Source organism: Alloalcanivorax mobilis, from assembly GCF_002864685.1.
In the GTDB taxonomy this organism is placed as follows: domain Bacteria; phylum Pseudomonadota; class Gammaproteobacteria; order Pseudomonadales; family Alcanivoracaceae; genus Alloalcanivorax; species Alloalcanivorax mobilis.
Genome location: NZ_NMQZ01000007.1, coordinates 1 through 57,671, shown reverse-complemented (window position 1 = coordinate 57,671; position 57,671 = coordinate 1). Strand labels below are relative to the sequence as shown.

42 protein-coding genes (1 of these 42 running past the window's edge) are annotated in these 57,671 nt (G+C 64.9%); 18 read left to right on the top strand and 24 right to left on the bottom strand.

Annotation, left to right across the window (positions count from 1 at the left end; genetic code table 11):
• From CGS25_RS05965 to CGS25_RS05950, 4 genes are all read right to left on the bottom strand, one after another.
• Positions 1-305 carry the beginning of an SdiA-regulated domain-containing protein gene (locus CGS25_RS05965; RefSeq protein ID WP_101674912.1) on the bottom strand. The gene continues 673 nt to the left of window position 1, outside the view, so only the first 305 of its 978 coding nucleotides appear in the window; the start codon lies at positions 303-305; the stop codon falls past the left edge of the window.
• Between the two features lie 175 nt (positions 306-480).
• Positions 481-1,458 carry an AraC family transcriptional regulator gene (locus tag CGS25_RS05960; protein WP_269800681.1) on the bottom strand — a complete coding sequence of 326 codons (978 nt, stop codon included), beginning with the start codon at positions 1,456-1,458 and terminating at the stop codon, positions 481-483.
• Between the two features lie 178 nt (positions 1,459-1,636).
• The gene (locus CGS25_RS05955) at positions 1,637-2,755 is read right to left on the bottom strand and encodes a fatty acid desaturase family protein (RefSeq protein WP_101674911.1); all 1,119 of its coding nucleotides are present in this window, start codon (positions 2,753-2,755) and stop codon (positions 1,637-1,639) included.
• Between the two features lie 30 nt (positions 2,756-2,785).
• Positions 2,786-3,868, bottom strand: a complete 1,083-nt coding sequence (locus CGS25_RS05950) for a flavin reductase family protein (protein WP_101674910.1) — start codon at positions 3,866-3,868, stop codon at positions 2,786-2,788.
• Positions 3,869-4,113: 245 nt separating this feature from the next.
• Here CGS25_RS05950 and CGS25_RS05945 point away from each other — a divergent pair, with 245 nt between their 5' ends.
• The 11 genes from CGS25_RS05945 (at position 4,114) to dbpA (ending at position 19,182) form a co-directional block, all read left to right on the top strand.
• Positions 4,114-4,704: a TetR family transcriptional regulator gene (locus tag CGS25_RS05945; RefSeq protein ID WP_232802282.1), complete on the top strand. Its 591-nt coding sequence runs from the start codon at positions 4,114-4,116 to the stop codon at positions 4,702-4,704.
• A 148-nt stretch (positions 4,705-4,852) separates the two neighbouring features.
• The gene (locus tag CGS25_RS05940) at positions 4,853-5,731 is read left to right on the top strand and encodes a MaoC family dehydratase (RefSeq protein WP_089031511.1); all 879 of its coding nucleotides are present in this window, start codon (positions 4,853-4,855) and stop codon (positions 5,729-5,731) included.
• A 127-nt stretch (positions 5,732-5,858) separates the two neighbouring features.
• Complete coding sequence (mnmH, locus tag CGS25_RS05935) at positions 5,859-6,953, top strand: tRNA 2-selenouridine(34) synthase MnmH (protein ID WP_089031510.1); 1,095 nt, start codon at positions 5,859-5,861, stop codon at positions 6,951-6,953.
• A 97-nt stretch (positions 6,954-7,050) separates the two neighbouring features.
• Positions 7,051-7,920: a putative selenate ABC transporter substrate-binding protein gene (locus tag CGS25_RS05930; protein ID WP_089031509.1), complete on the top strand. Its 870-nt coding sequence runs from the start codon at positions 7,051-7,053 to the stop codon at positions 7,918-7,920.
• A complete protein-coding gene (locus CGS25_RS05925; protein ID WP_232802280.1) occupies positions 7,917-8,579 on the top strand; it encodes an ATP-binding cassette domain-containing protein in 663 nt (220 codons plus the stop codon). The genes CGS25_RS05930 and CGS25_RS05925 overlap by 4 nt, the downstream gene beginning before the upstream one ends.
• A complete protein-coding gene (locus CGS25_RS05920; protein ID WP_089031508.1) occupies positions 8,576-10,072 on the top strand; it encodes a PhnE/PtxC family ABC transporter permease in 1,497 nt (498 codons plus the stop codon). The genes CGS25_RS05925 and CGS25_RS05920 overlap by 4 nt, the downstream gene beginning before the upstream one ends.
• 93 nt (positions 10,073-10,165) lie before the next feature.
• The gene (gene selD, locus CGS25_RS05915; RefSeq protein WP_101674908.1) at positions 10,166-12,370 is read left to right on the top strand and encodes a selenide, water dikinase SelD; all 2,205 of its coding nucleotides are present in this window, start codon (positions 10,166-10,168) and stop codon (positions 12,368-12,370) included.
• A gap of 37 nt (positions 12,371-12,407) precedes the next feature.
• Entirely contained in the window at positions 12,408-12,797 is a 390-nt protein-coding gene (locus tag CGS25_RS05910; protein ID WP_089031506.1) for a PA2779 family protein, read from the top strand.
• A complete protein-coding gene (locus tag CGS25_RS05905; RefSeq protein ID WP_232802278.1) occupies positions 12,797-13,756 on the top strand; it encodes a PA2778 family cysteine peptidase in 960 nt (319 codons plus the stop codon). Before CGS25_RS05910 ends, CGS25_RS05905 begins: the two co-directional genes overlap by 1 nt.
• 96 nt (positions 13,757-13,852) lie before the next feature.
• Positions 13,853-17,254: a mechanosensitive channel MscK gene (mscK, locus tag CGS25_RS05900; RefSeq protein WP_232802276.1), complete on the top strand. Its 3,402-nt coding sequence runs from the start codon at positions 13,853-13,855 to the stop codon at positions 17,252-17,254.
• Between the two features lie 551 nt (positions 17,255-17,805).
• The gene (gene dbpA, locus CGS25_RS05895) at positions 17,806-19,182 is read left to right on the top strand and encodes an ATP-dependent RNA helicase DbpA (RefSeq protein WP_101674905.1); all 1,377 of its coding nucleotides are present in this window, start codon (positions 17,806-17,808) and stop codon (positions 19,180-19,182) included.
• Positions 19,183-19,234: 52 nt separating this feature from the next.
• On the opposite strand, the gene CGS25_RS05890 is transcribed toward dbpA, so the two are convergent.
• Genes CGS25_RS05890 through CGS25_RS05880 form a run of 3 tightly spaced genes read right to left on the bottom strand, consistent with a single transcriptional unit; the run spans position 19,235 to position 22,228 of the window.
• Entirely contained in the window at positions 19,235-19,885 is a 651-nt protein-coding gene (locus tag CGS25_RS05890; protein WP_101674904.1) for a hypothetical protein, read from the bottom strand.
• A complete protein-coding gene (locus tag CGS25_RS05885) occupies positions 19,882-21,198 on the bottom strand; it encodes a hypothetical protein (protein WP_157933786.1) in 1,317 nt (438 codons plus the stop codon). Before CGS25_RS05885 ends, CGS25_RS05890 begins: the two co-directional genes overlap by 4 nt.
• A 7-nt stretch (positions 21,199-21,205) precedes the next feature.
• The gene (locus CGS25_RS05880; RefSeq protein ID WP_089031500.1) at positions 21,206-22,228 is read right to left on the bottom strand and encodes a phospholipase C/P1 nuclease family protein; all 1,023 of its coding nucleotides are present in this window, start codon (positions 22,226-22,228) and stop codon (positions 21,206-21,208) included.
• A gap of 234 nt (positions 22,229-22,462) precedes the next feature.
• Here CGS25_RS05880 and CGS25_RS05875 point away from each other — a divergent pair, with 234 nt between their 5' ends.
• Together CGS25_RS05875 and CGS25_RS05870 are read left to right on the top strand one after the other, a co-directional pair.
• Positions 22,463-24,364: an ATP-binding cassette domain-containing protein gene (locus CGS25_RS05875; RefSeq protein WP_089031499.1), complete on the top strand. Its 1,902-nt coding sequence runs from the start codon at positions 22,463-22,465 to the stop codon at positions 24,362-24,364.
• A gap of 56 nt (positions 24,365-24,420) precedes the next feature.
• Complete coding sequence (locus tag CGS25_RS05870) at positions 24,421-25,752, top strand: succinylglutamate desuccinylase/aspartoacylase family protein (protein ID WP_232802275.1); 1,332 nt, start codon at positions 24,421-24,423, stop codon at positions 25,750-25,752.
• Positions 25,753-25,768: 16 nt separating this feature from the next.
• On the opposite strand, the gene CGS25_RS05865 is transcribed toward CGS25_RS05870, so the two are convergent.
• Both CGS25_RS05865 and CGS25_RS05860 read right to left on the bottom strand, forming a co-directional pair.
• Complete coding sequence (locus CGS25_RS05865) at positions 25,769-26,440, bottom strand: TetR/AcrR family transcriptional regulator (RefSeq protein WP_232802274.1); 672 nt, start codon at positions 26,438-26,440, stop codon at positions 25,769-25,771.
• A 247-nt stretch (positions 26,441-26,687) separates the two neighbouring features.
• Positions 26,688-28,616: an extracellular catalytic domain type 1 short-chain-length polyhydroxyalkanoate depolymerase gene (locus CGS25_RS05860; protein WP_101674902.1), complete on the bottom strand. Its 1,929-nt coding sequence runs from the start codon at positions 28,614-28,616 to the stop codon at positions 26,688-26,690.
• Positions 28,617-28,911: 295 nt separating this feature from the next.
• Between CGS25_RS05860 and CGS25_RS05855 the strand changes: the two genes are divergently transcribed.
• A complete protein-coding gene (locus tag CGS25_RS05855; protein ID WP_089031497.1) occupies positions 28,912-30,537 on the top strand; it encodes a BCCT family transporter in 1,626 nt (541 codons plus the stop codon).
• A gap of 12 nt (positions 30,538-30,549) precedes the next feature.
• On the opposite strand, the gene CGS25_RS05850 is transcribed toward CGS25_RS05855, so the two are convergent.
• The 6 genes from CGS25_RS05850 to CGS25_RS05825 form a co-directional block, all read right to left on the bottom strand.
• Complete coding sequence (locus CGS25_RS05850; RefSeq protein ID WP_101674901.1) at positions 30,550-31,197, bottom strand: SDR family oxidoreductase; 648 nt, start codon at positions 31,195-31,197, stop codon at positions 30,550-30,552.
• 86 nt (positions 31,198-31,283) lie between these two features.
• Positions 31,284-31,826 (bottom strand): lipocalin family protein, encoded by a 543-nt coding sequence (locus CGS25_RS05845; protein WP_101674900.1) that lies wholly within the window; start codon positions 31,824-31,826, stop codon positions 31,284-31,286.
• Positions 31,827-31,908: 82 nt separating this feature from the next.
• Positions 31,909-34,212: a penicillin-binding protein 1C gene (gene pbpC / locus CGS25_RS05840; RefSeq protein WP_232802273.1), complete on the bottom strand. Its 2,304-nt coding sequence runs from the start codon at positions 34,210-34,212 to the stop codon at positions 31,909-31,911.
• 13 nt (positions 34,213-34,225) lie between these two features.
• On the bottom strand, positions 34,226-39,796 hold the full coding sequence (locus CGS25_RS05835) for an alpha-2-macroglobulin family protein (protein ID WP_101674899.1): 5,571 nt from the start codon (positions 39,794-39,796) through the stop codon (positions 34,226-34,228).
• A 789-nt stretch (positions 39,797-40,585) separates the two neighbouring features.
• On the bottom strand, positions 40,586-41,146 hold the full coding sequence (locus CGS25_RS05830; protein ID WP_101674898.1) for an HNH endonuclease: 561 nt from the start codon (positions 41,144-41,146) through the stop codon (positions 40,586-40,588).
• A 301-nt stretch (positions 41,147-41,447) separates the two neighbouring features.
• Positions 41,448-41,630: a hypothetical protein gene (locus tag CGS25_RS05825; protein WP_101674897.1), complete on the bottom strand. Its 183-nt coding sequence runs from the start codon at positions 41,628-41,630 to the stop codon at positions 41,448-41,450.
• A 64-nt stretch (positions 41,631-41,694) separates the two neighbouring features.
• Between CGS25_RS05825 and CGS25_RS05820 the strand changes: the two genes are divergently transcribed.
• Positions 41,695-43,293 (top strand): GMC family oxidoreductase, encoded by a 1,599-nt coding sequence (locus CGS25_RS05820; protein WP_089031491.1) that lies wholly within the window; start codon positions 41,695-41,697, stop codon positions 43,291-43,293.
• A gap of 113 nt (positions 43,294-43,406) precedes the next feature.
• Positions 43,407-45,032 (top strand): hypothetical protein, encoded by a 1,626-nt coding sequence (locus tag CGS25_RS05815; protein ID WP_089031490.1) that lies wholly within the window; start codon positions 43,407-43,409, stop codon positions 45,030-45,032.
• 49 nt (positions 45,033-45,081) lie between these two features.
• Here CGS25_RS05815 and CGS25_RS05810 read toward each other — a convergent pair whose 3' ends face one another.
• From CGS25_RS05810 to CGS25_RS05800, 3 genes are all read right to left on the bottom strand, one after another.
• Positions 45,082-46,416, bottom strand: coding sequence for a DegQ family serine endoprotease (locus CGS25_RS05810; RefSeq protein WP_101674896.1), 1,335 nt, complete (start codon positions 46,414-46,416; stop codon positions 45,082-45,084).
• Positions 46,417-46,539: 123 nt separating this feature from the next.
• The gene (locus CGS25_RS05805) at positions 46,540-47,205 is read right to left on the bottom strand and encodes a 50S ribosomal protein L11 methyltransferase (protein ID WP_101674895.1); all 666 of its coding nucleotides are present in this window, start codon (positions 47,203-47,205) and stop codon (positions 46,540-46,542) included.
• Positions 47,198-48,007, bottom strand: coding sequence for a TrmH family RNA methyltransferase (locus tag CGS25_RS05800; protein WP_101674894.1), 810 nt, complete (start codon positions 48,005-48,007; stop codon positions 47,198-47,200). The genes CGS25_RS05805 and CGS25_RS05800 overlap by 8 nt, the downstream gene beginning before the upstream one ends.
• 141 nt (positions 48,008-48,148) lie before the next feature.
• Here CGS25_RS05800 and CGS25_RS05795 point away from each other — a divergent pair, with 141 nt between their 5' ends.
• Positions 48,149-49,360, top strand: a complete 1,212-nt coding sequence (locus CGS25_RS05795) for a CaiB/BaiF CoA transferase family protein (protein WP_101674893.1) — start codon at positions 48,149-48,151, stop codon at positions 49,358-49,360.
• A 242-nt stretch (positions 49,361-49,602) separates the two neighbouring features.
• On the opposite strand, the gene CGS25_RS05790 is transcribed toward CGS25_RS05795, so the two are convergent.
• The 4 genes from CGS25_RS05790 to CGS25_RS05775 form a co-directional block, all read right to left on the bottom strand.
• On the bottom strand, positions 49,603-50,406 hold the full coding sequence (locus CGS25_RS05790) for a metallophosphoesterase family protein (RefSeq protein ID WP_089031485.1): 804 nt from the start codon (positions 50,404-50,406) through the stop codon (positions 49,603-49,605).
• Between the two features lies 1 nt (position 50,407).
• The gene (locus CGS25_RS05785) at positions 50,408-51,841 is read right to left on the bottom strand and encodes an SLC5/6 family protein (RefSeq protein ID WP_198588705.1); all 1,434 of its coding nucleotides are present in this window, start codon (positions 51,839-51,841) and stop codon (positions 50,408-50,410) included.
• A 130-nt stretch (positions 51,842-51,971) separates the two neighbouring features.
• Positions 51,972-52,412 carry a group III truncated hemoglobin gene (locus CGS25_RS05780; protein ID WP_232802272.1) on the bottom strand — a complete coding sequence of 147 codons (441 nt, stop codon included), beginning with the start codon at positions 52,410-52,412 and terminating at the stop codon, positions 51,972-51,974.
• Complete coding sequence (locus tag CGS25_RS05775) at positions 52,409-52,726, bottom strand: DUF962 domain-containing protein (RefSeq protein WP_089031483.1); 318 nt, start codon at positions 52,724-52,726, stop codon at positions 52,409-52,411. Before CGS25_RS05775 ends, CGS25_RS05780 begins: the two co-directional genes overlap by 4 nt.
• Positions 52,727-52,915: 189 nt before the next feature.
• Here CGS25_RS05775 and CGS25_RS05770 point away from each other — a divergent pair, with 189 nt between their 5' ends.
• Positions 52,916-54,139, top strand: a complete 1,224-nt coding sequence (locus tag CGS25_RS05770) for a serine hydrolase domain-containing protein (RefSeq protein WP_101674891.1) — start codon at positions 52,916-52,918, stop codon at positions 54,137-54,139.
• A 77-nt stretch (positions 54,140-54,216) separates the two neighbouring features.
• On the opposite strand, the gene CGS25_RS05765 is transcribed toward CGS25_RS05770, so the two are convergent.
• Both CGS25_RS05765 and CGS25_RS05760 read right to left on the bottom strand, forming a co-directional pair.
• Complete coding sequence (locus tag CGS25_RS05765) at positions 54,217-55,797, bottom strand: BCCT family transporter (protein ID WP_101674890.1); 1,581 nt, start codon at positions 55,795-55,797, stop codon at positions 54,217-54,219.
• Between the two features lie 259 nt (positions 55,798-56,056).
• Positions 56,057-57,187 (bottom strand): hypothetical protein, encoded by a 1,131-nt coding sequence (locus tag CGS25_RS05760; RefSeq protein WP_101674889.1) that lies wholly within the window; start codon positions 57,185-57,187, stop codon positions 56,057-56,059.
• Positions 57,188-57,671: the final 484 nt, after the last annotated feature.

Here is a 57,671-nt window from a genome sequence, read left to right as displayed (position 1 = left end):
GGGCCGTTAGTCACGCCCAGTAGCCGATCGTGTTCGGGATCGTAGAGGATCGAGGAGAGGTTCTGGCGCACGCCTTCTATCGGCCTGGCTTCAATCACCGCCTGGTAATCGGGCAGCCACAGGCTGCGACCGCGCCAATCGTTCTCACTCCAGTGGCTTTTAACGGAGTAATAAAGGCGCGCGTCCCAATGATAACGCTGGATCACCAGCAACAGACCGATCAATACCGCGATCAGCACAACAAACCAACCGATGCGACGGCGGCTGTGCGCCCCGCTGACCTTATCCGCCTGAGCACGCCCCACTGCTTCGACCCCGATTCAATAATGGGCGCCGCACGCCCCGATGCACGCCAAAGTGCCGTGCACAATGGTAGAAGGCCGTGCGTTTAACAGCAGGCCGGCCACCAACGGGCAGTGTAACGGAGCAACATTAATCGGAAATGAAAACGGCCAGAGCGTTCGCCCGGCCGGAGCTGAGTCAGTGCGCTTCGCGAGCCGCCGCCGCGTCTTCTTCCGCTTTCATCTTGCGATACTCGATGGGCGTCATGCCCACCCAGCGCTTGAACGCGCGATAAAAAGTGGACGGCTCGGAAAAACCGGTGAGATAAACGATCTCGTCGATGGATTCATCGGTACCGGCCAGCAACCGTTTCGCCAGCTTGCAGCGGTAATCGGCGACCAGTTGGTTGAAGTTGGTGCCGGCGTCGGCGAGCCGGGTGCGCAATTGCCGCGCCTTGATGCCCAGCCGCTCGGCGACTTCCTCCAGATTGGCGTGCCCGGATTCCAGCAACTCGGCGATCAGCCGGTTCACCTGCGCCACCAGATCCTGTTTCTCCAGGCGTGCCACCTGCTCACTGGCCAACTGCTCGTGCAAACGCAGCAGTTCCGGTTCGTGGTGAGCGGAAGACAGCGCCATCAGCCGCGCGTCGAAATAGACCCCGACCGACGGCATCTCGAATTTCACCGGGCAGCCGAACACGCGCTCGTATTCATCCCGGTCGGCGTGGCGCTCGTGGCCGAAATGAATCTCCAGGGGTTCGAAGGCACCGTCGGTGACGAAGGCGAAAAACTTGATCAGCCCCATCATCACGCATTCGTTGAGGTGGGCCAGGCGGCGCCCCCAAAATGGCTGGCGCAGAAAGATACGCTCGCCTTCGTCGAACAGTTCGGCACGGGCGGCGTCGGAGAGCAGGCGCTGATAGTTGAGCGCACGGCGCAGGCCTTCGCCGAAGTTGGGGCTGGAGAGAAACAGATACTCCAGCACTTGCCCTTTATAGGTGGGCATGTGTTTACCCAGATGCAAACCCACATGCGGATCGCCGGAGACTTTCTCCAGCGCCTGCCAGAACCATTCCTGGCCATCGTGGGGTGTGCGCAAGTCCGGGATCTCAAGGATCGAGCGGTCCAGGCCGATTTCGGCCAGCACGGCGTCCGCGTTTATACCGGCATTTTTCATGGCCCTGTACGCCATGCGCAGGAGCACACCGGAATCGGTCAGTTCTGCCATCCTTTTGCGACGTCCCCGAGTGGTGGTACATACCAAGCAAGCAGGTTAGCACAGCCCCGGGAGAGCCGGAACCGCTTCGCAAAACGACTTGCGTGGCCGTTGCCGGCCACGCGGGCAAGGCGACCTCTCAGGCACTGGCCAGGTCCGCTTTGCGGCCAGGCAGCGCGAGCCGGTGAATGCGCTTAAGCACGGTGCCAAACTGTCGGCCCAGGCGACCGCTGTTGTAGTTCAGGCCATAGCGTTCGGCGATTTCGCGCACCTTCGGCGCCACCTCTTTATAGCGGTTGGAGGGCATATCCGGGAACAGATGGTGCTCGATCTGATGACTCAGGTTGCCACTGAGAATGTGGAAGATCGGCCCGCCTTCCAGGTTCGAAGAGCCCAGTAATTGACGCAAATACCACTGACCACGGCTTTCATTCTCAATCTCCTGCTCGGTGAACATCTGCGCGTCCTCGGTGAAGTGGCCGCAAAAGATGATCAGATAGGACCACAGGTTACGGATCAGATTGGCGCTCAGATTGCCGGCCAGCACCCAGGGCGCGAAGGGCCCGGCCAGCAGCGGGAAGAGCAGATAATCCTTGGCCACCTGCTTACGCACCTTTTTCATGATCAGACGGCGCTGGCGGCGATACTCACTCCAGCTCTTTTCGCCCTTGAGTACCTTTTCCACTTCCAGGTCATGGAGCGCCACGCCCCATTGGAACAGGCCCGCCAGCACCCAGTTATAGACCGGCTGAAACAGATAGATCGGGTTCCAGCGCTGCTCGTCGGACATGCGCATGATGCCGTAGCCGACGTCGCGATCCTTGCCGACCACGTTGGTATAGGTGTGATGCATATAATTGTGCGAGTGCTTCCACTGCTCCGCCGGGCAGGTGTTGTCCCAATCGTAGGTGGAAGAATCCAGGGCCGGATCACCCAGCCAATCCCACTGCGCATGCATGACGTTATGGCCGATCTCCATGTTCTCGAGAATCTTGGAGAGCGACAGCAGTGCGGTCCCGGCCAGCCAGGCCGGCGGCAGGACGCCCAGGAACAGAAGCCCCCGGCCAGCCACTTCGAAGCCTTTCTGGGCGCGCACCACACGGCGGATGTAACGCGCGTCCCTGGCGCCCCGATCGGCCATCACCTGGTCGCGCAGAGCCTGAATTTCGGCACCGAACGCCTCCACCTGGGAACGGGTAAGACGGGTGCCTTTACGTTCAAAAATCACCGGATCGATCATTTCAGCGTTCGCATTCATGGTCTTTCTCCTCGGAGCCTGTCAGGGCTCCTACAAGTCCATTTCCACGTCGCCCTCGGCGGCGTGAATGCAGATTCGAATTGCTTCGTTGTTCAGCTCACGGCTCTCGCCGCTGTTCAGATCACGCACCCGGCCGCGCTTAACCTGGCATTTACAGGTGTGGCAGATGCCCATGCGGCAGCCGTGTTGCGGTTTCAGCCCGGCTTGTTCCGCGGCCTCCAGCAGCGACACCGAGCCGTCGGTGCGCATCTCGCCGCCACTGCGGGCAAACACCACCCGGCCGCCGTGGCCGGCGCTCACCGGCGCCGCCTGGAAGCGCTCATGCAGCAGCGGCGCCCGGCCGTGCCGCTGGTGCCAGCCGATCACGGTGTCGAGAAAGCCCGCCGGGCCACAGGTGAGCAGCGTGCGCTCTTCGGCATCCACCTGTTGTTCGGTGAGCCAGTGTTCATCCAGCCGCCCTTGCAGATCCCCTGCCCGCGGCGGTTCACCACTGAGCACAACACGCAGATCAAGGCGCGGATCGGCGCTCAGGTCGCGCAGTGACGAGGCCAGCATCAGGTCCTGATAGCGGCGTTCGAAGTGGAACCAAACCAGATTCAGCTCTTGATTGGACGCCAGCAGTTCCTTTGCGATACTGTGAACGGGTGTAAGCCCTGAGCCCGCGCTGACCAGCAACAACCGCTCGGGAGCGGGGCCGGGCAACACGAAGTCGCCGCTCGCCTCGCCCAGCACCAGCAGATCACCGGCGCGGGCGTGCCGCACCAGGTGGTCACTGACGCCGCCCTGGCCATTGGCCTTGATCGATACGCACGGGTAGGGGTCCGAAGGGGCCGAGGAGAGAGAAAAACAGCGCTGCCGACGCACGCCATTGATCTCCACGCCCAGCAAAACATGCTGCCCGGCGCGATGGCCGCGCCACAGCCGGTTGGGCTGCAATTGCAAAGTGACGGCGCGATCAGTTTCACGGACCACCTGGCGCACCCGCGCGCGGGTCTCCCGGGCGGAGTGCAACGGATTGAACAGGGCCAGGTAGTCTTCCGGGGTAAACGGCGTCGCCAGGGCATTGCCCAGGCGCCGGGCCCAGCGTTTTTCGGTGGACGGGATTGAGATCATGCCCGACTCCTCTTGTTTACAGTTGTGCACTTTGTAACGCCACAAGCAGCGCTAGTCAACACCTGTTCACAAATACTTTTTTACACAACAAAATCAATAAGTTGTGTACAACCAAAAAGGAAAGATGATTAACATGGCGAGGCGGGAAAGAATAAAAATGATGGTTCGGGAGTAAACAAACGTTGAGCAGAGAGACGACAACCCGGGGGCGGCGCCCGAAGCGCGGCAGAACCCGTCAGGCCCTGATGGACGCGGCGTTGGATCTGGTCGCCAAAAAAGCGCCGTTCTCTTCATTGAGCCTTCGCGAGGTGACCAAACGGGCCGGCGTGGTACCCACTGCCTTTTATCGCCATTTTCCAGACATGAGCGCGCTCGGGCTGACACTGCTGGACGAATCGTTCCGCACCCTGCGCCAGATGATGCGCGAAGTGCGCCAGCAAGAGCTGCCCAGCGAGCGCATGATCCGTGGCTCCATGGATACCTTCTTCACTTATGTGCGCAATAACCGCAACCACTTCCTGTTCGTCTCCAAGGAACTCTATGGCGGCTCGGCGACCATGCGCCAGGCGATCCGCCGGGAGATCCGCCTGTTCGTCAGCGAGCTGGCCATGGACATGTCGCGGTTCCCGTTCCTGGTCGACGTCAGCGCCGAGGACCTTCAAATGATGGCGTCGCCGGTGGTCAATGGCGTGGTGGCGCTGACCCAGGAAATGCTGGAACTGGACGAAGACGACGAGACCGGCCAGCAGGAAATGTTGTTGATCGCGGAAAAACAGGTGCGCCTGATCTATTTCGGCGTCGCTCTGTGGCGCTCCCATCCCGACACCAACACCTGAGCGCTGCGGCGATACGGCCAATTCCCCACTTCCAGCGCGCCCTATACTGTCCCCTTTAACAGCCCGCTGACGCCGCGCCCAGGGCGCGGCGGTGGGCCCGTGCGTGGCGCGGGCCCTGGCACCCCAACCGCGCGACGAGGACGCCGTTATGAGTGAAGTGAATTTCCGCGAACTGCGCCACGCGCCGGCGATGCCGGTGAACTTCGCCAAGGCCCTGCTGCGCGCCCGCGTGCGGCCGGGCCGTGACCCCAAGCTGCCGGACATCGGGCTGCGCCTCAATGATGTGGGGCTGGACGCCAAACACCTGGCCGCCTACCGGAAAGTGTGCGGCTTCAGCGCCGACGGCCGGCTGCCACTGACCTACCCGCACATGCACGCCTTCCCGCTGCACATGGCACTGATGACCGCCGACGGCTTCCCGTTCCCGGCCATGGGCCTGGTGCATGTGCGCAATATCATCACCCAGTACCGCCCCATCGCCGAACGCGAACAGCTCAATATCAAATGCTATCTGGGCAACCTGACGCAGGTGGCGAAAGGCTATGAGTTTTCCGTGTTCACCGTGGTCAGCACCGCCGGCGAGCGTGTCTGGGAAAGCGAATCGGTGAACTTCTTTCGTGGCGGCGGCAGTGGCGAAAAGAAAAAACAATCCCGCGAAAACCCGGCGCCGGCCACCGACACGGTGGAATGGAAAGTTCCCGGCGACACCGGCCGCCGCTACGGCGCGGTCTCCGGAGATCGCAACCCGATTCACCTTTACCCGCTGAGCGCCCGATTGTTCGGCTTCAAGCGACAGATTGCCCACGGCATGTGGTCCAAGGCGCGCTGCCTGGCGCAACTGCAACATAAACTGCCGGAGCAGGCGTTCAGCGTGGACGTGCAATTCAAGCTGCCGATGTACATCCCCGCCACGGTTCGCTTTGAGGAAAAGAGCGTCGACGGCGGCATCGATTTCCGCCTGCTCGCCAGCGATGGCATCAAACCACACCTGAGTGGCGAACTGCGCGCCAAGGAACCACCCAAGTAGAGCTCTTCCGCAAAGCTGCGGGAGCGGCTCGGCCCGGCACCCGCGCGCCCTGGCGGCGGCGTGCCACCCGTGCCGGAAAGCCAGAGTACGCGACGGGTTGTTCAGCAGCCTGCTAGAATCCCCAGCCATGAACCGAGCCGACACCCGCGATTACCAAGCCCTGTTTCTCAATGGCACGCCGCTGCTGGATGTGCGCGCGCCGGTGGAATTCGGCAAGGGCGCGTTTCCCGGCGCCGTCAATCTGCCCTTGATCGACGACGACGAGCGCCATCGCATCGGCATTCGCTATAAACAAGCCGGCCAGCAGGCGGCCATCGATCTGGGCAACGAGCTGGTGCGCGGCGAGCGGCGCGAGGCGCGGCTGCGGGCCTGGCGGGCCTGGTGGCAAGCGCACCCGCGGGGCTATTTGTACTGCTTTCGCGGTGGCCTGCGCAGCCGCACCACCCAGGCCTGGTTGCGCGAGGCCGGCGTTGACGCGCCGCTGGTGGAAGGCGGCTACAAGGCGCTGCGCCGTTTTCTGCTGGACAGCATGGAACGCCACCTGCGTGCCCTGCCGATCACCGTGCTCAGCGGCCGCACCGGCTGCGGCAAGACCCGCGTCATCGAACGGCTGAACAACGCCGTGGACCTGGAAGGTCTGGCCCACCATCGCGGCTCATCGTTCGGCCGGCGGCCCGCCGGCCAGCCCACCCAGATCGATTTTGAAAACGCCCTCGCCATTGATTTGCTGCACCAGGCTCAACGCCCCGCCGGTGCCGTGATCATGGAGGACGAAAGCAAACTGATCGGCCGCTGCTATCTTCCACAGACCCTGCAAGACCGGCTCAAACAAGCACCCAGGGTGACCATCGAAGAGCCTCTGGAGGCGCGCGTGCAAGTGACCCTGGAAGACTACGTGATCGGCCCGGCGGCGGAATACGCCGAGTACTTTGGTGAGCAGCAGGCCCACGCGCGCCTCGGTCAGGCCCTGCTCGACGCCCTTGAGCGCATCAGCAAACGCCTTGGCGGCGCCCGCCATCAGGCCTTGCGGGCGACCCTGCAGGCAGCGCTGAAACAACAGCAGCGCAGCGGCGCCACCGAACAGCATCGTGACTGGATTCGCGAGCTGCTCCATGGCTACTACGACCCGATGTACGATTACATGCTGGAAAAACACCGCGACGGCGACACCCTGTTCACCGGACGCCGCGCCGAAGTGCTCGAATTTTTGCTTCACCGGTAGCCACGGCTGCCAGCCCCCGCCGCGATAGCCGGGCAGCGGCGGGCTGGGTTCTGTTCCTATCCAGCCCGGTATGACTCCCTATTGAACGGAGACGACAATGCGAGTGCGCGCCCTGCTGGTCGCCCTGACGGCCCTGCTATTGACAGCCTGTGGCCCGGATAAACCGGCCGAGACCTTTACCTTCACCGCCATCCCCGATCAGGACGAAAGCCACCTGGTTGAGCGTTTCGGCCGTATCGCCGAGTATCTGCAAGACAAGCTCGGTGTGCCGGTCAAGTATGTGCCAGTGAAATCCTATCCGGCGGCGGTCACCGCGTTTCGCAATGGCGAAGTGCAAATGGCCTGGTTCGGTGGCTTGTCCGGGGTGCAGGCACGGCGCCTGGTGCCGGGCTCCCAGGCCATCGCCCAGGGCCAGGAAGACGCCGCGTTCAAATCCTATTTCATCGCCAATACCGGTACCGGGCTGCAACGCGGCGACACCCTGCCGGATGCCTTTATCGACCAGCCCTCATTCACCTTCGGCGACAAAGGCAGCACCTCGGGGCGGTTGATGCCGGAGTACTATTTTCGCGAACGGTTTGGCGACGCGCCGCAAAAGCTGATCGGCAAAGTCGGTTTCAGCGGTGATCACAACCGCACCCTGGCGCTGGTGCAAAGCGGCGCCTACGCCACCGGCGTGCTCAACTACAAAGTCTGGGACCGCGCCATGCAGGCCGGCGAGATCGACACCGACAAGGTCACCATCGTCTGGGAAACCCCCAGCTACCCGGATTATCACTGGACCGTGCGCGGCGATCTTGATGAGCGCTTCGGCGAGGGCTTTACCGCCAAGGTCACCGACACCCTGCTGGGCATCGACGATCCGCAATTGCTGGCGGTGTTCCCCCGCGAAAAATTCATCCCAGCCAGCAATCAGGACTATCGGCCGATCGAGCAAACCGCGGAAGACATCGGATTACTGGATTGAATCCGGCGCCGCTGTTTCATTTCCATCAGGCACGTCTCGGCTACGGCCCCTCGGCACTGTTCGAAAACCTCACCCTGAGCATTGCCGAGGGCGAGCAGGTCGCGTTGCTGGGCCCCTCGGGCAGCGGTAAGTCCACCCTGCTGGCGGCCCTGCGCGAACAACGGCAGGATCAATGCGCCTGGTGCCCCCAACAGGGCGCCCTGGTGCCGATGCTGAGCGTGTTTCACAACATCCACATGGGCGCGCTGCACCGTTACGGCACCTGGCACAATCTGCGCACCCTGATACGGCCGGCCGCCGCCGACCGGGCACGGGTCGCGGAACTGACCGGCCTGCTGGGCATTGGCGAGAAGCTGTTCACCAGCGTCGACCGGCTCTCCGGCGGCCAGGCTCAGCGCACCGCTCTGGGGCGGGCGTTGTACAGCGAGCGCCCGGTGCTGCTGGCCGATGAGCCGGTCTCCAATCTGGACGAACACCAGGGCCTCGACCTGGTGCGGCTGGCGTTGCAACGCCACCGCGGCGCGGTGGTGGCAATGCACGACCGGGCCCTGGCGCTGGCCTGCTTCCAGCGCATTATTGGCCTGCGCGATGGCGCCGTGGTGCTGGATGCCGCCGCCGACCAACTGAGCCTTGCCGAGCTCGACGAGCTGTACCGGTGAGCGACACACCGGCACTGGACACCACCGCCAGCCGCTGGCGCCGTGCCAGCGCTGGCCTCGCCCTGGCCGGCCTGGCCGCCTTCCTGTGCGCCGATCTGGAGCTGGCGCGCCCGTCCCCCGGCGCGGAGCTGGCGAAAATGCTGGGCGGCTTCCTGGCGCCGGATTTTTTCCACACCGACGGGCTGTGGCAGGCCCTGGCCAACACCCTGGCGTTCGCCTTTCAGGGCGTTGCTCTGGGCGCCGTGGCCGGCTTTCTGCTGGCCATGTTGTGGCGCCACCGCACGGTTCGCGCCGGCGCGGCGGCGGTGCGCGCCATCCATGAACTGTTCTGGGGCTTGCTGCTGCTGCAGCTCAACGGTCTCTCCACGCTGACCGGCGTGCTGGCGATCGCGATTCCCTACGCCGGCATCTTCGCCAAGGTGTTCGGCGAATTCCTGGAAGAGGCGGACCCGGCACCAGAGCGCAGCCTGCCCGCCGCCGCCGGCGCCACCAGCCGCTTTTTTTATGCCCGGCTGCCGCTGATCTGGCACGGCTGCAAAACCTACACCGCCTATCGTCTGGAGTGCGCCCTGCGGGCCTCGGCGATTCTCGGCTTTATCGGCTTACCCACCGTCGGCTTCCATTTGGAGACCGCGTTCCGCGAAGGTCTCTACGACCAGGGCGCCGCGTTGCTGTATCTGCTGTTCATCCTGATCCTGACGCTGCGGCTGTGGTTGCGGCCCTGGCTGGTGCCGGCGTATCTGGTGGCGGCGCTGGCCTGGGCGCCGCCGCTGCTGGAGGGCCGCTGGGCGACCCTGGTGCGTTTTGTCACCGTCGATCTGGTGCCCGCGCCGCTGCGCCAGGGGCAGGGTCTGGCCGGGTTGGGGCCGTGGCTCAGCGGCCTGTGGATTGAACAGATCGGCCCCGGGCTTTGGCAAACCCTGGTGCTGGGCATGGCCGCGCTGTTGCTCACCGCGATACTCGCTCTGCTGATGTTTCCCCTGCTGTCGCCGTTGTTTGGTAACCGCCTCAGCCGCGGGCTGGGTCATGTTCTGTTGGTGGTGCTGCGCACCACCCCGGAATTTCTGCTCGCCTTCGTGCTGTTGATCATGCTGGGCCCGTCGATGCTGCCCGGCATCCTTGCTCTGGCGCTGCACACCGGCGCCATCATCGCCCACCTCACCGGCCGCTTCAGCGAGGGCCTGACGCTGCGCGCCGACGCCGCGCGGGGCCTCAATCGCTACGCCTATGAAGTGCTGCCACGCCTGTATCCGAATTTTCTCGCCTTCCTGCTCTACCGTTGGGAGATCATCATGCGCGAGACCGCGGTGCTCGGTATCCTGGGCATCCACACGCTCGGCTTTTACATTGATTCCAGCGTGTCCGAGTTTCGTTTTGATCGCACCCTGGTGCTGATCCTGGCCACCGTGGCCCTCAACCTGGCGGTGGACGCCCTGTCGCGCTGGCTGCGCGGGCGCCTGCGGCTGAGCAACGGCTCCCTGGCGGCACCATGATCCGGCCGCGTACAACATACAATGCAGAGAAACGCTGATGACATTGACACCGATGACAAGGCATTGCGTGTTCACCGGCCAGCGCCCGTGCCCATGACATCGGGCGGCGCCGAACACGATTTGCTGCTGGCCGGCGGCGGCCACAGCCATGCGTTGCTGCTGCGCCGGCTGGCGATGAAGCCGATACCGGGCCTGCGCGTGACGCTGGTGTCGCCGGAGAGCCTGAGTGCCTATTCCGGCATGCTGCCGGGGCTGATTGCCGGCCATTACAGCCTGACGCAGACGCACATCGATCTGCCCCGCCTTTGCCAGGCCAGCGGCGCGCGCTTCGTGCGCGCCAGGGTCACCGGCGTGGACCCCCGACGGCGCTTCGTGCACCTGCACGACGGCGGCACCCTGGACTACGACTGGCTGAGCCTGGACGTGGGCGCCACCCCGGATCTGGAGCGCGTTCCCGGCGCCGCCACCGAGGCGGTGGCGGTCAAGCCAGTCAGTGCCTTCCATCAGCGCTGGCACGCCCTGCTGGAGAAGCTCAGCCGCCAGCCGGGCGAGCCCGCCCTGGCGGTGGTCGGCGGCGGCGCCGGCGGCACTGAAATGGCGTTGGCGGTGCGTCAGGCACTGCGGCGGCGCGGCCTGAACGCGCGCATTGATCTGATCACCGCTGGCGAGCTGTTGCCCGGTTACCCGCCGGCGGTGCGCCGGCGCATCGGCCGGCGCCTGGAAGACGCGGCGATCCAGTTGCATCCACACAGCCCGGTACGGCGGGTCGAAGCGCACACCCTGAAACTGCCGGATCGTGGCCTGACTTTCGACTTCCTGCTCTGGTGCACCGGCGCGCGGGCGCCGGCCTGGCTGGCGGACAGCGGGTTGAGCTGTGATGAACAGGGCTTTGTGCGGGTCAACGAGACCCTGCAAAGCATCGATGACCTGCGCGTGTTCGCCAGCGGTGACTGCGCCGCCTTCCCCACGCCGTTACCCAAAGCGGGGGTGTACGCGGTGCGTCAGGCCGACACCTTGGCCGCCAACCTGCGCGCCGTGGTCGGCGGGCAGCCACTGCGGCGCTTTAAACCGCAACGCCGCTATCTTTCGCTGCTGAGCGGCGGCAACCGGGACGCGGTGGGCAGCCGCGGGCCCGGGCCCACCGTGTCCGGCACCTGGGTATGGCGCTGGAAAGACCGCATTGATCGCGCCTTTATGGCGAAGTTCGACCAGCGGCTGCCGGCCATGCCGATGGCCAACGACAACCTCACAACACAACCCATGCACTGCGCCGGCTGCGGCGCCAAGGTCGGAGCCACCGCCCTGCAGGAGGCGCTCGCCGAGTTGCGCCCGGTGGCGCGCGACAACAGCGATGCCGGTCTCGGCGAGGCCGACGACGCCGCCGTGATCCGCTGGCCCGGCGAGCGCCGGCTGGTGCAGAGCCTGGATTATTTCCCGGCCTTTATCGATGACCCTTACCTGTTCGGCCGAATCGCGGCGCTGCACAGCCTGAGCGACCTGTACGCAATGAACGCCGACCCGCATTCGGCATTGGCCAACGTGTGTCTGGCGCACAACCACCCGCGCCTGCAGGGCCGTGATTTGAAGCGATTGATGGCCGGTGCGGTGCGGGAGCTGAATCAGGCCAATTGCTCGCTGGTCGGCGGCCACACCATCGAAGGCCCGCAACTGGCCGCCGGCTTTACGGTTAATGGCAGCGCGCTGCCGGAGCAGTTGTGGCACAAGAGCGGCGCCCGGCCCGGCGACCGGCTGATCGTCACCAAGGCACTGGGCACCGGCGTGCAGCTGGCAGCCGCCATGCAGGGGCTGACCCGCGGGCCCTGGCTGGACGCCGCCCTCGAGAACATGCTGGCCAGCAACGGCAACGCCCGCGACGCCCTGCGCCGGTTCCACCCGGGCGCCTGCACCGACATTACCGGCTTTGGCCTGCTCGGCCATTTGCTGGAAATTTGCGAACAAAGCGGCTGTGACGCCCGCCTCGATCTGGACACGCTGCCCTTGCTGCCCGGCACCCTTGAGCTGATCGAACGGGGCGTGGGCAGCACCCTTAAGCCGGCCAACGATCAGGTGCTGGCACGCTGCCAGCGGCCGCGCGTCGCCGACCACGACCCACGGCTGGCGGCGGCCACCGACCCGCAAACCAGCGGCGGGCTGCTTTTTTGTCTGGCCGAGGAGCACCTCAGCGAGGCACTGGCCGCGCTGCGCCAGGCCGGGGTACCGGCCTGCGTGGCGGGCGCCATCACTGTAAAAAATCACAAAGCTTTCAGTACGCTCACGCTGGTGCCAACAGCACCGTGATAGCCTTCGATGACCGAACAATGCGGAGCGACCAACGATGAAAAAGCAAATCACCAGTCTCTTTACCGTTCTGGTCATGCTGATCAGTCAGGGCTTGCTGATGCCGGCGGCACAGGCGGCCATGGTGACCACCGATGGCATGGTGGCGCACGAACAGCGCGCCGCGCTCGAACAAAAAGTCATGCGCCTGATGGACCGGGAAGCGGCCAGCAAGGTGCTGGCGCGCAATGGCGTGACCCCGGATCAGGTCGAGCAACGTCTCGCCCGTCTCAGCGACAGCGAACTTCAGCAAATGGCCACCAAAGCCGATTCACTGCCCGCCGGTGAAGGCGTGATTGGTGTGATCCTGGCGGTGATCCTGATCCTGGTTCTGCTCGACCTGCTCGGCGCCACCGACGTGTTTCCGGTGATCGACCCGATCGGTTGATGCCCACGCCAAAGCGCTTGCTCGCGCCCATGTCTTGCACCTTTCGCGGCGGCCGTCTGGCCGCCGCTTTCACTGTGTTCACCTGTGTGCTACTTGGCGCCTGCCAGACCATTCCACCGCCGGAGCGCGCCAGCGCCCGGCCACATACTCTCCTCGACGTGCCCTTTGTGGCGCAACGCGAATACCAGTGCGGTCCCGCCGCGCTGGCGATGATGCTGCAATGGAATCATCTGCCCGGCGACGCCGATCAACTGGTCGATGAAGTGTGGCTGCCGGAGCGGCATGGTTCGCTGGGCATTGAGCTGATGGCCGCGGGCCGCGCCCGCGGCCTGCTCGCTTACCCGATTCAGACTCCCGATCGCTTGATCCGCGAGGTTCAGGCCGGGCACCCGGTGTTGATTCTGCAAAACCTCGCTTTGCCTCAGTGGCCGATGTGGCATTACGCGGTGGTGATTGGCTACGACCAGGCCGGCCATCGGGTGATCCTGCACAGCGGCACCGACGAAGCCACGCCCAGCCACTGGAATCGCTTTCTGCGCACCTGGGCACGCGCCGGCTACTGGGGGTTCGTGCTGTTGCCGCCGGGGCAATTACCCGACAGCGTGGAGCCTGAACCATTGCTCAAGGCGCTGGCGCCCCTGAACCGGGATGCCCTGCCCCATTGGCGCGCGGCGGTGGCCCGCTTTCCCGACAACGGCCGGCTGCGCTTCGGCTACGCCAATGCGCTGTGGCAGGCCGGCCAGCGCGACGCCGGGCTAGAGGCCTTCGAACAGGCCGTCGACCAGGCACCGGATCTGGCCCCCGCCTGGAACAATCTCGCCTACGCCCGTGCCGACCACGGCGACCAGGACGGCGCGCGAGCGGCGGTGTGTCAGGCGCACACCCTGGCCCCGGAGAGCGACAACATCACCGCCAGCGTCGATGAACTGACCGGTGGGCACGGCTGCCCGGCGCACTGACACCGGCCAGCATCGATCATGGCGCCATTGCGGGCATCGCAATTCCACCAAACAGGCCCTAAGCTGACCTCATTTCACAGGGATAGCGAGATCACCGTGCTGATTCGTCCGATTTTGTTCGTGCTTCTGTTGGCCTGCGTCAGTGCCGGCGTCCACGCCCAAAGCGCGAACTTTACCCTGCCCGGCGTGGCGGATCTGGAGAAACAACTGACCGGCGGCGCTCAGAATAAGGATGCAGCGAACGACCCGAACGGCGAAGCGGAAAAACCCTCCGGCGAGCGTCAGCAGCTGCTCCAGGAAACTCTGGATCTGCGCCGCGAGATCGACCAGAACCGCGAGCGCGCCAAAGAGCTCAAACAACAAAGCCAGCAGGCGCCGCAACAACAGGCCAGCCAGGAGAATGCGCTTGAGAGCACGCGCCGGGAACGGGAACTGGACTGGCAGAGCCGCTACGCGTCGTTGTCACTGGAAGCGCTGGTCGATGAACTGGTCAAGCAACTCAATGCCCTGGAAAACAATCAGGAAACCCTGGCCAAGGTCAGCAGCCAGCTGACCAGTTCGCAAACCCTGCCTGAACGGGCCCAGAACACCATCAGTGACAGCCTCGCCCGCATGGATGAAATCCGCCACCGCCTGGGCGACGCACGAAACAGTGGCCAGGATGAGCTCAACGACCTGCAGCGCACCCGCCTGCAAACGGAACTGACCGCCCTGGAGACACGCATCGAGCTGCGCAATCAGGAGCTGTCGGTGGCCAGCACCCTGGAGGAACTCGCCGAAGCGCGCAAGGAACTGCTGGAAGCGGAAGCGGAGCTCTATCAGCAGCGTCTGGACGCCCTGCAGCCGATGATCAATCAGCGCCGCATCGAAGAATTGCGCGCCCAGCTCAGCGCGGAAGACGTGCAACTGCCGGAATCACTCAGCGGCCACCCGCTGCTCAAGGCCGCCCGTGAGCAGAATCAGGCGCTCAGCGAGCGGTTGCAACAGGTCGGCAGCGAGGTCAACGATCTGATTCGCGAGAGCATTTCGTCGAAAACCCGGCTCGACCGGGTGCGCTCGCTCTCCAGTACCGTCAACGATCAGATCCGCATGCTCGACGGCAGCCTGCTGTTGTCGCGGATTCTCTATGAGCAGCAAAAGAGCCTGCCCGAACCAGCGCCCGGCGCCAATCTGCAAAAGGGCATTACCGATACCCGTCTGGCCCAGTTCGACATCGACCAGAAACGCCGAGACCTGGGACGCCAGCCACCGCAGGTGGACGACAGCGCGTTAAGCGACAGTGAACGCGATCAGATACAGACGGTACTGAATCGTCTTCACCAGGCCCACGCTGAGCTGCTCGATCAGCTCGACCAGGAGCTGGGCCGCAAGCTGAACGTAATGGTGCGCGTACAGCTCAACCAGGAACAACTCGACAAGACCATTAACGATCTGCGCAATGTGATTTCCGAACAAACATTCTGGATGCCCAGCACGCAACCGTTGTCGTTGCAGTGGTTCAATCAGTTCCCCGCCCAGGTACGTGAAGAGCTCGATAATATTCCCTGGGCCGACCTGAAAACCCGCTCGAAGGCATTACTCAGCGACAAGGGCGGCTGGCTGTTGCTGCCGATGGTGCTGGCCGGGGCTCTGCTGCTCTTGCGCCGAATCCTGCGTCCTCGAATCCGCCGGCTCAACAATGATATTGGCTTTCTGAAGCGTGACAGCCAGCGCCATACGCCGCTGTCGATTCTCTACACCGCGGTGCTCTGCGCGCCGGTTCCCATGGTGTTTTCGCTGGTGGCCTGGGGGCTGTGGCTGCAGCCGGGCACGCTCAGCTCGGTGCTGGCCGCGACGCTGCTGAAAATCGGCCTGTTGTGGCTGGTGTTCGAACTCTGTTACCGGCTGCTGGCCGACAACGGCATCGCCCAACGGCAGTTTCGCTGGAGCAAGGAAAAAAATCTGCAGCTGCGCCGGCGTCTGCTGGTTGTCGGGCTGACCATGGTGCCCATGACCCTGGTGATCGCCTTCGGCGAGCAATGGCCTTCGCAGTTGAGCAATGATCGCATTGGCCTGGTCACCATGGTCGCCGGCCTGCTGCTGATCAGCGCGGCGCTGTGCCGCGCCGCGCTGGTTTATCCCACGCGCAGTTACTCGCGCGCTTTCAAAGGGCTGGCCACTACCCTGTGCGCCGGTATCCCGCTGGTGCTGGTGGCGTTGATCGGGCTCGGCTACTACTACACCTCGGTGCGCCTGAGCGGGCGCATGATCGACTCGTTCTATCTACTGCTGCTGTGGATTCTCTGCGATGCCACCGCGGTACGCGGCCTGGCGGTGGCGGCCCAGCGGCTCGCCTACAAACGAGCGGTGGCACAGCGCGAAGCGGAGCCCAAGGACAACCCGGAAGGGGTGGAAGTGGAAGAGCCGCAGTTGGATCTTCAGCAGGTCAATCAACAGTCCCTGCGTCTGATCCGGCTGGCGCTGGTGGTGGGGTTCGGCGTGCTTTTGTATCTGGTCTGGGCGGATATTCTCAACGCCTTTTCCTACACCGATAATATTTTGCTCTGGCAAACCACCGAAGGTCAGGGCGTCAACGCCACCGACGTGCCGATCAGCCTGGGCGACGTAATGACTTCGCTGGCGATCGGCGTGACCACCATTTTGCTGGCCAGCAACCTGCCCGGTTTGTTGGAAGTGCTGCTGCTCTCGCGGCTGACCCTGCGCCCGGGCACCAGCTACGCCACCACCACCCTGCTTTCTTATGTGATCGTGGTGGTCGGCATCATCATCGCCCTGGGCACTCTGGGGCTGTCCTGGAGCAAGATGCAATGGCTGGTGGCGGCACTGGGTGTCGGTCTCGGCTTTGGCCTGCAGGAAATTTTCGCCAATTTTATTTCCGGCATCATTATTCTGTTTGAGCGGCCCATTCGTATTGGTGACGTCATCACCATCAATAACCTGTCCGGCACCGTCAGCCGCATCCGCATTCGTGCCACCACGGTGTTCGATTTCGACCACAAAGAAATCATTATCCCCAACAAGACGTTCGTCACCGAGCGGCTGATCAACTGGTCGCTCACCGACAACATCACGCGGGTCACCCTGAAGCTGGGCTTCGCCTATGGCTCCGACCTGGCCATGTGCCGCGATATTCTGGAACGCGCCGCGCGGGAGAATCCACGCGTGCTGCGCGATCCGGAACCGCTGATCCTGTTCATGGCGTTTGGCGAGAGCTCACTGGAACATGAGCTGCGTGTGCACGTGAAAGAAATCGGCGACATTCTCTACGCCACCGACGAGCTCAACCGGGCCATCGCCGAAGCCTGCCGTGAGCACAACGTGGAAATCGCTTTCAATCAGCTCGACGTTCATCTGCGCAGCATGAATGAAGATGAAGTGGTGGTGCGCGGCGACCGTCGCGATTTTCACCGCAAGGCCGGCCGCGACGGCAGCCCGGGTGTCGGCCCGGCCGGCGGCGGCACAGAAGGCGATGGCGACGACGCGCCGGTCCCCGGCTAGCATCATGATCGACCCTCCGCTTTATGTGCTCAGCGGCGGCCCCGGCGCCGAAACCCTCAGGTGCGGAGCAAAAGCGCCGTGCCATTCGGCTAAAAGACGTCGCTGGCAGGGCGGAATGCCGCCCAGCCTCTCCTACACGGCCCTGTAGCCGGGTTGGGTGTGTTTGTAGGAGAGGCCGGGCGGCGCCCCGCCCTGCCAGCGACGGGTTTTGATTTTGATCTTCGCGTCCGGCGTCCAGCGTCCAGCGTCCGGCGTCCGGCGTCCGGCGTCCGGCGAAGAAACCCTCAGGTGCGGGGCAACAACGCCGTGCCATTCGGCTAAAAAACGTCGCTGGCAGGGCCTACTCCTACGGCGGCCCTGTAGAGAGGCGTGTTTATTGTAGGAGCAGGCCCTGCCAGCGACGGGTTTTGATCTTGGCGTCCGGCGTCCGGCGTCCGGCGTCCGGCGTCCGGCGTCCGGCGTCCGGCGTCCAACGTCCAGCGCCCGACCCTGCCCCCGGCGGCCCCGGGCCGCTATACTGCGCACCCCCTTCGCCACTCCGCGAGCCCGCCGTGACCGACGCCTTTGACAGCCTGCCTCTTCCCGCCGATCAGATCAGCAATCTGCGCAGCCTGGGCTATCTCTCGATGACGCCGATTCAGGCGCAGGCCCTGCCGGTGGCCCTGGCCGGCCGCGACCTGATCGCCCAGGCGAAAACCGGCAGTGGCAAAACCGCCGCCTTCGCCATCGCCTTGCTGGAGCGCATCAACCCGCGCTTTTTCGGCTGCCAGGCGCTGGTGCTCTGCCCCACCCGGGAGTTGAGCACCCAGGTCGCCGAGGAAATCCGCCGGCTGGCGCGCTACCGGGACAACATCAAGGTGCTGACCCTGTGCGGTGGACAGCCGATCGGCCCACAAATTGGCTCGCTGGAACACGGCGCCCATGTGGTGGTGGGGACGCCGGGGCGGATTCAGGATCATCTGCGCAAGGGCACCCTGGATCTGAGCCAGGCCACCACCCTGGTCCTGGACGAGGCGGACCGGATGCTCGACATGGGTTTCATGGAGGCGATGGTGGCGATCATCGGCACCCTGCCCGCCGAGCGCCAGACGCTGCTGTTCTCCGCCACTTACCCGGACGACATCCAGAGCCTGAGCGGCCGTTTTCAACGGCAGCCACAGCGGGTCACGGTGGAGAGCCGGCACCAGGCCAGCGACATCGAGCAGAGGTTTTACCTCAGCGAACCGAACGCCCTGGCCGAGGATCTCAGCCGCGTGCTGGCGCACACCCGGCCCAGCGCCGCGGTGGTGTTTTGCAACACCAAAGAGCAAGTGCGCGAACTGTGCGCCTGGCTGGAACAGCGCGGCACTCCGGCCCTGGCTTTGCACGGCGATCTCGATCAGCGCGATCGCGACCAGGTGCTGATCCGCTTCAAGCACGGCAGCGCCGCCCTGCTGGTGGCCACCGACGTGGCCGCGCGCGGGCTGGATGTGGAAAACCTGCCACTGGTGATCAACTACCACCTGCCGCGCGACCCGGATGTTTATGTGCATCGCATCGGGCGCACCGGCCGCGCCGGCCAAAGCGGTCTGGCGGTGACGCTGCTGGTGGAAAAAGAGCGCTTTAAGCTGGAACGGCTGGCCGCCGATCTGGGCCTCGACGCCACCACCCCGGCCGCCGCCGCTCTCGGCGCGCCACTGATCAGCCCGCTCACCGCCAGCCACCACACTCTGTGCATCCAGGGCGGCCGCAAGGACAAGCTGCGGCCCGGCGACATTCTCGGCGCGCTGACCGGCGACGCCGGCCTGGATGGCGCCAGCATCGGCAAGATCGATATCCTCGATCAGGTCGCTTTCGTGGCGGTGCGGCGCAACGTGGCCGACAAGGCCCTGCGCCGCCTCAGCGAAGGCCGCATCAAGGGCAAGCGTTTCAAGGTGCGGAAGCTCTAGCGAGCACGCTTTCACGCAACACGCCGGCACGCTAACGCCTCGACGCGTCAGGTTAGCGTTCGGCGCTGTCCTGATTCAGGTCGGACACCGGCCCGGTGTCCTGAACCGGTTGCAATTGCGGGTAGCGTTCCAGCATTTCCTTGCGGCGGTCTTTGAGACCTTGCAGTTTGCGCTGCCCCTCAGCCAGTTGCGCCGGCGCCATGCCTTCCCGTTCGGCGCGCGCCACCAGCGGCGCCAACTGCCTGATCTTCTGTTCCGAGGCGGCCAGAAACGAGGCGTACACCCGCTGGTTCTGGCGCTGTTCATAGCGCTGATAGAGCGCCGGATCAGCCAGCTCTTCGTCGCTGGGCAGGATCCGCGTCGCCGCCGCTGGCGCCAGCGGCGGCCGGCGCGGATCACCGTGCACGCGGGCGTAACGCAGCGACGCCACCGCCTCGGCACGCAAGCGGGGCAGCGCCATGCCGCCCGTCGCCACCGGCGACGACGACGGGCGCGCCACGTCTTGCGCGGTGTTGCGCCGAGGCGTGGCCGGCAGCGTGCCACCAGCGGCGGGCGGCGGTGCCGGCAACGCCGCCTTGGTGGCGGTGGGCACATTGCTCGGCGGGCCCGGCCGGGCCGGCGCCCCGCGTTCACCGGCCCAGCCCCACCACGCCAGGGTCATCGCCACCAACACCATCAATGCCATCCATAGCCGTTTCATCATTGAATCTCCGTATTGATCTGTAACACGCTGCGCGAACGCCAGTGCGTCAGGCCCTGCTCAAAGCGCCGTTGCAATGCCTGGTGGGCCAGCGCCATGGAAGCCTGATAACGCACGCTTTCGCTGGCCGGGTCCTGATAGCCCAGGCGACGTTCCTCGACCAGCAGTATCACCCAGTGCGCCGGCGGGTCCGCCAGCGGCGCACGCACCGGCGCGGAGGGCTGGCCGGGTTGCTGAACAAAGGCGAAACCGGTCAGCCACCGTGGGTGGCCGCTGCCGCGATCGATCCAGTGCGGCGGTTGATACGCCACGCCCTCCATGCGCGCCAGCGCCGTCGCCGGCGTGCCCCGGCGCAGGCTCTGGTAGGCCCGATCCGCCAGTTGCTGGGACGGCAGACGCAGCACGCCGGCGCGCACCGCCTCGACCCGTTCAAAGTCCCGCCGATGGCGGCGATAAAAATCGCGGATCGCCGCCGGGCGGATCGCCGCCGCCTGCTGCCGCAACAGCGGGTTGTCATCGTGCGGATCATCGCTGAGGCCCAACGCATAGACCAGCGCTCGCTGATCTTCCGCGTCCGCCACCAGTTGCCGTACCCAGCGGCGATCCAGCTCGGGCAGGCCGGCACGGCGTTCGAACCAGTCGAGCACGTACGCTTCCGCCATGAACTGGCGCAGTGCCTCGCCCATGGCGGCCACGTTAAGCGCCTGGAACTGCACCTTCATTTGCAGATTCTGGCGCTGGTAGAGCTGCCATAACGTCACGCTGCGCCGCTCGCCACCGGCGAACCGGTAGTGCGCCAGCACATAGCCACGGGCGGCGTCGGCGCGGGTCTCGGGCAGGGTGGCGTACAGGCCGGGTTCCACCTTGAGCAGCGGCGCCAGGGCGTCGACATCGAGAGCCGGCGGCTCGAGCAGATAGGCCAGCGGCGACTGACGGCCGTCCTCGTGCAACGCCCGCGCCAGCTCGGCGGCGTAGGCGCCACGCACCAGCAGGTACAGCTGGCGACGCTCGCGGCTGGCGCGGTCGTAACCGACCCGCTCCGGCGGCCGGTGCGCCCAGCGCTCGGAACGATACCAGCGGCCCAGCAGGTGAACGTCGATCAGCCCGGCCAGCACCTGCCGCTCGGTGACCGGCTCGCCGTGATCGGCGGCGGCCTCGGCGTTGACCAGGAAAACCCTCAGCACCTCGCGGGACAGCGGCACACCGTCGATGCGCGCCGCCACGGTGTCCGGCAGCCACGCCCGCCAGGCCACCGCCGCCACCAGCAGCAAGGCCAGCGGCGGCCCCAGCCAGCACCCTGCAACACGGGGGCTCACGGCGCTCTCAGAGGGTCATCTGCACGACGGCATGGTTGAGCAGATGCACCACCATGGCGATGGCATGGGGCACCACCACCTGCCCCACCTGCACGCGGTCCGTCTGATCGGTGCTGGAGAGCACGATGCCGCCGTTGGCGTAGGCCAGCGCGCCACCTTGGGTCAACAACGGCCGAATGTCGGTGGCGCTCGGGCTGAGCGGCGTGAAGTCCGCCAGCGCCTGGGTAATCAGTGCCTCGTCGGCGAGATTTTCGCTGTCGTAGTAATCCTCCACCCAGCCTTCCCAGCCGCTGTGATTGAGCGCCGAAGTGGTCCACACATGGTGCGGCTGCAGCAGGTCGGTGGCGTGTAGGGCGAAGCCCAGGCTCTGCGCGGTGGGCGTGGCGATGAACTGGTCGTACCAGTACTGGGCCAGGTTATCCAGCGGCTGGAACGGCATCTCCTCGAAATCATCGTACATCGACTTGCTGGACGTGGTGCCCTGGCGGTAGTTGGCCTCGGTGACGCCGTAGGTGTCGTACTCGGGGCTGTCGTTGGACCACCAGCCGGTCATGCCGCCGGGGCCGTCGTCCATGTAATCGCCCACCAGCCAGGTGGCGGCCAGATTGTCGATGTCGCCCCACACGGTGAGCAGCTCGTAGTTGTAGCCGCCCAGGTCGTTGCCGTGCACGTCCGGCCCACGGGTGTGATTCTGGAAGTGCCAGTAGGAGGTGTAATTGACCAGCGAAGCACCGGCATTGAACACCGGCGCGTAGGTGCAGTTGCCGGTGATGGCACCGCAGAAATAGGTGTCCTGGAAGTCGTCCACGTCGTAGGCGCCCTGGCCAAGCACCTCGGCGAACTGCGCCACGGTGTAGCCGGCAGCAGTGGCGAGCGCCTGCAAGGCGGCGAACTCGGTGGTCTCCGGATGGGCCTGCATATAGCTCACCGCGTCCAGCACGAAACGCTTGTGGGTGGCTTGCTTGAAGGCCTGGGCGGGTTGGGTGACAAGCAGCGCGGCGAACACGCTGGCGACGGCGATCAGTTTCATATTCCCTCCTTGGCGGTCCCTTTTTCAGGGACCTGTTGTTTTTATAACCGTTGTTTTTGTCGGTTTCGGGTCAGCGGCGCCGGCCGACGGCCGAAACCACTGTCTGGAACCATAGTCACAATAGAGCGTGGTGCTCAATTGTTTAAACGCGACCGCCCCGGTCTCTGCCTGGGCCACGGCGAAAATGCTAGACTGCCGGCCCAATCCCCACCGCCACCCAGGACGTTCGATTCGATGGCATTGATTACCCTGCGCCAGTTGCAACTCCACTACGGCGAACAGCCCCTGCTCGACCGGGTCGACCTGGTCATCGAGCCGGGCGAACGGCTCTGTCTGGTGGGCCGCAACGGCTCCGGCAAATCGACCCTGTTCAAGGTGCTGGCTGGCGAAGTGCAGGCCGACGACGGCCAGATCGAACGCCAGCAGGATCTCACCGTGGCGCGCCTGGAGCAGGAAGTGCCGGACGACCAGGACCACAGTGTCCACGACATGGTGGCCCAGGGTCTGGGCGAGCTGGGCGCCCTGCTCAACGAGCACGAACGACTGGCGCGCGCCCTTGAGGAAGACACCGACGGCAGCGTGTTCAGCCGCTTCGAGGCGGTCAACAACGAAATCGAAACGCGCGGCGCCTGGCAACTGGTGCAGCGCGTGGAAACGGTGCTCTCGAAACTGGAACTGAACGGCGAGCAAAGCTTCGCCGGCCTCTCCGGCGGCATGAAGCGGCGCGTGCTGCTGGCGCGGGCGCTGGTCCAGGAACCCGATGTGCTGCTGCTGGACGAGCCCACCAACCACCTGGATCTGGCCTCGATCCGCTGGCTGGAAACGTTCCTCAAGGGTTACCCGGCGACCCTGGTGTTCATCTCCCACGACCGGGCGTTTATTCGTGCCCTGGCGACCCGCATCATCGAGCTGGATCGCGGCCGGCTGAGCAGCTGGCCCGGCGATTACGACAAGTACCTGGCCGGCAAGCAGGCGGCGCTGGACAACGAAGAGCGCGCCAACGCCGAGTTCGACAAGAAACTCAGCCAGGAAGAGCGTTGGATTCGCCAGGGCATCAAGGCCCGACGCACCCGCAACGAGGGCCGCGTGCGCGCTCTTAAAGCGCTGCGCGACGAGTACGCCCAGCGGCGCAACCGCACCGGCACCGCGGCGCTGTCGATTCAGCAGGGCGACCGCTCCGGCAAGGTGGTGGTGGACGCGGAACACCTCGGCTATGGGATTGGCGGGCGCACCCTGCTGCGCGATTTCTCGATCACCATCCAGCGCGGCGACCGGATCGGCATTCTTGGCCCCAATGGCTGCGGCAAGTCGACACTGATCCGCCTGCTGCTGGACCGTCTCACCCCGGACACCGGCACCGTTAAACAGGGCACCCAGCTTAAGGTGGCCTACTTCGACCAGTTGCGCGACACCCTGGATGGCGACAAGAGCGTGATCGACAACCTGGCGGAAGGCTCCGACGTGGTCGAGATCAACGGCGTGAAAAAACATGTGATGGGCTATTTACAGGACTTTCTGTTCGAGCCGGGCCGGGCGCGCCAGCCGGTGCGTTCGCTGTCCGGCGGCGAGCGCAACCGCCTGCTGCTGGCCAAACTGTTCACCAAGCCGTTCAACCTGCTAGTGCTCGACGAACCCACCAACGACCTGGATGTGGAAACCCTGGAATTGCTCGAAGAGCAACTGGTCAATTACCAGGGCACCTTGTTGCTGGTCAGCCATGACCGGGAATTCATCGACAATGTGGTGACATCAACGCTGGTGTTCGAAGGCGCGGGCGACCCCAACATCTACGTGGGCGGCTACCAGGATTGGCTGCGCCAGCGCCCGGAACCGGAGAGCCCGGCGGGCGTCAAAAGCAACAAGCTGCAACCCGCCGATCCGCCGCCGTCAGCGGCGCCTGCGCCGAAGACGCGCAAACTCAGTTACAAGGAGCAGCAGGAATTGAAGTCCCTGCCCGGCGAGATCGAGGTCTTGGAGACGCAACTGGATGAGGTGCGCGTGACGCTCGCCGATCCGGAGCTCTACAAGGCGCCACCGGAGCAGCTCAAACAGGCGCAACAGCGGCTGCAGGATCTGGAAACACAACTCGCCGAGCGCTTCCAGCGCTGGGAAACACTGGACCAGCCATCGCCATAAGCCACCACCACGACGCACTGAAAACTGAACTGCCTGAACAGGAGCCCCACCCCACCGTGTCGAGCCCGCGTGTTGCCCTGATGATGTTGATGGTGTCGCTGTGCGCGCCTTTGTCCGCCAACGAAATCGAGGACGAAGAGCGCCTGCCCGCCGCCAGCGAAGACCGCGCACCCACCCTGCCCACCTCTCCGGCTGAGCCGGCGACCCCGGTGGCGGCGCCGCCCGAACCGCCGGCGGCCGGCGAGCCAGCGCGCTCGGATGCCTCACCAGCCGCGCCCGGCGCCGAGCCAGACAGCGCCACCGCCGAGCCAGCGCCGGTGGCGCCGCTGGCCTTGCTGGGGCGCACCGTACAACCGGGCAGTTTCGACACCCTGCATTGGACGCCGGACCAGTCGTTCGCCTCAATCGCCACGCCGGTGCCGGTACTGGTCGCCCATGGCAACAAACCCGGCCCCACCCTGTGTCTGACCGCCGCCGTGCACGGCGACGAACTCAACGGCATCGAAATGGTCCGCCGTCTGATGTACGAGCTGGAGCCGGGTAACCTGGCCGGCACCGTGATCGGCGTGCCGATCGTCAACCTGGATGGCTTTCGCAATGGCTCGCGCTACCTCAGCGATCGGCGTGACCTGAACCGTTATTTCCCCGGCCACAAGAACGGCAGCGCCGCCGGCCGGGTGGCGTATTCCCTGTTTCACAACATCGTCAGCCACTGCGATTACCTGGTGGATCTGCATACCGGCTCGCAAAAGCGCATCAATCAGCCGCAATTGCGCGCCGATCTGGAAAATCCGGACGTGGTGGCCTTCGCCAAGAATTTTGGTGGCATGACGGTGCTGCACAGCCCGCCGGCCAGCGGCATGCTGCGTGATGCGGCGGTCAAAAAAGGGGTGATCGCGGTGACCATGGAAGCCGGCGGGCCCAACCGGCTGGAAGAGGACGCGGTGCGTTACGGCACCCAGGCCCTGGACACCCTTCTGGAAAATCTCAAGATGCGCAAGGCGAGCCGCTTCTGGGGGGCGCCTCAGCCAGTGTTCTATGAATCGGACTGGGTGCGTGCTTCCCAGGGCGGCATCCTGCTTTCAGAAGTGCAGTTGAACGACAAGGTCAAAAAGGGGCAGATCCTGGGCACCGTGACCGACCCGATCAGTAACACCGGCAGCGCCATCATCGCCCCCTACGACGGCCGCATTCTCGGCATGGCGGTCAATCAGGTGGTGCACGCCGGCTTCGCCACCCACCGCATCGGCGAGGAAAAGAGCGCTGAGGAAGTGCAGGCGAAAGCGGAGCAGGCTCAGGAAGACAAAGCAACCACGCAGGACGGCAGCGAACCGGCACCGCCGGCCAGCGCGCCGGAAGACCCGGACGCCCCTACGGAAACCGAATAACCGCCAACCGAACCGCTCAGAGCGGGCCGCACACCCGCTCAAACCCCGCCGCCACGAACGGAATCATGCGGTCGTAGGCGGTGCGGAAATCGTCCGCCCGGCACAACCCGCCGGACATGGTGTCGATGCGCCCGGTGTTGGCGAAGGTCAGCGACATGGCGCCGGACATAAACTGATAACACCAATAAAGATCAGCGCGGCGCGCCCGTGGCAAGGCGGCGGCCAGGGCATCCACGAATTGTTCCATCGGCGCGTCGAAGTGCCGGTTCATCAACACCGGCCCCCACACCGAGGAATTGTTCACGTAGGCGAGCAACGCGCAGTAGTTGCGCCAGCCGTCGTCCTCGCTTTCCTGCGCCATTTCCAGCGGCCGCAGATAAGCCTCGATGATGCGCTCCACCGGCGCCGGCTGGCACTCGGCGAGCGCCGCCGCCAGGGCACGCAGCCGATCGTCGTTGAGAATGCGCGCACGGCGCTGAAATACGGTGTCGAAAAGCTGCTGTTTGGGGCCGAAATAATAGTTGATCAGAGCCACGTCCACGCAGGCGGCGCGGGCAATGGCGCGTAACGTCACGCCGTCGTAGCCATGGCGGGCGAACAACCCCTCGGACACGTCGAGAATGATTTCACCCCGGTCCAGGGTGGCACCGTCTCCGCCGCGCGGCCGGCCCACCGGTTTTTTCGCCATGCGCTCTCCTGATCACCCGATTGTTCCGGCATCCATGCGCGGCATGGTACAACAGCCTCGCGGGCTCTTGTAGGCGCGCCACAGCGGTGTTGTCTCAGCAGGCCATGCCGGCCACTCCGCGCCAAAAAGACAAAACCGTCGCTGGCTGGGCCTGCTCCTACACAACCCCGCGTAAGAGCAGGCCCAGCCAGCGACGGCTTGGACTTTGATCTTCGCGCCCGACGTCCGACGTCAGACGCGCCTCTTCTTAATTACAGCTGCCCAGTTCCCAGACACTGCCGTCATCGCTGTGCAGGGTGTTCAGCCCCCAGGTGGAGCCGGACATGGGCTGGTCGCTGCCCTGCGCGAAATAGTCCGGGGCCAGGGCGTTGCCGGTGCTGTACGCGCGGCCCGCGACCTTGTGGTAGTAGTTGTAGGCGGACACCGCTTCGCAACCGCTTGCCGGAGGCGTGCCGTCGTCGTCGCCGTCGTCTTCTCCACCGTTGTCACCACCACCGGCGCCTGAACAGGCCACCACCGGGCCGGTGCAGCTGGCGTCGTCGTCCTGCCATTGGCATTGGCCGTTAAGCGGAGTTTGGTTGAGCTTGAAGGTGGCGGTGCCGTATTCCAGGTAGCAGTTGGCGTAGTTGGTGTAATCCAGACGACCCGCCGCGATGTGCTGGTCCAGGGTAGCGGTCTGGCCGGCATCGATGTTGAAGTCGATCTGATCGGTGGCGCTCAGTCCGCCGCTGTCGGTGGCGGCGACCGTGGCGCTGTTGGCGCCGCCGGGCAGTTCACAGGCGCGGGCGCTGTATTGCACGCCATCCACCGTGGCGCTGACGTCACCGGTGGCGAACGTCACGGTGACGCTGTCCAGGTTCTGGTTCTGATCCACCACCTGGCCACTGACAGTGGCGCATTGGCCATCCAGGCTGACACTGATGGCGCTCAACTGCGGTGCCGCCGGCGCCGGTTCCGGGCCGACCCTTACGGTCTGGATCGCCGGTTCGCTTTCCGCGCCGCTGTTGTCGGTGGCGCTCACCGCCACGGTGTAAAGATCGTCGGCGAGGCTGGCGCTGCTGGCCTGGAACTGACCATTGGCGTCCACCGAGGTGGTGAGGCTGTCGCCGCCGCCATTCAAGCCATCGATCAGTACGGTGACGCTTTGCACGCTGCCGTCGTCGTCGCTGGCGGAGCCACTGACTTCGATGCTCTGGCCGTTGGCCAGGGCCTGTACCTGATCGACCACCGGCGGATGATTGCGATCCACGCGCTGGTTATTGTCGGCGAAGAAACCGCCCAGGTAGCGGGCGTAATTGATGCTGACACTGCCGATGTAGCTGCCGGAGGCGCCGGCGCCGCCGGACCAGGCGTGATCCAGCCCGTTGAACCACAGCATCGAAACGCGGCCGTCCTGCCACAAGTGCTCCTCGGCGGTGTGGCCGGCGCCTTCGTTGAGGGTGTTGCTGCCGGCCAGTTCGCTGACCCCGTACAACGCCGCCATGCCGTCCGCGTTTTGCTGGTTGTAGCACAGGTTCACGGTGCTGTCGGCGTCGCCCTGGGCGATCGAGGCGATTTGCGTTTCGAAGGCACTTTGGTAGCCGCCCGCCAGCGACGAGCAGTTGGCCTGCACGTTGGCCTGCTCGCAGGGCCCGAGCGCGCCGCTGGAACTGGTGCCCACGCTCGGCCCGGCGCTGACACCAACACCGGCGAACACGTCCGGGGCCAGGCAGGCGGTGGTGTTGGCGAACGACGCCCCGGACGACAGCCCGGCGATATAGACCTGGTTGGGGTCGATATTGAGGCTGCTGTCGGCTTTCAGATCGTTGGCCAGATTGATCAGATTCTTGTAATCGCCAGCGGTGCGCGATTTGCTGCCCTGCCAATAGGACCAACAGCTGAAGCCGGCCTTGTTCATGGCGTCCGGCACCGCCACCACCATGCCGTATTCCTCGGCGGCATCGTCCAGGTTGGCGTTCTTGTAGACATCGATGGATTGGGTGCAACCGTGCAACACGATCAACAGAGCCCGGCCACTGCCGACTGGCGAGACGGTATCCGGGGTGTAGAGATGGACGCGGTTGAAACCGCCACGGGTCTGGTTGTCCTGCCAGGCGCCGGCGTGGGCGTTACTGGCCAGCAACGCCGGAACCATCAGAGTGGCGCCGGCGAGGGCGCGCAGTGCGGATCTTTTCATGGAGTGTTCTCCGAATGTCGGTTGTTATTCTGAGCCTCGGCCAGGGTCTGACCGGGCCATTGACGGGGCGGCAACGGCGACTCCCATACACCGTTGCACCGGCCCGCCCGAGCCGTTCATCGCATTATTCATCATGCGATGAATAAAAACTCTACAGGTGATGAATTAATGCGTCCAGGTTAAAAAAACATCATTACGGCGATTTTTTGAACGGACAGACAGGGAAAACGTGACACCGGTAGCAGCACACGACACCCTCGTGGAACCCTTCTCTGCTTCTCTCTAAGGAAGAGCCATGCTGATCAAGCACCGCGTGTACCTGATTTCCGCCAGCCTGATCGTGGTTTTGGTGGCGTTGGGCGCCACCGTGCCCAAGCGATTCGCCGCCGCGGCGGAGTACATTCTCGAGCAGCTCAGCTACTACTTTGGCTGGTTCTATCTGCTCAGCGTGTTCGTATTCGTGGTGTTTCTGCTCGCCCTCGCCTTCAGCCGTTACGGCAAGACTCGCCTGGGGCCCCAGGACAGCAGCCCCGAATACGGGGTGTTTTCCTGGCTGAGCATGCTGCTCTCCGCCGGGTTCGGGGTTGGCCTGGTGTTCTACGGCATGGCCGAGCCGATTCTGCACCTGGGCGAGCCGCCCCACGGCGCCGCCGAGGCGGGCAGCCCGGCGGCGGCGTCGCTGGCGATCCAGTACAGCTTTTTCCATTGGGGCGTCAGCCAGTGGGCGGCGTTTACGCTGGTGGGCCTGATCATCGCCTTCTTTCAATTTCGCAAGGACCGCCCCGGCCTGGTGTCGACCATGGTGGAGCCGGCGATTCGCGACGTGCCCCGGCGTCATCTGGTGGCCGAATCGCTGGACGTGCTGGCGGTCATCGCCACCGTCATGGGCGTGGCCACCTCGCTGGGGCTGGGGGTGCTGCAAATGAACGGTGGTCTGGAAAAAGTGTTCGGCTGGCCGGACACCTTCTGGACCAAGGCCGCCATTCTTGCCGCCATGTTCGTGTGCTACATGGCCTCGTCGTACAGCGGTCTGGATCGCGGCATCAAAATGCTCAGCAACCTGAATATGGGGCTGTGCCTGGGTTTCATGGGCTACATGCTGGTGACCGGCCCGACGGTGCTGATCCTGGACACCTTCGTGCACGGCCTGGGCAATTATCTGGGCAATTTCATCAGCATGTCGCTGACCTCGCCGCCGTTCGAGAAAGGCGACTGGATGAATCGCTACACGGTGTTTTACTGGGCCTGGGTGATCGCCTGGTCGCCGTTCGTGGGCACCTTCGTGGCGCGCATTTCCCGGGGCCGCACCATTCAGGAATACATCCTCGGCGTATTGCTGGTGCCGCCGCTGCTGGCGTGCGCCTGGATCGCCGTGTTCGGCGGCACCGCCCTGGACATGGAACTCAACGGCGGCGCCGGCCTGACCTCGGTGGTGTCGGAAAACGTGCCCAGCGGCCTGTTCGAGATGTACGCGCTGTTGCCCTACAGCGACTGGCTGTCGGGCATCACCATGGTGATTCTGTTCGTGTTCCTGGTCACGTCGGCGGACTCCGCCGCCTACATCGTGTCGCAGATGACCGACCAGGGCTCATTGAATCCGCCGCTCTATAAGCGGCTCACCTGGGGCGTGCTGATCTCCGCCATCTGCATCACCCTGATCGCCGCGAGCGGCCTGCGCGGCCTGCAATCGGCGTCATTGCTCAGTGCCCTGCCGTTCGCGCTGGTGCTGTTTCTGATGATCGGCGTGCTCATCAAGGAACTGCGCGAGGACCGCCGGGAAACCCTGATGGCGCTGTATCACCGCAACGACGGCACGCCGGTGGGCGCCGATCTGTTCGAGGCGGATGAGTTCAGTGAATTGCCGCCGGAGGAGCGGGTGCGGCGACGCCTGACGGTGGTCAACCGCAACTCCCCGGATTGAGCGCTTTCCGCGCTAAGCATCAAGCGCGGCCAGGGCCGCGTCGATCGACCGGTCGCCGGCGAGCAAATCGAATTCGCGCCGTGCCGTGGCCGGTGTATTGAGCGCGGCCAGCAGCACCGCGGCGACGTCATCCCGGGGGATCTCACCGAATTCGTCTATTCGGTCAGCGAGCCGCACCTGACCGCTGGCCTTGTGGTCGGTGAGCTTACCCGGGCGCACAATGGTGTAATTGAGGGAACTGGCGCGCAGGTGGTTGTCGGCTTTTTGCTTGGCGACAAAGTAATGGCGCATGGATTCCGGGCCACTATCCGGGTCGTCCGCGCGCATGGAGCTGACGATCACGAACCGGCCAACGCCGGTCTCAATCGCCTGGTCGATCAGGTTGATGGCGCCGTTCTGATCCACATCCACGGTCTTTTCCGGGCCGGTGTTCGCGCCGGAACCGGCGCAGAACACCACCGCGTCGCAGCCGCTCAAAGCGTCTCGGCAATCGCCTTCCAGATTCGCCACCACGGTCTCGTCGGCGCCCAATTCCTGAAGTGCCGATTGCTGCGCCGGATCACGCACCATGGCCCGGCTGGTGACCGTATTATCCTTGGCGATCCTCTGAATCAAACAACGTCCGATCTTGCCGTTAGCGCCGGCGATCAGCACTTTCATAACGCTCTCCTTTCGTTATTGCACCGCGGGGCGTGAGCGCCCTTCCCTTTAAAATGAAGAGAGTCGCCGGGTTTTCAACCCCTGATTCAATGCCCTTCGCGCTGCGCCGGCCAACGCTGCGGGACCATCTGGATCTGACCACGCTCATAGCCGTTCTCTTCGGCGAGCCTGATCAGACTCTCAAGCGTGGCGCTATCGATGCTCGGGGTGCGCGCCATGATCCAAAGATAGTCGCGCTTTTGCCGGCCAATCACCGTGGTCTGGTAGTCGTCGTCCACGTACATCACCCGATAATCCGACTTCAATGGCCACACAAAACGCATCCCCCAGACCGCGTTATGGTCTTCGCTGACGTAGCCGGTGGGGTTCATCGTTTCACGCTCGCCGGTGAAGCCGTCTTCGTTGTAGGAGAACGTCACCGCCACCTCGCGGGGACCGACCCGCTGATATTGTTCCAACGCGTTGTGGTTGCCCTTCTCGAATGGCGTCGGGATGTTGGCGATCACGTACCAATCGCCCATGAAGCGGTCCAAATCCAGAGGGTCCACCAGTTGCACCGGCGGGCGCTCCGGGGCGCTCTGGCAGGCGCTGAGCAGGGCCGCGAACAGCGGAATGATCAGAATGCGCATCGGGGAGTCCTCGTCGATTGACCTTGTCGAGACAGCAGTGTCGCGATCAACGGGAGAACGGCGAGTGAAGCCGGGACCGCCCTCAGTCGCCCAGCACCTTGAAGCGCCCCACCAGGCGGAAGCCCTGGTCGTCCACCAGGGTCAGGGTGTGCCAGCCCGGATCGGCGCGCAACGCCCATTCGTGGAAATGCTCGGTGACGCCCAGATAGCGGTCGTCCAGGTGCCAGAACAGGCGCGCGCCGGGGCGCTCATGGACCACCCGGAACACCGCCTGGCCGGGGCGCCCGCCCATTTCCCGGGGTAAATACAGCGCTGCCCCGGCGTGGGGGTAGATCAACGCCATCGGTGGATGCGGATCAAGGGCGCGGGCGCCGGCCACGCAATCCGCCCGCCAGGCCGGCAGCGGCCGGTATTCCGGGTGGCGCAGCCGGTAGAACCAGGCCTGGGCCGGCGGCAGCACGAACCAGTCGCGGCCGTGCATGCGCGCCACCGCTTCGCACCCGCCGTGCACGCGCTGCCCATTGGCGTCCAGTTGTATGCGGCGATGGTGGGGTGTCACCCGCTGGAAATGACTGTGCAGCGGCGCCAGCGCTTCCTTGTCCTGGCAGCGGCCACCGGCCAGATAGCCATCGTCCGCGCACACGCGCACGCTTTTCAGCTGATCCAGGGGCGCCGGCGGCCAGCGCGCCGGGCCCAGCAGGCTGAAGATATCCAGCATCAGCGGCGCGGCGGTGGTGGCGGCGCCCAGGCTGGGCGCCGGCTCGCCGTTGCCGTTGCCGGCCCACACCCCCACCGTGTATTGGCCGTTGCTGCCGATCGCCCAGGCATCACGCAGCCCATAGCTGGTGCCTGTTTTCCAGGCGATCGGCTGGCTGGAACGGTACAGGCGCCACTGCCGGGCGGTGCCCGGCCGGGCCACGTCGCGCAAGGCATCCAGGGTCAGCCAGGCGGCGCCGGCGCTGATCGGAAACGGCTCGGCCACCGCTGGCCAATCGCTGAGCACACCCACCGGCGCCGCCTGGCCATCGCGGGCGGTGGCGAACAGCCGCGCATAGATCGAGGTGAGTTCAAACAGGCTGCCCTCGGCACCGCCCAGCACCAAGGTCAGACCGTAATCGTCGGCGGAACGGAACAGGGTGCTCATGCCCATGGCGGTGAGCTGGTCCTGGAAGCGGCCGACCCCGTAACCGCGCAGCATGCGCACCGCCGGAATGTTCAGGGAACGGGACAACGCCTCGTGGGCGGGCACCGCGCCGCGGTACTCACGATCAAAGTTCTCCGGGCTGTAGCCGCCGTAATTAGTGGGCAGATCCGCCACCAGGGTATCCGGCAGAATCAGGCCAGCGTCGAGCATCAGACCGTACAGCAGCGGTTTGAGCACGCTGCCGGTGGAGCGCGGCCGGCGGGCGATGTCCACCGCCGCGCCGTAGGTGAGCGGGTCGCCGTGGCTGACGTTGCCCAGATAGGCGCGCACTTGCAGATCGCGGTGATCGATCACCACCACCGCCAGGTTGTGCACTCCCTCACGGGCGAGGCGGCGGCCGTGCTGGCCGGCCAGCTCCGCCACCCGGCCTTGCAACGCGGCGTCCAGGGTGGTGCGCAACAGCGGGCTGGCGCCGGGGGCGGCGGCCAGTGAATCCATCAGGCGCGGGGCCAGTTGCGGCACGCCGTGCAGGCGCGGCAGCGGCTCCAGCCGCGCCAGGCGCAGGTCGGCGGCATCGAGGACGCCGCGCTGGCGCAGGGTGGCCAGCAGGGCGTTGCGTTTGGCCAGCAGCCGCGCCCGATCCCGGCCCGGATGAATCAGCGCCGGGCTGTTGGGCAGCACCGCCAGCAACGCCGCCTCGGCCCAGCTCAGCGCGTCCGGGGCCCGTTGAAAATAGCGCCAGGACGCCGCCCGCAGCCCCACGGTATTGCCACCGAACGGCGCCCGGCTGGCGTATTCGGCGAGAATACGTGGTTTGTCCAGGTGCCATTCGAGCCGCACCGCCAGCAACGCCTCGCTGGCTTTCTCCGCCAGGGTGCGCGGCGGATCATCGCGCAGCAGACGCGCCAGTTGCATGGTCACGGTGGAGCCACCGCTGACCACGTGGCCGGCACGGGCATTGGCCAGCGCCGCCCGGCCAATGGCGAGCGGATCGATCCCCGGATGCCAATAAAAGCGCCGATCCTCGAAGGTCAGCAGCGCCTGCCGGTATTTGTCCGGCATCCGCTGCAACGGCGCGAAACGCCACTGCTGGTCGGCGGCGATGCGCGCCGCCAGCGGCCGGCCGTGGCGATCCAGCATCAGCGTGGCGTAATCACCGCCGGTCAGGGCCGCCGGCAGCGGCGTCAGTTGCAGCCAGGCAAGGGCCGCCAGCAGCGTGGCGGCGGCCAGCCCCGCCAGCACCTTCAACCACCGTTTAATCGCCGCTTACCTCCACCCACTTGCCCGCGCTCAGAGCGCGCACCGCGCCGTCGTACATCGCTTCCACCTGCCAGCCGGGCAGGTAGAAGCGCCCGGCGAACGAGGCATTCAGGCTGACCGTATATTGGCGGCTCTCGCCGGCGGCCAGCGAAAAGTAGCTCAGCACCCGGTCGTCACGGACATCCCGGTAATCCAGGGGCGCCGCCTGTTGGTCGCCGGCCAGACGGCTCTCGCCGATCTGCCAGCCGGACGGCATCACCTGGGTCAGGGCGAGGTTTTCCAGGGCATGGCCGCTGCGGTTGGTGACCGTGACCGTGGCGGAGAAATCCGTGCCCAGGGGCAGGCGCGCCGGGTCCAGGGTTTTGCCGTCCAGCGATTGGAAGCGCACGTTCAGGCCGAGGCCCTGGCTGGTCGCCTGTTCATGGCCCGGCGCGGGGGTGCCCACCGTGGTCACGGTGCCGAACAGGCGCCGCTCACTGTCGTTACGAATTTCGATGTCGCTACCCTGCTCCGCCAGCTCCAGCGCCTGCCTGAACAGCGGCGCCTGGCTGGTGATGCTCTGCCAATCACCCTGGCCCTGACGCCAGGCGAACGAGTAGCCCTGCTCGCCGTCTTGTCCACCGGCGAAGCGCGCCATCGCCATCAGCGCCCAGGCGGTGCTTTGCGTGGAATACCACTGCCGCGAGGCGAGTTGCCCGGCCACCGCCCGGGCGGTGCGCCAGGCGCCTTCACTGTCGCCGCGCGCGTCGCGCACGCGCAGCTCAATGGCCTGATCGCGCAGGGTGGAGCCGTAGGTGGGGCCAGGGCGGGCGTAGGCGACCGGATCGCCGGCCCCCTGGATCAGCGTGCCGGCCACGTCCACCAGGCCCATCTGCTGGTAGGCGGCGGCCAGCAGCCAACGGCTGGCGTAATAGCCGGCGGCGCCGTGACGGCTGTCCTTGAGCCCGGCATCAAGCGCCTCGCGCAGGCGGTTCATGGCGCCCACTTCCGGCTCACCGGCGAGCGCCAGGGTGTACAGACGATAGGCCTGGGCCGACCATTCCCACGGATACTGCCCGGGGCTCTGGCCAACGCGGCGCTGATACTCCAGCCACGGCGCGATCAGATCGTCGGGCACCGCGTACCCCAGGCGGCGTGCCTCAAGCAGAAAATGACCGGCGTAGGAACCGCCCCAATCGCTGGCCTGGCCGCTGCCGGGCCAATAACTGAAGGCGCCGTCGCTGAGCTGAAAGCGCCGCAGGCGCTGAATGCCGGCGTCCACGTTGCGCTGAACCTGCTCTTGTTGCCCCGGGTCCAGCGCCACCAGGCGATTGAGATACAACTGCGGGAACACCGACGAGACCGTCTGCTCGATGCAGCCGTGCGGGTACGCCATCAGATAATCCAGGCGCCGCTCCAGCCCCATCGCCGGCAGGCTGCTGACCGTCAGCCAGGTGCGGTTGGTGCCGGCGATGCCGTGCGGCACCGCCTTGAGCGTGGCGCTGGCGCCCGCCTCCAGCAGTTTTGCCGTCTCTCGAGTGGTCGGCGGGTTGGGCGCGCGCACCGGAATGTTGACGGTTTCGCTGGCGTGGTGGTCGCCGGCGGCGGCGCTCACCGTCACCGCCGCGCTGCCCACGCCGTCGCCGGTGCTCAGCCCGAGCCGGGCGATGTCGTCCCCGGGCTCGCTGAAGGTGAGCGTGGCCTCGCCGTCGGTGACGCTCACCGGCGCCTGCGCCTGCGCCGTCAAAGTGACCGTGTTGATCTCCGGCGTGGTGGCGAACACCGTCACCGGCAGATCCAGCCGCTCACCGGGGCCCAGCACCCGGGGCAGGGTCGCCAGCAGGGTGAGCGGCTGGGTCACGGTGACGTCTTGGTCGGCGTGGCCGTAGGCGCGGCCGTCGCCGGCCACCACCATCACGCGCACCTGGCCCATGTAGGCGGGCAACTCGATCTGGTGCTGCCGGGTTTCGCCCTTGGCGAGCTGGAACGGCCCCAGAAAACGCACCACCGGCGGGAAGCGCCGCCGCTGCTTCTCTTTGCCATCCTGGAGCGCGTCGGAGCCGCCCAGTGCCAGCAGCTGATCCAACTGGCCGCCGTAGGCGCCCACCACCTGATCGAACAGATCCCAGGTCAACACGCCCAGCGCCTCGCGCTGGTAAAAGGCGTCGTGGGGACGCGGGGTGGCGAAGTTGGTGATCCCCAGCAGGCCCTCGTCGACCACCGCCAGGGTATAGGTCATCGGCCGCCCCTGTTTCTCGGCCACGCTCACCGCCAGGGTGCTTTGCGGGCGGACCTCGGCGGGTGCCTTCAGGGTTGGCGTCAGGCGCGTGGCCGGGTCGTCCACCATCAGCGGGGCGATACCGTAAAGGCGGATCGGCCGGTCGTTATCGCGGCCACTGTGCGGTTGCAGCAGCGTCACGTGCACGTACACGTTCGGCGCCATGTCGGCACTGACCGGCACCTCCAGGGTCAGCGTTTCGCGCTCACCGGGCACTTTGACCCAATAGTGCTTGAGCATGCGCGCGCCGTTTTCCAGGCTCACCAGCAGCCGCCCGGCGCCGCTCACCGGCACTTGCACGCGGGCGGTTTCGCCGACCTGGTACTGGTCTTTATCGGTGGACAGCGCCAGCCGGGTAGCGGCGTCGCCACCGGCGCCTCGATCTCCGCTCCAGCCCAGATAGACCGCCTGGGCGCTGCAATGGTCGCCATCGGCTTCACAGACCCGCAGCAGGTGCCGGCCCCATTCATAATCCTGCCCTTTCAACGTCCACTCGGCACGGCCCTGAGCATCGCTGGTGAGGCGGGTTTCGCTGAGCTTTTCGGTGTGCGGGTCGCTGATGAAACTGGTCAGATTGTCGCTGCCTTGGTCCCACCACCAGCGCCAGTCAATGCGGTACACGCTCAACGTCAACGCTCGCCCGGCTTCCGGCTTGCCGTCGCCGTTGAGGGTCAGAAAGCCGATTTCGTGGTCTTTGTCGCGGCCCAGGGAATCGCCCCAGCCGCTGCCCTTGGGCACGCGCAGGCCCACCCAGTGCTGGTAGGGCGCCACCGCCAGGCTGCGAATCTGGGTGCTGTAATCGCCGCTGTTTTCAAACACCCGGGTGGTGACAAAGGCGCTGACCATGCCCGGCGGTGTAATGTCCGGCACCGTTAATGGGAAACGGGCGTCACCGGCGTTGTCCAGCGTGCCCTCGAAGGCGGTGAACGGCTCCGCCTGCAAGGCCCGGGTGGGATCGTCGAAGACAAAACCATCGTACCCCTGGAAACGGGTGGCGCGAGTCACCAGCCGTGCTTTCACGTCCGTCTTGAGGCCGCCGGCGCGGGCGCCATTGAGCCATTGCGCGTGCAGTGTGACCGGGTTGTCGCCGCTGTTCAGGGTGTCGGCGGTCTGCAAATCGATCTTCAGATGATTGGGTTTGATCGCCTCCACCCGCAGGCTGGTGTCGAAATAACGCTCGCCGATGCGCGCCACCGCCCGCCAATTGCCGGTGGGGGCGTCTTCCGAGGTCTTCAGAGTAAAGGCGTAAAACTGGCCCACCGGTTTGTCATTGCTGTAGCTGGCCACCTTGTTGCCACGGGGGTCGAACCAATCCAGGGTCAGCGGGTGGTCATCGGGAATGCGGTTGCGCGGATCGCCCAACACGAACGTCAGATGGATATCGTCGCCCGGGCGCCAGACGTCACGCTCGCCGTAGAAAAACCCCTTAAGACCTTCGCGAACCCGTTCACCGCCGGTGTTGAACTGGTTGGTGGGCAACGCCAGATTGCGCGCCAGTTTCAGATAGCCACGGTCATCGCCTTGGCGAGCGACCAGGTAGAACGGTGTGCCGGAAAGCGCCAGGGTGGTTTCGCCGCTGCTGTTGGTGACGCCATCGCCGATGCGCTGGTGCTGAAAATTGTAGACCGCCACTTTGACGTCGGCGGCGGCGCGGTTGCTGTCCAGTTCGGTGGCGATCACGGTGAGATGGTCGTTTTCGCCGCGCTTGGCGATCAAGCCCAGGTTCGAGGCGAGAAAAGCGCGGCTGGATTCGACCCGGTCGTTGTAGGCGTAATAGGCGTCCGCGCAGGGGTCGTCACGGTCGCGCCAGCTCAGGTAACCGGCGTCGCGGTAGTAGCTGGCCAGGCGATCGGCGCCCTGCTCTTCCTGGCCCGGGCCTTCGTAATCGTCCGGCAGTTCGGCGCGATAGGCCGGCGCGTCGCCGGGGCACTGATAGTTGATGGCGCTGGCGTCCACCTTCAGGGTCAGCAACACCAGCCCGTTCGGGTGGCGCGCCATCAGTTCGCTCAGGTCGAGCCGGTAGCGGTGCCAATCGCCGTCGCCATCGGGCGGCAGGGTCAGGGTTTTCTGCCACAGATAACGGCCACTGGAGGTATCCGGATAGTCACCGGCCAGCGAGTGGTTTTGCAGATAGCGGGTGATGTTGTTCTCGAAAATCTCGAACGCCTGCACCTGCACCGCCCGCGTGGCCACCGCCTCGAACGGCACACTCAGCGTCTTGCCGTTGGGCAGGATCGAGCCCTCGCCAACGAAGCGCACGCCCGGTTTGGCCAGGCTCAGGGTAAACGCGCGCTGATAGGGGGTTTCCAGGCGAGCCCGCGAAGCGCTGCGCAACCCGGCGGCGATCTTCAACGTGAGCGCGTCATCGCCGTCGGCATGGTCATCGCCGGTCGGAGCCGGCGGATAAACCAGCAGCCGGCTGCCATCAATGCGTACGCGCGCATCGGCGCCGTTCACGGTGACCAGCCCGGCGGTGTTCTGATCACCCATCAGCGCTTCGGAAAACTGCACCTGCAAATGCGGCTGCGGGTACCCCACCGTGCGCACCGTGGTGACCGCGAATTGCCCGGCCGCCGGCACCGGGTATTGATGTTCGCCCTGCTCCGCCACGCCCAACGGCTCGCCGTTCCAGCGCAGCCGCACCGGCGGAGCCTGATCAGAGCGCTCGATACCGGTGACGGTGAAATCGTGGCTCAGGCCGGCGGCGTCGTGGCGCCATTCAATATTCAAGGCGCGCTCGCCCTGGCCGGCACTCAGGGTTTTTTCCAGCGGCCCGGCGTCGGCCCGGTCGCGGCTCTCCAGGCGCCCGCGCAGAACCATGGTGTCATCATCGGCAGGGGCCAGCGCGTCCACTCTCACCGCCAGTTGCTGCTTGATCACCGCAACGCGGCTTTGCAACGGCGGCAGACTGTCATCAATACCGGAAAAGGCCTGTGGATAAAGGGTCAGCTGAATCGCGCGCGCCGCCGGCAACGGCTCACGGGGCCGGATTTCCAAGACCTCGGGCGCGGTGAACACAGCCTCGAACGGCGGCGCCGGGGTCAGCCGCGCCACCCCTTTGGCGGGTTTGCCCACCGCGCTCTGATCCACCACCGGATGATTAAAGCGCACCACCAGGGGCGCGCGGGCGCTCACCTCGCCGCGCGGGTAGCTCTCGAGATGCTCCAGCCAGCGATCATCAACACGGGTCACTGGCTCCGTCGGCGGCGGCTGCGCCGCCTGGGTCTCACTGGCGGGCGGTTCGGGAGCCGGATCGCAGCCGCTCAGCAGCAATGTCAGCAGGGCCAGGCCGAGAACGAAGCTTCGCATTCCTTTGGTCGCCTTATCGTTGTGGAGGGGAAGCACAAAGGCAAAAAGGTAGCACAATTGGCCCACGGGGTTATCGGATGCCGCTTGCAAAAATCGCCTGACGGCAACCCACGGCGGACAGCGGGCCGCTCTTGCCACTAAGTGTACACATGCTCACTTTTCCTCTTTTATCTGTCCCCTTTTTTGCCGGGCCGGGCGCCGGGTCGGACGCTGGCCCCCCGGTCCACGCGCTCGGATCGTCGGCGAGCCCGGCCGACCCGTGCGCGCCCTCGGCAAGCCGGCCACCAACCGATGATCCGATCGGCCAGGTCTTGTGCCGCGTGGCTTTGCGACTGATCAGTCAGAGAACCCCACCCCTCTTTCGGAGTGCGTCAGCGCCTGCCTAACCAAAGAAAAAAAGCGTTGATCGGGCATTCCGAAAACACCAGAGCGACCTCCCGAGCATCGTCAAAGGACCGCGCTGCGGGGGTTCGTGCCCAACAATTGACCACCGGGCCCCGCTGTGCACGTCTGTACAGCGAATGTTTTTGAACCCGGTCACAGAGATACTTCTTGTGTCGACGAGGTCCCATCCGTCGGCTCCGGAGTTTTACTCCGTGATAGCTCTCCCGAGCCAAACGATTCATCGGCGTCCTCTGGGCGCCGTTTTTTTTGATGTCGGGTTTTAACCCGAACGCAAGAGCGCAGCGCAGTTTCTGACAAGCGACAGCCGAACAGCAAAGCGCCCAACCCTTCCGATTTCAGCCGGAGTTTTTTGGCTTGCGGCTTGCGGCTTGTCGCCATCCCGCGTCAAAGCAACCGACTGTCCTTACCAAACTGATTGCGCAAGAACTCCATCTGATCACCACGAATGCGATGGCTGTTAATCAGCGCCAGATACTCGGCCATGTTCGGCACATAGGGCAGCGCCATCAGGTCCATGTTGATCTCTTCCAGCAGGCGATTGCCCTTGTGCTGGTTACAGCGCCGGCAGGCGGCGACCACGTTCAGCCAGTGGTCCTTGCCGCCGCGTGAGGTGGGGCGAATGTGATCGCGGGTAAGCCTGGATTCGGGAAACGGTTTGCCGCAATACAGGCACAGGTGCTGATCGCGGCGGAACAGCGCGCGGTTGGTCAGCGGTGCAAGGGTACGGCGGCGCGGGCTGGCCAGGCCCTCACAGGCGATGATCGAATGCAACTGCAAGCGGGAGCGATCACCGGTAAAGCGGCTGATGCCACCCTGCAGGCGATAGATCACATCGCCCAGGGTCCAGGTGACCAGACCACGCGCGTAGAGCACCGCGGCGGCTTGCCAATCCAGCCATTCCACCGGTGTTCCGGCTTTATCCAATCGCAGAATGCGTTCGCTCATCGGCAACCTCGCGGTTTCCAATCTCCAACCCCGCCGTGACGGGGACATGACCTGTGCGTGACGATTCCGCGATGGGCGACATAAGGCGCGGCGGAGGTGTGCGCGCGGCGCGGGCCCTGATCTGTGATTAAACGACCGCGATCGGCTAATCACAAAACAGGCGGAAGGCGCGGCGCCCTCCGGATTTGAGCTGCTCAAATCATATACAGCGCGGGCTTCGCTTCGCAACCATTGGCCTTTTATCGGTCGGCCGTGGCACCGAAGGCCGGCAACCGGTAGCAAGCTTCGGCCAACACGCCGGTCAGGATTCGCGAATCACGTACACGCGGGCGGTAAATTCATCGCCCGCCTTGCTTTGTTCCTCGCGCGCCGGCCACGATGAGGTGTCGCCGAGAGCCGGCGCGGCGGCCCCCAGGGTCAATAACAGCGCGGTGATACGGATTATATACTGGGCCCGGCCAAGGCCACGGAGTGAGCATTGCACGGCTATTGCCCTCTTTGCCCCGTGAGCCCGGATCTCTCGAATAAATCTGACAAAGGCGTGCGCCATGCAGTTTGATTATGTGATCGTCGGCGCCGGCTCCGCCGGCTGCGTGCTGGCCAACCGGCTGACGGAAAACCCCAATACCCGGGTTTGTCTGATCGAAGCCGGGCCACCGGACAACAGTCTGTTCATCCGCGTGCCCGCCGGCATCATTCTTCTGATGCGTTCGAACTCGCGCAACTGGCGTTACTACACGGTACCGCAGAAGGCGCTCAACAATCGCCAGATCTATATCCCACGGGGCAAGACCCTGGGCGGCTCCTCGGCGGTGAACGCCATGTGTTACACGCGCGGCCACCCTTGGGATTACGACCACTGGGCGGAGCTGGGCAACGACGGCTGGGGCTACCAGGACGTGTTGCCGATCTTCAAGCGCTCGGAGCACTACGAGCCCGGCGAAAACGCCTTTCATGGCACCCACGGCCGCCTCAACGTGGCGGAGCTCCGGTTCCGTCATCCGGTCAGCGAGGGCTTCGTGCGCGCCGGGGTGCAGGCCGGCTATCCGGGCACCGACGATTTCAATAACGATGTGCAGGAGGGGGTCGGCCTGTACAAGGTGAACCAGAAAGACGGCGAGCGCTGCGGCGTGGCACGCGCCTATCTGCACCCGGCTCTGGAACGCCCCAATCTGACCATCATGACCGACACCCTGGCGCACCGGATACGCTTCCAAGGCAAGCGGGCCACCGGCGTGGAAGTGGAACACAAGGGCGAGCGACAAACCCTGGAAGCCGGTGAAGTACTGCTGTGTGGCGGCAGCATCAACTCGCCGCAGTTGCTCAAGCTGTCCGGGGTCGGCGCCGGCGCCGAGCTGGCCGGGCACGGCATCGATCAGGTCCACGAATTGCCCGGCGTGGGGGAAAACCTTCAGGATCATCCGGACGTGCTGGTGGTGCACCGCAACCTGAAGAAAGACACCCTGACCCTGTCGCCGTGGGAATTGCCCACCAACGGGCTGAAAGGCGTGTGGGATTTCTTCTACCGCCGCAACGGCCAGCTCACCTCCAACGTGGCGGAGGCCGGTGGCTTTATTAAATCCCGGCCGGAGGAGCCGATCCCGGATCTGCAGCTGCATCTGACCGCCGCCAAACTCGACAACCACGGGCTCAACTGGACCTTCAGCATTGGTCACGGTTATTCCGGGCATGTCTGCATTCTGCGGCCGAAAAGCCGGGGCAGCATCACCCTGCGCGACGCCAATCCGCGCTCGCCGGCTTTGATCGACCCCCGTTTCCTGGAGCATCCGGACGACATGGAAGGCATGGTGCGTGGCGTCAAGGCAATGCGCGGCATCATGGCCCAGGAAGCCCTGGCGCCCTGGCGCGGCACGGAGATCTTTCCCGGCGAACAGGTGCAAAGCGACGAGCAGATTCGCGGCTTTTTGCGCGAAAAATGCGACAACATCTACCACCCGGTGGGCACCTGCAAGATGGGCAACGATGACCAGGCGGTGGTGGACGCGGATCTGAAAGTGCATGGCCTGGAAGGGCTGCGCGTGGTGGACGCCTCGATCATGCCGACGCTGATCGGCGGCAACACCAACGCGCCCACGGTCATGATCGCGGAAAAAGCGGCGGACAAGATCCTCGGCCTGGCGCCATAACGCAACGCCCAACAGGACCCGGCCCGCATCAGGATCGCGGCGTCATGCCACTGTAACCTGCCCCTCCCACACTATCGCCCTGCAAAGGGGAGCGCAGTTGGGGAGGGGCAGGCATGAGCGGCGCGACATCACCACGTGCGCGATTGGTGGAACTGCTTTGGCAACTCAAGCAGAACTACGACCAGGCCGGTGGCGGCACACTCCGGTTTATTCATTTCAATACGCTGCTCAACGACTCCGAGTATCGCTCGGAGATCATCGAGCAGGCACTGGCCAGCGAACACGTTCATATTCGCGAGCTGGGCAAGCAATTAAAACAGGTCAATCAGCACGGCCGTTTGCTGCATAAAAGTCGCGACACCGGAGCCGCCGATCCGGCCCGTCCCACCGCCACACCGGACACACCCGCATCAGCCCGGCGGCGGTGGCCCTGGCTACTGGCGGCGGGTCTGGTGGTGGTGGCGGTGATCGGTGTGCGCTTCTCCGCGCCGTTGAATGGTTTGCTGGCCGGCCGGCAACTGGTCACCGGGCCACTCACCGGCGCGCACCATTGGGGAGCGGATCGCACCTGGGTTTTGGACGGCATCGTCTACGTTCAGGCATCGGGCACGCTGACCATCGAGCCCGGCACGCGCATTGAAGGTCGTCCCGGCTCCGCTCTTGTGATTACCCGGGGCGCCCGCCTGCACGCCGCCGGCACCGCCCAGGCGCCGGTGGTGTTCACCAGCGCCCAGCCGGTGGGCACGCGCGCCGCCGGTGACTGGGGCGGCCTGGTGCTGCTGGGTTCAGCGCCGGTGAATGTGGAAAACGCCCAGATCGAGGGCGTCGCGGACAACGACCCGAACGGGGCTTTCGGAGGCAACGACGCCAATGGAAGCTGCGGTGTGCTGGAATACGCGCGCATTGAGTTCGCCGGCTTTGAAGTGTACGCCGACAACGAACTCAACGGCCTGACCCTGGGCGCCTGTGGCAGCGGCACCATCGTCCGCCACGTGCAGGTGCACCGCTCCCTGGATGACGGCATCGAATTGTTCGGCGGCAGCGCCGACTTGCGCAATATTCTGATCAGCGGCGCCGGCGACGATTCCCTGGATTGGGACTGGGGCTGGCGAGGCCGGGTGCAGTTCCTGATCGCCCAGCAATACGCCGACAGTGGCGACAACGCCTTCGAAGCGGACAACAACGGCGACCGGCACGGCGCCGAACCGATGTCCGAACCGGTGATGTACAACGTCACCCTGGTCAGCCCACGCAGCCACGCCCGCCATCACCGAGCCATGACACTGCGCGAAGGCACCGGCGGCCATTTCCACAATCTGCTGATACAGGGTTTTTCCGGCGAGGCCATCGACCTGCGCGACCGGGCCACGGTCGCCAACCTGCGCAATGGCCGGTTAACCTTCCAGGGGCTGGCGATCAATGATATTGGCGCGCGTGGCGTCAGCTATTTCGAACCGGAACAGGGCGACGCCGACGATGACGGCGGGCTGGACGAAGCGCTCTTTTTCCAGACCGATGCCGGCGCGCGGTTCGGCGCCGACCCCCTGTTCGGCGGCGACATTACCAGCCAGAGCACCCCGGATTTCGCACCGGGCAACCGCGCCCTGTTTCTCAAACAGGACGCGGTCACGCCACCGCAGGATGAGTTCTGGGACGAGGCGGCGCTCTACCTGGGGGCGATCCGCCCAGGCGCCGCCGAAGACTGGAGCGACGGCTGGACCGCCTTTCCGCTCAACTGAAAGTGGACGTTGGCGGGCCGCCGGCCCGCCGGACACCCGCTCAAGCCGGCTAACGCACCACCACGAAGAACACGCCGCCGTTGCGATTCACGCGCAGCAGCAGGGCATCGTCCTTGTTCTTTACAGCAGCGCGCAGCGCCTCCATGTTGCCCACCGGCTCCCGGTTAACGTTGATGATCACGTCACCGCGCCGCAGGCCGGCGCGCCAGGCAGCGGAATTCTGCGTCACGTTTTCCACCAGCACGCCTTTGTCGGCGTGGTTCAGCTCACCGGGGCGCAGATCCCGCAGTTGCGCGCCATCCAGATGGGTGGACACGGCGGCGCCACCGGCCACGTCGGAACCGGACTCACTGATCACCGCGGTCACATCGCGGCGTTTGCTGTCGCGCAGCACCGACAATTCCACTTTTTCGCCCACCGGCGAAAGGCCGACTTTATTGCGCAGATCCGAGGCGCGGTTGACCGGCATGCCATCCACCGCCACCACCACATCGCCGGCCTTCAGGCCGGCTTCTTCAGCGGCGCTCTTGGGCAGAACATTGGTGATCACCACACCACGCTGCTTTTTCACATTGAAGGCATCCGCCAGTTCCGGGGTCAGATCCTGCACGGTCACGCCAAGCACGCCACGGCGCACCTCGCCGTGCTCGATCAGTTGCTGCATGACATTGGTGGCCATGTCGGTGGGGATGGCAAAGCCAATGCCCACATTGCCGCCGGCGGGGGCAATGATCGCGGTGTTGACGCCGACCAGCTCACCGCGCAGGTTGACCAGCGCGCCGCCGGAGTTGCCGGGGTTAATGGAGGCGTCGGTCTGAATAAAATTCTCGTAGCCTTCGATGCCCAGGCCGGTGCGTCCCAGCGCCGACACGATGCCCGACGTGACGGTCTGGCCAAGGCCGAACGGGTTGCCGATGGCGACCACGTAATCGCCGACTCGCAAACCGGACGAACTGGCGATCTTGATCTCGGTCAGGTCCTCGGCCTTGTCCAGTTTGAGCACGGCGATGTCCACTTCCTTGTCCACGCCAACCAGCTCGGCGGACAGTTCGCGCCCATCGGTCAGGGTGACTTTGATGCTGTCCGCGTTGTCGATCACATGGGCGTTGGTGAGCACGTAGCCATGCTCGGCATCGACGATCACCCCGGAGCCCGCCGCCATGGCGCGGCGGGTGGGTTGCTGTTGCTGGTCGGGCACATTGAAAAAACGGCGGAAGAAGGGATCTTCAAGCAACGGATTGCGGGCGGCGCGAACGGTGGTCTCGGTGGCGATATTGACCACCGCGGGGGAAGTTTTCTGCAACATCGGCGCCAGCGAGGGCATCGGTTCGCCAGTGGCGGTCTGCGACGGCAGCGCCGCTTGGGCCGAGCCCATCATCAGCATCAGCACGCAGGCCCAGACGACAACAACCGGTTGTTTTATAAGCGCATACAAGGGCGGTTCCTCCTGTATCACGAAAACGTGGGGTGCTGCTTCGACCGGGTTCACGGAGCAGGGTTCCGAAATTCAAACCAATGTGGTTTCGAACACCCGCACCCGGTTGAATTCGCCGGACTCGCCCAGATCCGGCCAGGTGGTGGCCGGCCATTCACCGAGCCGCCGGTACCCCGGGGGGCGCAAATCGGCGATGCGCGAGTCCGCCAGCAGCACCGGCTTCGCCGCTGTTCGGAAGCGATCCAGCAACGGCAGGTTGTCGCGATCATAGAGAATGTCGGCGGCGGTGATCAGGTCGCAGCCTGGCAAACAGGCTTCCAGATCATCGCTGAGCCTCACCGCCACGCCATTCAGTGCCGCGTTGGCGGCGCAGGCGGCCAGCGCATCCGCGTCCAGATCGCAGGCGGTTACCGACGCCGCGCCGGCCAGCGCGGCGGCAATCGCCACCACCCCGGAGCCGGGGCCCACGTCCAGCACGTGGCGGCCACGCACACGCCACGGTTCGGCCAGCAAACGGGCCGCCAGCACCTGCCCGGACGCCCAGCACAGAGCCCAATACGGCGGCGCCTCCATCAGCGCATTGGCGACGTCCTGGTCGAGCCGCTCATCGACCAGCTTATCCAGCAGCCACAGGCGCAACTCCGGCACCGCGGGCAACGGCGTCGCCAGCAGTCTGATCTTCGGTAGCAGCCGGTTAAGGCGCGCCTGCAACGCCGCCGGCGGCTGGAGGTCACTCATGCGGCCGCCCCTGATGGCGCAGAATCGCCTGGCTGAGCGCGAAATCGAAGGCCCCCGGGTCGGCGATCTCGCCGTGCTCATTGAGCGCCGGATAGGCGACGCCGAACCGTTCACAGTGGCGTGCCAGGCGCGGGTGGGCCCAGCGGAACAGCACCTGGCGGGAGTCTTTCACCGGCCACGCCGGCCGCTGGTACAGCCCGGCCCGGCGCCGCTGTTCGCAGGCTTCCGAAAGAATAATGGCGGCCGCCACGCTGACGTTGAACGAGGACACCATGCCCATCATCGGGATCATCACGTGCTGGTCCACGCCGCGCGCGGCGGCCTCGGTGACGCCGAACTTCTCGGTGCCCAACAGCAGCGCGGTGGGGCGGGTGAAATCGATCTCCCGATACGGTACCGCCTGATCGCCAAAGTGCGCGGCCAGCACCTGCATGCCCTGGGCTTGCGTTGCCTTGACCGCACACGGGCCGGTGTCGTGGTAATGCAGGTTGCTCCAGCGCTGCGAGCCCATCGAGCTTTCTATTGGGCTCTCAGCTATCGGGCTATCGGCTATCGGACTCTCGGTTATCGGGCTCTCGGCCACCGGGCTTTCCGGCTCCGGGTTCTCCATGGCGCGCCGCGCCGCGGGCCGGGCCCGGTTGTCGGGCAGCACCGCGTGCACGTCGAGCACCCCCACCGCGTCGCAGGTGCGCAGAATGGCGGCGATGTTGTGCGGCTTGTGCACGCCCTCCAGAATCACCGCCAGATCCGGCTGGCGGCGCTCCAGAGTGGCGCGCAGGCGCTGGTAGCGTTGCGGGGTCATCGGGCGGGCTCCTGGGAAACGCGGGCGCGGTGAAGACCGTTTATTCTAGCAGGCTGGCCAGGGCCGGGGCGCGATGGTTATGGCACAATTATCGCCGCCGTCGTCTTCGAGCGCCGGTTTTCATTGAGTGAAGGAGCCGCCATGAGCGCCAACGACAACGCCCAACGCGCCCTGCCCCTGGCCGGCGTGCGCGTGATCGAGCTGGGGCAACTGATCGCCGGCCCGTTCGCCGGTACGCTGCTGGCCTACTTTGGCGCCGACGTGATCAAGATCGAACCGCCCGGTGGCGACCCGATCCGCGGCTGGCGCAAGCTGGATCAAAGTGGCACCTCGTTCTGGTGGCGCAGCATTGGCCGCAACAAGCGCTCGATCACTCTGGATCTGAAAAACCAACGCGGGCGCGCGCTGGCGGCAAAACTGATCGACGGCGCCGACGTGGTGATCGAAAACTTTCGCCCCGGCACCCTGGAGAATTGGGGATTGGGGCCGGAGCGTTTCAAAAACAGCAATCCCGGGCTGGTGTTCACGCGCATCTCCGGCTACGGCCAGGACGGCCCTTACGCGCAAAAGCCGGGTTACGCCTCGGTGTGCGAAGGCATCGGCGGCCTGCGCTACGTCAACGGCGTGCCCGGCGAGCGGCCGGTGCGGCCGAACCTTTCGTTGGGCGACACGGTGGCCGGCCTTCATGCCGCCCTGGGTATCCTGCTGGCGCTGTTCGCGCGCCAGCAAAGCGGCAGCGGCCAGGTGGTGGACGTGGCGCTGTACGAATCGGTCTTCAATCTGCTCGAAGCGGTGATTCCCGAGTTCGACGGCGCCGGCCTGGTGCGTGAGCCCTCCGGCTCCACCGTAACCGGCATTGTGCCCACCAACACCTACCGCTGCGCGGACGGCAAGTTCGTGATCATCGGCGGCAACGGCGATTCCATCTTCAAGCGGCTGATGGAAACCGCCGGCCGCGCCGATCTCGCCACCGACCCACGCCTGGCCAGCAACGCCGGTCGGGTCGAGCACGAACAGGAAGTGGACACAGTGATCGATCGCTGGTGCCAAACCCTGCCCAGCGCGGAGGTGTTGGCGAAACTGGAAGCCAACCGGGTGCCCTGTGGCCCGATCTACAGCGCCGCGGACATGATCGCGGACCCGCATTTCCAGGCCCGCGGCCTGTTTCAACAAGTCGAGATCAACGGCAAGCCGCTGAAGATTCCCGCCCTTGCCCCGCGCTTGGCCGGCACCCCCGGCGGCACCCGCTGGCCCGGCGGCGAAGCCGGCAGCCACACCGAAGCGGTGCTCGCCGAATTGGGGCTCAGCGCGGACGAGGTGCGTGTATTGCGTGATGATGGCGTGGTGGGTTGATGGCGGCATTGGTTTGCGTTCAAGCGTAGGCGGTCGATCTTGGGGGTCTTGGAACGCTTGCCACCCAAACCATCCGGTGCCGGGCAACAGGGGCGTGCCATTCGACCAAAAGACGTCGCTGGCTGGGCGGAACGCCGCCCGGCCTCTCCTACAGGGCGGCGCTGTAGAGGGGTTTGTCTTTTTGTAGGAGCACGCCCCGCGCCGACACAATCAGAAACCGTTACCGCTGGCGCCTTGATTGTTCAACGCCTCCGCTGTTCGCGTTCCCACTGCGGCAAGCTGCTGACGCCAGTGGTCCACCAGCCGCTGCGCAGCGGCTCCACGAACACCGGGTCGACGCCTTCTTGTTCCAACTGGCACGCCCAACTTTCGTAATCGTACTCGACCCGGCGGATCACCACGTTGGCGTGGCCGTCGCGAATCTCCACCACCGCATAATGCACCGCCGGGTCGCCGTCGTGATCCGGTTTGCCGGTGACGCCACAGTTCAAGGCGACGCCGCTTGTCAGCTTGCGCACCCAGGGCAGGCCGGTGTGCGTGCAGGCCAGCCCCTGGCAGCCATACTGCTGCAGCCAATCATCAAGGCGGTGATCGTCGAGCTCGCTTTCGTAGAGGAATTCGTTGATTTGCTCGGGGCTGCCATGGCAGATCAGCCAGCGCTGGCCGGCTACGCTCAACAGGGCGCTCTCCGGTAACCGGGCCAGCCACAGACGCTGCTCGCCGGTCACCGTCCGCATCGCATACTGATGCGCCAGGCACCCCAGCCGTTCGTCTTCCGGGTCGCTGTAACCGCAGCCGCAATGGTCGGAGCCGGCGGCCACTTCCTGTTCGTGATTGCCGGCGATAATCACATCGAAATGTTCGCGAATGCGCGTCAGGGTTTCCTCGCTGTGCCCGCAACAGCCGGTGGCGTCGCCGAGAAACACCAGCGCTTCGCACCCTTGCAGATAGGCATCGGCGATGGCGGCGTCCAAAGCCGCCAGGTTGCCGTAGGCGCCGCCCATGAACGCCAGGGTGTGAACTTTTTCCAGTTGAAAGATCTGCATATCAGGACTCCGTTGTCCGCCCGGCGGCCGGCAGCATCACGCCCACCCGATTGCCCACCAGAAAGCCCAGGGTGCACAGGGCCACGCCGTATACGTTCAGGCCCAACGTGGTGGCGTAGCCGCCCTGACCCAGGGTCATCCAGCCCGGTTGCAACTGCCAGCCAAGAAAATCCTCCAGCAGTTTAATCAGCCCGAGCACCACGCCGGGCCAGAACGCGAAGTGGAAACTGAACGGATTGGCGTTGCGCATGCGCGCCAGAATAAAGATCGGCGCCAGGCCCATGACGGCGGTACCACTGATGGTGGTGGCGGCGATCACCGCCGGGCCAATGCCATCAATGTACAGGCTCAACAACGGCAGATTGCCCAGCAACGCCATGATCAGCATGGCACGCCGGCCGAGCCGCACCTGGCCGGTGTCCGGTGCGTCGAAGCGGGCCGGCCAGTCGCGGGCGGCGAATTTGGCGGTGCTGGAGAACGTGGAGTCCAGGGTGGAGCCGGCGCTGAGCATCATGATCACGTTAAAGATCAGCATCATGCCCAGCCCCAGCGAACGCGCCACCGCCACCATCGCCGACGGCTCCGAGCCCAGCCCGCCGCTGAGCGCGTACAAGCCCACCAGACTGAGCAGCAGGATCACCCCGCCACCGAGCAGGCCGGCGAGCACGAACGCGCGCAGCATGCGGCCGGGATCATTGATAAAGGCCCGGTCGGTGAGCACCGGATCGTGGAACGGATAGCTGAAGATCTGCACCAACGCCAGCGCCAGAAAGGTCAGGCCGCCGGCCTGCATCGCCGGGGTGACCTGCCCGGACGCCACCGTCGGCCAGCCGGACTCACGGAAGCCGGGGATCAGCACCATGCCCACCAGCACCGCCAGCACACCCAGTAGCAACATCTGGAAGCCGTCGGTGAGAATGCTTGAGCGCAGACCGCCGCGCCACGAGTAATACAGTGTCAAAGCGGTGAAACCCAAGGCCGCCGCCCAATACAAACCACTGCCTTCGGTGCCGAAAAACAACGCCGTGACCTTGGTATTGGACCACACCTCATTGAACAGACGGATCACGATCACCACCAGAAACGCCTTGGTGGCGGCGGCCCCATACCGGTGGGTGAGAAATTGCGTCAACGAGGTGTAGCCGCCGGCCGTGCGCAGGCCATAGATCACCACCCCGGCGACGATGAAACTGAGCCAGTAGGCAGCGTAGCCGGCGCCGCCCCAGAAGCCGTAGGCAGCGGACAGATCAATGGCGTTGTTGATGCTTTTCGCCATGATCCAGCTCACCGCGGCGCTCACCGCCAGCAACCAGATGCGCGGCGCCGCGCCATCCGCGGAGCTGGCGTCGAAGAACTGTCGCACCGACACCCGCCGGGGGGATATCCACAACACCACCAGGGCATACACGCCCAACGCCACCACCGACCAGTACAAGGGCAGGTTCTCCTTTGTGTTATTCGTTAACGATAGGATGCGCGAACCGGGCTGGCGTTACAGAAAGCATCGGGACGGCCTAGCCAGCCTAACGAACACCGCGTCATCGTAGCGCCACGATGACGGCCCTTCAGCCATGCCGCCGGCTTAGTTGGGCGTACAAATTATCAATGATGCGCGCCGCCAGGCGCCGCGCGCGGTCGGTCAGCGGCCCCTGGAAGTGGGCGTCCAGGGTGGCCGTGAAGTGCCCCAGCCAGCGCTCGTGATGCAGGCCGGTCAGCGGCTGGCGCTGATGCACCGCCCGGTGCCGGGCCATCATGTGACGCCGATATCCCGGCTCGCCCAGCAGCATCTTTTTCCAATACGCGGCGATCACCGGCAAATGCTGGTCCAGATCGATTCGCGCCACATCAACAAACACCGGCGCCAGCAACGGATCGGCCAGCAGCCGCGCATAGAACAACGCCACCATGCGTTCAATAGCGGCGCCGTTGTCCAGATCCGTGCCCGGCGGCGCGCCGTGGTCCTGTTCGGCAGTGGCGCCGGGATCGAAATGGCCGACCCGGTTCACCAGCGAATGCGGCCGGTAAGCATGTCCTTGAACATGACAAAATCGCCGGCCAGGCTGTACCAGGGGTGCTTGAAGGTGGCCGGCCGGTTGTGTTCAAAGAAGTAATGGCCGACCCAGGCGAACCCGTAACCCACCACCGGCAACAGCAGCAAGCCCCAGGGGTTACCGGTAATCAGCACGCCGGCAAGCACCGCGAACAGGCCCAGAGTGCCGACAAAATGCAGCCGCCGGCAGGTGGGATCGCCATGCTCCTGAAGATAGTAGGGGTAAAACTCCGCGAAGCTCTGGAACTCGGACTGTTTGATGGTATTCATCGCTGTCACCTCCTTTGGTGGCCCTGTCGATGTTCTTGTTATCACCCTGCCAGCCCGCGAACCACCTCTTTCCGCCGTGTCGCGGGGGTCATTCCAAGGCTGTCTGGAAGTTTGCGTGCGCTCCAGGGCCATTGTCCACGTCTGGTGACAATGGACAATGGCGGTTACCGAGACTACCGGACTGCTTGTATGGCCCTGGCTCCCCGGGTGCGGCGCTTGCTCAGCGCCGAGCGCACCCCCATCCCCCGCCACCTCAGCGACATCACCACCCTGGGCGACGAGTGCCCGGCACGGGACGCGGCGCTCAGCGAGCCCGGGGTCGAAGCGATCTGGCGTGCCACCAAGGCCCTGTACCGGGGCGGCATGAGCCCTGGCATCGGCCTGTGCCTGCGCCGCCGTGGCCAGGTGTTCCTGGACCGTGGCCTGGGCTACGCGGACCTCGAAAGCGGGCGCTTGCTGACTCCAAACACGCCGGTGTGCCTGTTCTCCGCGTCAAAATCCATCACCGCCATGCTGGTGCATCACCTGGTCGAGCAGGGCCTGGTCAACCTGGACGACCCGGTCACCCGGTATCTGCCGGCCTACGGCCAACAGGGCAAAGGCGACACCACGCTGCGTCATCTGCTCACCCATCGCGCCGGCATTCCACGCCCGGACCAGCCGGTGGAGCCGGACATTTTGTTTCGTCCACGGGAAATTCTTGATCTGCTGTGCGCGGCGCGGCCCACCGCCTTCGGCGCTCAGGCTTACCACGCCATTACCGCCGGCTTCGTGCTCGGCGCGGTGGTGGAAGCGGTCACCGGAGAATCTCTCAACGCCACCCTGGACCGGGTGATCCGCCAACCCATGGGCATGCGTTATTTCACCTACGGCGGCACCGGCCCGGAGCGCGCCCGGGACGTGGTCACCGGGATGCCGATGAAACTGGTGGATTTGTTTCTTAACCACGCGGTGGGCGGCACCCTGGACGCGGTGGTGCGCGTGACCAACGACGAGCGTTTCCAGAACGCCGTGATCCCCGCTGGCAACCTTTACGCCACCGCCGAGGAAGCCAGCCGTTTCTTTCAGATGTTGTTGAATGGTGGCGTCTGGAATGGCCAGCGTCTGTTTCGCGAGGAGACCGTGGCCCAGGCGCTGCAACCGGCGTCCCGGCGGCCACGCTTTGACCGCACCCTGATGTTGCCGCTGAATTTCTCCGCCGGGTTCATGCTCGGCAACCGCGGCATCAGCCTGTTCGGCCCGGCGGCGCCCCGGGCGTTTGGCCATCTGGGTTTCATCAGCATCTACTGCTGGGCGGACCCGCAGCGCAAACTCAGCGGCGCCCTGCTGACCACCGGCAAGGGCCTGATCGGCCCCCATCTGCCAGCGCTGCTCAGTTTGCAACACACCATCAACCGGGTGACCCGGCGCTGATGGGCGCGCGCCGCACACAACGAAGCCCGGGCAGCAGGCGCCGGGCTTGGTTGTGATCCGCCGTATTGCGCGGGGTTTCAGGCGCCGCTGAGGCCCTGTTGCTTAAGCAGCTTGCGCTCGGCGGAGAGCCCCTTGTAAAGGCTCACGCACATCACCAGCAGCACGATGGTGAACGGCAAACCGGTGGTCACGGCGCCGGCCTGCAGCGCGCTCAATGCTTGCTTGCCACCGCCGTACAGCAGGGCGCCGGCGATCAGACCTTCCATCACCGCCCAAAACACCCGCTGGGGCACCGGCGCGTCGAGCTTGCCACCGGCGGTGATCGAATCAATCACCAACGAGCCGGAATCCGAAGAGGTCACGAAGAACACCAACACCAGAATAATCGCCAGCAACGACGTGATTGCCGTCAGAGGCAGCTCGGCGAGCATCTGGAACAGGGCCAGGGATTCATCGGTGATGCCGCCGGCCAGTTCGCCCACGCCATTGGCCACCTGATCCAGGCCAGTGCCGCCAAAGGTGGCCATCCAGATAATGGTGATCACGGTGGGCACCAAGAGCACCGCGGTGAGAAATTCACGCACCGTCCGCCCCCGGGACACCCGGGCGATGAACATGCCGACAAACGGCGACCAGGAAATCCACCAGGCCCAGTAGAACACCGTCCAGCCGTGCAGGAAGTCAGTGTCTTCGCGGCCGAACCAGTTGCTCAAGGGCAGGATGTTGGCGGCATAATCCGCCGCCGTTTGTCCCATGCTGGTGAAAATCAGCAGGGTCGGCCCGGTGACCATCACGAACAGCAGCAGCAATACCGCCAGCCCCATGTTCAGGTTGCTGAGCAGTTTCACGCCGCCGTCCAGCCCGCGCACCACCGACATGGTGGCTACCGCCGTGACGCCCACGACGATGGCGATCTGCACGTTCAGTTCATTAGGCGTGCCAAACAAGAAGTGCAACCCCCCGGCGGCCTGGCGGGCGCCCAGACCCAACGATGTGGCCAGGCCAAAGATGGTCGCCAGCACCGCCAGGGTGTCGATCAGGTGCCCGGCCCAGCCCCAGCAACGCTCTCCGAGAATCGGGTAAAACGCGGAGCGCATGGTCAGCGGCATGTCCTTGTTGTAGGCGAAGAACGCCAGCGACAGTGCCACCACGCCATAGATCGCCCAAGGGTGAAGCCCCCAGTGGTACATCACCGCGCCCAGCGCCAGATCCTTGGCTTCGGGGGTGTTGGCGGCCACGTTCAGCGGTGAGCCGGCCCAGTCGGTGAAGTAGCCCACCGGTTCGGCCACGCTCCAGAACATCAGGCCGATGCCCATGCCGGCGGCGAACAGCATCGCGAACCACGACAGGGTGGAAAATTCCGGTTTGGCGTCGGCGCCGCCCAGCCGGATCTTACCCACCGGCAACACGATCAGCGCCAGACAAAACAGTACGAAAATATTGGCGCTGACCATGAACAGCCAGTCAAAATATTCAATCGCCCAATCCTTGGCGCCGTTCAGCGATTGCTGCGCGATGTCGGGAAAAATCAAGGTGCCAACCACGAACGCCACGATCAACAGCGCACTGATAAAGAACACCGGGTTGTGCAGATCCATACCCATAATGGTGACGTTGTCCTGCCCCACCTCGTAGTCGGTTTCGTATTCCACACTCATTGGGTAACCCTCATTGGATGCCCCTTATTGCAGGGCCCCATAGTCCGTTCCGCGCCGGCCCTCGCGGGCCGCGCCTGATTGGTTCGGTGGATACGGATCATTGCCATGGAACGCGCAACAAGGATGCGTATCCAGGCCGAACCCGGCCGGCGTCAGCGCCGGTCCTGTGATGGCGCCGGGGTTTGACCGGCGCGAAGAGAAGCAGGCCCGGCGAGCGCCGGGGCGGTCGGGCCCGCTGCCGGGCCCGCCCTCTGCTTATTCAGAAGTAGAAATCAAAGGCAACGTAAGCGGCTTTGAAATCGGAGTCGTAGACATCGCCGCTGGTGTCGATGTCGCCGTTGGACCAGAGGTATTCGAAGTAGATCCAGCCCGGGCCGTAGTTGTAGCGCACGCCCGGAGCGTAGTACTGGGCGTCGTCGGAATCGTTACCGCTGGTGTCGGTCATCGCCACGCCGGCGTCGATGTAATAGAACCAGCTGTTGTGGCGGTAGCCCAGCTCGCCCACATGGCGCTGGGTTTTCACCACCTCATCGACCGGCGCGGAGGCACTGGCGAGGAACGCGTCCATACCGCTGAAGTCACGGCGCGCATTGATGTAGCGGTACTTGGCCACGAACGGCCCGCTCTCGAACACATAGTGCAGGTCGTAGGCGTAATGGGTGCCGCTGTCGTCGCGGTCGGCGGGGTTGGCCTCGGCCAGATCCTGCATGCGGCCGTACTGATAGGAAGCGCCCACCGTGTGGCCTTCCATATAGGTCCAATCCAGGTTGACCACCCCGGTCTTGATCTTGCGGTAGGTGCTGCTGGAGCCCCAGTGGCCGTTGTCGTCCAAGGTGTCGGTGCTGTCCTCGCCCCAGTCGTCCTGGTGGTAATAGGCCACGTCATAATGAATATCACCGGCATCAGCGCTGTACTTCAAGCCGACGTCCATCTGGTCGCCGTAGCCACCCTGAACGCCATCGCCGGGCCAGAAGTTGACCGTCTTCCAACCAAACGGCACCTGGCTTTTACCCACTTTCAAGCTGCTGTTGTCGGTGACGTCGTAGCCGATCCAGGCCTTGTGCACCGCGAACGAGTCGCCGCTATTGTTGGTGCTGGGGTTGGTGAATGAACCCGTGCCGATGCGGGTTTCCGCGCTGAAATGCCAGGGGCCGTGGCTGCCGTCATCATCGGCGTACAGAATAAACGCCGGGTCAGCGAAGCTACCGCCGGTGTGATTATCCAGATCTTCGTTCAAACCGGGCGCGTCGAAGTCGGAATCGGTGATGTTCTGGTACACCCACCAGACACCGGCACTCAACTCGGCACCGGCGTGCGCACTAAGCGGCGAACATAAAGCGGCAACGGCGACAAAGCCCGCGCAAGGTGTCGCCAGAATTCGGGTTCTCATCCTTTTCTCCCCAGTCGTTCGTTCGACGAAAGCGTAAAGAATGAGCCAATAAAGTCAAATCACCGGATGCCGGTATCGCGCTGGTAAAAGACGCGAAATTGATGGTAACCACGGCATTTTCTCTGTGCCTTTCACCTTTTTTTGACGCGCGAATGATTCGTTTTCGCCGCTATGGCATGGCGCTTACGCACACACCTTCAGCGACGGTGACAACGATAAAAAAGGCGCTATCCAGAATATTCGCGGTTCGCGACGGTTTTCCGAAACGCTTCGCAGCGCATTGCCACGCAACGAAGCCAGGGGCGGGAAGCCGCCGACTTGACAAAGTGTCGATGGCACACAAATCAACCTGAAAATTTTGCAAAAGAGTTGAACTAAATGGCAGCGGGCTGATTTGTCACCGCGGAATCGCGGGGCGGGAATTGACTCAATGCCGATCCACTTCCCATCGCCGCTGACGCCCTGTTGGGCGTCCTACTTTCTT

Bases quoted from the DNA above. Each gene is read 5' to 3' on its own strand.
- CGS25_RS05875 (WP_089031499.1), top strand. From the start codon at position 22,463: ATGGCATTGATTACCCTGCGCCAGTTGCAACTCCACTACGGCGAACAG.
- CGS25_RS05890 (WP_101674904.1), bottom strand. From the start codon at position 19,885: ATGATGAAACGGCTATGGATGGCATTGATGGTGTTGGTGGCGATGACC.
- CGS25_RS05795 (WP_101674893.1), top strand. From the start codon at position 48,149: ATGAGCGCCAACGACAACGCCCAACGCGCCCTGCCCCTGGCCGGCGTG.
- selD (WP_101674908.1), top strand. From the start codon at position 10,166: ATGACATCGGGCGGCGCCGAACACGATTTGCTGCTGGCCGGCGGCGGC.
- CGS25_RS05960 (WP_269800681.1), bottom strand. From the start codon at position 1,458: ATGAAAAATGCCGGTATAAACGCGGACGCCGTGCTGGCCGAAATCGGC.
- CGS25_RS05790 (WP_089031485.1), bottom strand. From the start codon at position 50,406: ATGCAGATCTTTCAACTGGAAAAAGTTCACACCCTGGCGTTCATGGGC.
- CGS25_RS05955 (WP_101674911.1), bottom strand. From the start codon at position 2,755: ATGAATGCGAACGCTGAAATGATCGATCCGGTGATTTTTGAACGTAAA.
- CGS25_RS05950 (WP_101674910.1), bottom strand. From the start codon at position 3,868: ATGATCTCAATCCCGTCCACCGAAAAACGCTGGGCCCGGCGCCTGGGC.
- CGS25_RS05930 (WP_089031509.1), top strand. From the start codon at position 7,051: ATGCGAGTGCGCGCCCTGCTGGTCGCCCTGACGGCCCTGCTATTGACA.
- CGS25_RS05765 (WP_101674890.1), bottom strand. From the start codon at position 55,797: ATGAGTGTGGAATACGAAACCGACTACGAGGTGGGGCAGGACAACGTC.
- CGS25_RS05810 (WP_101674896.1), bottom strand. From the start codon at position 46,416: ATGCTGATGATGGGCTCGGCCCAAGCGGCGCTGCCGTCGCAGACCGCC.
- CGS25_RS05850 (WP_101674901.1), bottom strand. From the start codon at position 31,197: ATGAAAGTGCTGATCGCCGGCGCTAACGGCAAGATCGGACGTTGTTTG.
- CGS25_RS05775 (WP_089031483.1), bottom strand. From the start codon at position 52,726: ATGAATACCATCAAACAGTCCGAGTTCCAGAGCTTCGCGGAGTTTTAC.
- CGS25_RS05940 (WP_089031511.1), top strand. From the start codon at position 4,853: ATGAGTGAAGTGAATTTCCGCGAACTGCGCCACGCGCCGGCGATGCCG.
- CGS25_RS05800 (WP_101674894.1), bottom strand. From the start codon at position 48,007: ATGACCCCGCAACGCTACCAGCGCCTGCGCGCCACTCTGGAGCGCCGC.
- CGS25_RS05820 (WP_089031491.1), top strand. From the start codon at position 41,695: ATGCAGTTTGATTATGTGATCGTCGGCGCCGGCTCCGCCGGCTGCGTG.
- CGS25_RS05770 (WP_101674891.1), top strand. From the start codon at position 52,916: ATGGCCCTGGCTCCCCGGGTGCGGCGCTTGCTCAGCGCCGAGCGCACC.
- CGS25_RS05880 (WP_089031500.1), bottom strand. From the start codon at position 22,228: ATGAAACTGATCGCCGTCGCCAGCGTGTTCGCCGCGCTGCTTGTCACC.
- CGS25_RS05945 (WP_232802282.1), top strand. From the start codon at position 4,114: ATGGACGCGGCGTTGGATCTGGTCGCCAAAAAAGCGCCGTTCTCTTCA.
- CGS25_RS05865 (WP_232802274.1), bottom strand. From the start codon at position 26,440: ATGGCGAAAAAACCGGTGGGCCGGCCGCGCGGCGGAGACGGTGCCACC.
- CGS25_RS05815 (WP_089031490.1), top strand. From the start codon at position 43,407: ATGAGCGGCGCGACATCACCACGTGCGCGATTGGTGGAACTGCTTTGG.
- CGS25_RS05855 (WP_089031497.1), top strand. From the start codon at position 28,912: ATGCTGATCAAGCACCGCGTGTACCTGATTTCCGCCAGCCTGATCGTG.
- CGS25_RS05805 (WP_101674895.1), bottom strand. From the start codon at position 47,205: ATGAGTGACCTCCAGCCGCCGGCGGCGTTGCAGGCGCGCCTTAACCGG.
- CGS25_RS05910 (WP_089031506.1), top strand. From the start codon at position 12,408: ATGAAAAAGCAAATCACCAGTCTCTTTACCGTTCTGGTCATGCTGATC.
- mnmH (WP_089031510.1), top strand. From the start codon at position 5,859: ATGAACCGAGCCGACACCCGCGATTACCAAGCCCTGTTTCTCAATGGC.
- CGS25_RS05830 (WP_101674898.1), bottom strand. From the start codon at position 41,146: ATGAGCGAACGCATTCTGCGATTGGATAAAGCCGGAACACCGGTGGAA.
- CGS25_RS05905 (WP_232802278.1), top strand. From the start codon at position 12,797: ATGCCCACGCCAAAGCGCTTGCTCGCGCCCATGTCTTGCACCTTTCGC.
- CGS25_RS05760 (WP_101674889.1), bottom strand. From the start codon at position 57,187: ATGAGAACCCGAATTCTGGCGACACCTTGCGCGGGCTTTGTCGCCGTT.
- CGS25_RS05835 (WP_101674899.1), bottom strand. From the start codon at position 39,796: ATGCGAAGCTTCGTTCTCGGCCTGGCCCTGCTGACATTGCTGCTGAGC.
- CGS25_RS05860 (WP_101674902.1), bottom strand. From the start codon at position 28,616: ATGAAAAGATCCGCACTGCGCGCCCTCGCCGGCGCCACTCTGATGGTT.
- CGS25_RS05845 (WP_101674900.1), bottom strand. From the start codon at position 31,826: ATGCGCATTCTGATCATTCCGCTGTTCGCGGCCCTGCTCAGCGCCTGC.